We start from the raw sequence: 57,671 nt of genomic DNA, 5'->3' as shown, positions 1-57,671 counted from the left end.
CCTCGGCGACCTGCACAGGCGTGAACCGGGCCGGCCGCCCGGATCGGCGCCGGTCGGCCAGCCCGGGCAGGCCTTCGTCGGCGTAGCGGCCACGCCAGTGGCGCACGGTGTCGACGTGCACGCCGTGACGGCTGGCGATCTTGGCGTTGGAGTAGCCGTGTGCTGCGTCGCGGACGATCCGGGCGCGGATGACCTGCTGGTAGCCGGCGGTGTGGGAGTAGGTCAGGGCTTTGAGTCGATGCCGGTCGGCGGCGGTCAGGACGATTCGGCGTGCACGAGGAGCAGGCAACAGGGGACCTCGCAGGTCGATCTTGCAGCGGGGCCGCGAGCATGCCGTGACTCGTGCCGATCCGCCGGGCGACACGCGAGGCGGCAAGATGTGACTCATGCCCGCCATTCCCGAGTCCACCAAGATCTCCCTGGCACAGCGGCTACGCGAGCACGCCAAGCAGAACTGGTCGCAGCTGGCCGCGGTGCACGTGCGCTACCACGGCCAGTTCGCCTACGTCACCGGTGAACTCGCCGACGGTGATCAGATGCCGCTGATGCGGCTGCGGTACGGCGGATCCGCTCACCGCTGGGGCGCCGCCATCTACGTGGCCAGCACCAACAGCTACGAAAACCAGATCTGGCTCAGCGGCAGCACCGAGGAAGCCTTCGACTTCGTCTGCCACATCCACGTAGGCCCGATCGCACCCTGACCACGACTTCATACATAGGCCTCGCCGTCAACCCCCGAAGGATTTACGGAGTGGACCACTAAGCGGCGGACCGCGTGAACATTCCACTCGGCACCTTCGTACGCCCCATCGTCCACGACCAGGTGCCGCTTGCGGCCGGTGGTCTTCTTCCCCATGTCGGGCCCACGGCATTCGACACCCTCGATGGATGTGATCGACTGGGCGTCCAGCACGGCCGCGGACGGCTCCGGCTCACGACCGGCCGCCACCCGCACCCGCCGGCGAAGCTCATCCTGCCGGTCGGGTTGTCCGTGGCGGATGATGCCGCGTGATCTCCGCGCCTGCGGACGCGGCGCATCGCTGGTTCACGACGTGGCGCAAGGACGGCACGTGGGACCGGATTCACGCACATAGAAGATCGACTCCGGGATCAACCGATCTCCCCACTCGCGAGGCCGGCCGCCTCTACGCAGGTCTCACGCACCGCAGCGGATGCAAGCACCGCCCACATCACGTCGGTCGAAATTGACGGATAGTCTTCGCGGGCATCATCCCCGCCGTATTCGCATTGGCATACACCACGCGATCATGGCGGGGATGATCTACTCGCCGAGCACCTCACATCGACGCGCCTCGCCGTAACCCAACACACCCAATCGGTTACCCGACGGTCTTCTCGCAGGCACGTGTCGAGGGATGTTCCGACCCGCAGGCGGTCCAACCGATGGATCCGGCGATCTGCGTTCAACGACGAGGCACAAAGTCGTGTAACGGTGGATCGACCACCGAAGTGCCTTGGCGGCGATTCCTCAGACGTTCGAGCCAGGGAGCGTCGGAGGTGCCGTTGAGGAGGCCGCCGTCCGGGTCGTCGGCGTAGCTGTTGCGGACCGCGTCGCGCTCGGGGTGCAGGATCTCCTGCACGACCAGCACGCACAGCGCCACCACCGTGGCCAGTCGCAGGGTCGAGGCCAGCACGAACACGCCCTCCGGGAAGACCGGGGTGCCGGTCGACGTGCCGAGCAGTTCGCCGTAGAAGGCGACGAAGTAGCCGACCTCGGCCACCTGCCAGGCGAGGAAGGCCCCCCACTTGGGCCGGGCGAGCACCAGCAGCGGCAGCAGCCAGAGCACGAACTGCTGGGACCAGACCTTGCTGAAGATCAGGAAGGCGGCCACCACCAGGAAGGCGAGTTGGGCGAGCCGGGGCCGGCGCGGCGCGAGCAGCGCGAGCAGGCCGATGCCGAGACAGGCCAGCCCGAACAGGGCGTACGACACCCAGTTGAGGGTGGGGATGTTGGCGTCGAGCCACTGGAACGATCCCTGACTTGCCGGGTCACCGAACTTGCCGTCAACGTAGCGCCCGATGTACCAGAGGGTGCCCCAGTCGATCGGGCGGGTGGTGTTGAGTTCGAAGAACCGCCCCCAGTTCTGGCGGTACGGGATCGCCACCGGCAGGTTCACGGCGACCACCGTCACCGCGGCCGTGATGATGGGCAGGATGCCGGCCCAGACCCGACCGGCGCGAATCGCCAGCACCAGGATCGGGCCGAGGATGAACAGCGGCCACATCTTCGCCGCACCGCCGAGCCCGAGCAGCACCCCGGCCAGGGCGACCATCAGCATGCTCCACCGCCCTGGCGGCGATCCCCCCGCCAGGGGGGCTCCCCTGCCGGTACGCGCCCAGGCCAGCAGGCCGAAGGCGGCCAGCCCGATGGCGAGCAGATCCCAGTTGACGGTGGCGGTGAGCAGCAGCGCGGGAGACAGGGCGAAGAGCGCCGCGTCCCAGGGTCGGCGGCGGCGCAGCGCCAGCAGCGCCGCCACGGTGGCCACCGCCAGCGCACCGAGCACGAGTGCGTTGAGGTTGTAGAACCACTGCCCCTGGTTCATGTCGGGGTTACCCTCGCCGGCCGCGTGCACCGGCAGGCCGAGCGCCCCCATGAAGTACCCGGTCAGCACCGGATACTCGACCGGATGGTCCCGGTACGGCACCGCGCCCTGGTGGAGGTTCTCGGCGTAGTAGAGCGCCAGCACGTCGGTGTAGCAGAACCGGGTGTACTGCTCGTTGTCGACCCAGGCCCCGTCCTGGCAGGGCGACTTCTGCACCCAGTGCAGGACCAGGGTCAGGCAGGTCAGCGCCAGCACGATCCGGGCGGCCGTCCAGAACCGGCGGGCTGCGCGGCTCGGCAGATCGTGGGCGACGGCGTGGTCGCCGAGCGGGCCACCGATCAGCCCGGAGAGTCCCCGGACGAAGCCGTCGGACCGGGACGGATGATCGGGGACATCAGGTCCATCGATGCCGGGCGTCGACTGGATGCTCATGACCGTGCATCTTGCCGTATCAGATGACCGGGCAGAAGTCGAAACCACGAACGCCGTGGATCGTCACGACCACTCGCGGTGGCGTACGCCAAACGCCGCGGGCGGCCGGACACGGTGTCCGGCCGCCCGCGGCGTCGAAGGAGGCTACTCCCGATTGGTCGTTGTCGGTGGTAGCAGTCCGTCCCCGCCACCACCGCCTTCACCACCGTCGCGCGTCGGCGGGTCGAAGGGGGAGTCGGCGCCCGGACCGCCGGGACCGTTGTTGCCCCGCCTACCGCCGCCGTTGTTCCCACCGTTGTTGTTGCCGCCGCCGAGCTGGCAGAGCAGGTCGGTCGGCTCGCACTGCCCGTTCTCCGGCGTCGGCGGGGGCGGAGCTATTCCGTTGCCGGCGTCCTCATCCCCGATACCGGTGACGTTCGGCAGGTCGGATGGTTCGTAGCCCTTCAGCGCCTGTTCCATGTAGCGCTTCCACAGCTGCGCCGGCAGGTTTCCACCGCCGATGTTGTCGTTGTTTTTGTTGACGATGGCCCGCTTCTTCACATCGCGGCTACCGATCCACACCGCCGTGGCCACGTTCTTGTCGTAGCCGACCATCCAGGCGTCCTGGTTCTTGCCGGTGTCGCCGAGCTGCCAGGTGCCGGTCTTGCCGGCCAGCGGACGGCCGGCCAGGCTGGCGTTGTTCTTGCCCGGGATCTCCTTGAGGACCGCGGTCACCTCGTCGGCAACCTCGGTGCGGATCACCTGCTTCGGCTCGAGCTTCTCGCCGGTGCCGCGGACCTTGTCCCACTTGCCGGTTGCCTTGTTCTGCTTCTCCACCTTCAGCACGAAGTGCGCCTTGTTGTACTTGCCGCCATTGGCGAGCGTGGCCAGGCCGTTGGCGTGGTCCAGCACGGTGACCGGGTACTGGCCGTAGGCGGCCACCCGGTCGAACTGGCTCGGCGCGAGATCCTTCGGCTTGTTCTTGATCAGGTCGAACGGCTTCTGATCATCGTTCCACATGGTGCGGATGCCGGCCCGCCGGGCCATGTCGATCACCTTGTCCGTGCCGATCTTGTCCGCGATGTGGAAGAACGGAACGTTGTACGACTGGATCGTCGAATCTTCGAGTGTGCAGTTCTGGTTGCAACTTCCGCGCAGGTCGCGGCCCGCGTTAATGATCTTGTCCTTGAAGCCCTCCGGCTTGAACGGGGTGGCGTCCCAGCGCGACTTGACCGAGATGCCGGCGTCGATGGCCGCGGCGAGGGTGTAGACCTTGAACGACGAGCCCGGCGGGTGACCGCCGACGAGGGCGCCGTTGGAGTCGGTGTTGAGGCCCGCGTAGTCGTAGTCGGCACCGCTGTTGCCGCCGTAGTAGGCGAGCACGCGGCCGGTCTTCGGCTCGACGGAGACCACCGCCGGCATCAGGTTCTTCGGCTGGTCCGCCAGGAAGGCGCTCTTGCGGCCGACCTGGGCCACCTCTTCCAGCGCCTTCTGCATCTTCGGGTCGATGCTGGTGGTGATCCGGTAGCCACCTTCCCGCAGCTCGGTCACGCAGCTGGGCTTGCCCGGCTCACCGGAGTTGGAGCAGAGGCCCCACTCCTCCATCTCCTTGCGGACGTAGTTGATCACGTTTCCGCGCGGGGTGGCGACACCGAAGCCGTTGTCCTTCTTGACTTTCTCGACCTTCGGGTACTCGGTCGGGCGTTCCGGCTTCCCGGGAGCGTTCAGCCAGCCCTCCTGGACCATGCCGTCGATGACATAGTCCCACCGGATCTTGGCGTCGACCTCGTTCTCCGCCGGGTCGTACCCCTTGTGCGTGGAACTGGCGACTGGCTGCTTGATCAGCGCGGCGAGCACCGCCCCCTGTGCCGGAGTGAGCTTCTTGGTGCTGGTCTTGAAGTACGTCTGTGCCGCCGCCTCGATGCCGTACGCGCCCCGACCGAAGTAGATCACGTTGAGGTAGTTCTCCATGATCTGCTTCTTGGTGAACTTGTCGTTCAGCTTGGAGGCGAAAATCGCCTCCTTCACCTTCCGCGTGTAGCTGTCGTCCTGGAGGTTCTCGTAGGCGTTGCGGGCGTACTGCTGGGTAATGGTCGAGGCACCCTGCTTGTCGCCACCGGAGAGGTTGTTCCAGGCGGCCCGGGCGATGCCCTTGTAGTCCACGCCCGAGTGCCGGTAGAAGTTGCGGTCCTCGGCGGCGGCGACCGCGTCCTGCACGTGCTGCGGGATGTTGTCGATGGTGACGAAGATGCGGTTCTCGTTGCCGAGCCTGGCCACCGTGGTCTTGCCGTCCTTCATGTAGACGGTGGTGGAGAGCGGCAGCGGGATCTCCTTGGGCAGCACCACGTTGGTCGAGTAGTAGGTGAACCCGACCACGCCGATGCCGGCCAGCATGATGAAGACCGCGAAGCCGGCGATCAGCATGTTCATCCGCTTGCGCTTACGGGCCCGGGCCACCGCGTCCGGGTCGCGTCCACCGCGACCGGGTCCACCCGGACCGCCCGGACCGCCCGGACCGCCCGGACCGCCCGGACCGCCCGGACCGCCCGGGCCGCCGACGCTCGCGCGGGCCACCGCGGCCCGGCCGCCCACGGACGCCGAGCCGACGCTCGCCCGACCGGCCGAGGCCGCACCGACGGAGGCGGCACCGACCGAGGCCCGACCCGGCGCCGGACTCACCGGCACCGACGCACGACCGGCTCGCCCCGGCGCTGGGGACACCGGCACCGAGGCCCGCCCCGGCCCGGCCGGAGAGACCGGCACCGAGGCTCGGCCCGGCCCGGCCCGGCCCATCGATGCGGCACCGGCCGAGGCCGAGCCGGCGGCTGATCCGCCACGCGGCGGAACGCTCGCCGAGCCACCGACCGAAGCTCGCCCACCGACCGAGGCGCGGGCCGACGAGGCCGTCCCCTCCGGTCCGGTCGACCAGTTGACTGCGCGCGGATCACCACCCGAGCGGCGGTACGCGTCGTCCGCCGACCCGTCGTCCTGGCCCGGAATCCGGGCCCGGCCGCGCGAGGAGCTGGGATCACCGTACGAGTTCATTCCTCACACCCTGCCGTCGCGGTGGGGCCCTGTCGCGCCACCACCGGTTTGCCGTGAGTTGCGACACCCGTCGTCTTGGCACGGGGGCACCGCGTCGACGAGTTCAGATCTGAATCATTCGGACTATTCGCCCCTGCGAGCCATCGGTCACCCCGGCCGCGTACACCACGGCCGGGGCTGGCCGATCGAGCTCGACTCACCGTTGCGCCTCTCGCCTTCGTCGCGCATCTGCTCCACCGGCGGCGGCCACACCGCTCGCCGTCTGCTGCTCCGACCCGCCCTCGACGCCACCGGTCAGCCCGTCCCGCCCGAGCAGGTACTGCTCGACGAGATGGTTCCAGTCACAGCCGAGGCACACCTCCACCACGAAGACCTGGAACTCACGCAGCGTCATTGCCAGCACCGACAACTCGGCCACTGTACGGGCCTGGCCGGCGGACTGCTTGAGTTCGTCCCCGTAAATGTAGTGGACGAGGGTGAGGTTCTCACTCCGGCAGATCGGGCACCGCTGATCGGTGGGCTCACCGTGGAAGCGAGCGGCGTTCTTCAGGTACGGAGACGCGTCGCACAGGTCGTAGGTGCCGACCCGCCCGGCGAGGAGTTCACGCAGCGCCGCTCGCTTCCGGAGCGAGTAGTCCACTACCTGGCGCTGCGTACGCATGCGGCAAAGGGTACGCGCTCTCGCCAGACGAGGCGACCACCGTGACGATCCGTGACCGGTGAACGTCGGAGCGGGTGTTTGCCCCGGCCAGGGCGAGACGCTACGGTGCGATGTATCGGTCCGATACATCGTGGTGGTTAGTGCTCCACGCACAGGGTAAAGGAAGGGTGGCCGTGCTCGAACTCGCCATCCTCGGCCTGTTGCAGGAGGCCTCCATGCACGGCTACGAGCTACGCAAGGAGCTCACCGCCAAGCTCGGGGCGATCCGGGCAGCGTTCAGCTACGGCTCGCTCTATCCGACCCTGCGCCGTCTCCAGGCGGCGGGCTGGATCGCCGAGGCCGCCGAGACACCCGCCACCGCCGAGGAGGTCCCCGCGCTGACCAGCCGGCGAGGTCGGGTGGTCTACACCATCACCGCAGAGGGCAAGGAACGCTTCGCCCAGCTCATCGCACAAACCGGGCCGGAGACGTACGGCGACAGCGGTTTCGGTGTGCACTTCGCGTTCTTTTCCCGAACCGACCAGGCGACCCGACTTCGGATCCTGGAAGGTCGCCGCCGCACCATAGAGGAACGTCGCGAGGGCCTTCGCGACATGCTGGGCCGGGCGGCCGAGCGCCTCGACGCGTACACGCTGGAGCTGCAACGCCACGGCCTGGAGGCCTGTGAGCGTGAGGTTCGCTGGCTGGAGGAGCTCATCGCCAACGAGCGCTCCGGCCGTGCCCCGACGGTCCCGCAGGAAGGGACGGCCGGCGGCCGACGAGAAGACAACAGCCCGCCTCCGCCTGGAGAGTCCAGGAAAGAGCGGCCGTGATGATGAAGAAGGAGGCATACGCGATGGGCTCCGTCCGCGTCGCCATCGTCGGTGTGGGTAACTGCGCCTCGTCCCTGGTACAGGGCGTCGAGTACTACCGGAACGCCGACCCGAACGACCGCGTCCCGGGTCTCATGCACGTCACCTTCGGCGACTATCACGTCTCGGACGTGCAGTTCGTCGCGGCGTTCGATGTCGACGCCAAGAAGGTGGGCATGGACCTCGCGGAGGCGATGGTCGCCAGCGAGAACAACACCATCAAGCTCTGCGACGTACCGCCGACCGGCGTCACCGTGCAGCGCGGCCCGACCTTCGACGGTCTCGGCCAGTACTACCGCGAGATCATCGAGGAGTCGGACGTCGAGCCGGTCGACGTGGCCAAGGCGCTGCGCGACGCGCAGGTCGACGTCGTCGTCTCCTACCTGCCGGTGGGCTCCGACGCGGCCGACAAGTTCTACGCCCAGGCCGCGATCGACGCCGGCTGCGCGTTCGTCAACGCCCTGCCGGTCTTCATCGCCTCCGACCCCGAGTGGGCGCAGAAGTTCACCGACGCCGGCCTGCCGATCGTCGGCGACGACATCAAGAGCCAGGTCGGCGCGACCATCGTGCACCGGGCGCTGGCCAAGCTCTTCGAGGACCGCGGTGTCGAGCTGCTGCGCACGTACCAGCTCAACTTCGGCGGCAACATGGACTTCATGAACATGCTGGAGCGCAACCGCCTGGTCTCGAAGAAGATCTCGAAGACCCAGTCGGTGACCTCCCAGGTGCCGCACGAGATGGCCAAGAGCGACGTGCACATCGGTCCCTCCGACCACGTGCCGTGGCTGGACGACCGCAAGTGGGCCTACATCCGCCTGGAGGGCCGCTCGTTCGGTGACACCCCGCTCAACGCCGAGCTCAAGCTCGAGGTGTGGGACTCGCCGAACTCGGCGGGCGTCATCATCGACGCCGTCCGGGCTGCGAAGATCGCCCTGGACCGGAAGATCGGCGGCCCGATCCTGTCGGCCTCGTCGTACTTCATGAAGTCCCCGCCCGTGCAGTACGCCGACCACGACGCGCACGCCGCCGTCGAGGCGTTCATCGCCGGCGAGATCGAGAGCTGACCCGCTGACGCACGTGGGGCCGGATCCGGTGGGATCCGGCCCCACAGTCGTCTCAGCGTCCGCCCATCACCTGGTCAACCGCCCGCCGCCACGCTGAGTTGTTGGCACGACCCGTCCGGGAGTGCCTGTGACGCGGTTGTCGATGAGGCGGACGCCGTCGCCGGGACAGTCGTGGTCGAAGGAGAGAAGGCGGCTCCGCTGCACCAGCGCTACGATCGGCTACGCCGGGCGGCGCTGCGCAACGGCGCCGTGCAGCGAATCTTCTTCGATCTTGAAGCCCGTCTGGAGTGAGCCCCATGGCGACCGCCGGCCGATCCACCAGCACCGGGTTGCCGGTGGCCTGGCATGTCAGCACCCGCAGCGACAACGGCGACGGCAACTGTGTGGAGGCCGGGCCCGTGCTCGACGGAAGCCGGCGGTACGCCGTACGCGACAGCAAAGATCGCACCGGCCCCATCCTGATCTACCCCGACACCACCTGGAGCCGTTTCCTTGTAGAAGTCCGGGCAGGGCGACTCGACGCGCCCACCGCCTGACGCCGAGCGCCGCTGGGCCGGGTAAGAACGACCGGAAATAGGGCGGGGCGGCGGGGCGGGTCCTGGCACGTCAGGCGGCCGGGCAATAGAACCACGTCCGCGAGCGGCACGTCGCACTGGACACCGCAACTCGCGGCCCTGCGCACAGGACACCGCAACTCGCGGTTTCAACCGGCCCGGAAACCCCAACATGCCGCAACCCACGCCACCCACAGGGCCGGATACGCCGACATGCCGCAACCCGTGCCCGCCCTGAACACCCGAACACCCCGAGATACCGCAACCCGCGCCGTCCACACCCCAAGGCACGGCGCCCCCAGTCACGGGCGTTAGTAGGCTGAGCGGCGTGTTGTCCATTGACGCTGCTCGTGTCGTCAGGTCTTGGTATCGGGTTGCCGGGGCAGTCGTGGGCGCGATGCTGCTCTCCACCCTGGTCGCCTGCGCCCAGCCGGGGAACGCCCCCACCGCCGACCCAGGCGAGAATGCACCACCCGCCATTCCAGCGACACCCGCGGCCGAGGCCCGCTGTGCTGTCGCAGTCGCCGCGCCACCGGTAGTGCCCGAGCCTGGCGGCGGCGTCACCTCTACGACCACCCCGCCGGCCAAGATGGTGGTCGAGCCGAGCGGCGTCGGCACCTCACCGACCGTGCCGGCTGTGCCCGACGCCGGCAACCCGATGATGGACGAGCAGTTGCGCCAAGAGGAGTTTCTGCGCCAGCAGGCAGCCAACAAAGCCTTCCGGCAGCGCGGCAATCTTGACCCCGAAACGGCGGACGGTGCCCGAGCCTGTGCGGCGGAGGTATCGCAAGGCCTCAACCTGCTGATTGTCGGCGGCCGAGGCGAGCCCGAGCAGGAGGCCGTGGAGCGGACGCTGACCGCCACCGGGCTGGTCGACGTCGTCGTCCGGCCACCGGGTCGGCTCGACCTCGGCCCCGGCGACGGGTTGCTCTTCGCCGGGTGGACCGGCCGGGCGTGCGTCTTCGGCAGCGTCCGCCGGGACGACATCAAGGTGGAGATCGGTACCCGCATCGCCGACGGCGGTTGCCTCCCCGCCCCCAACTGACCGCCACCCTGCACACTGCCTTCCGACCGCCAACACCTGGTTGATCATGAGGTTAGCGGCAGCCCAAGAGATCAACTTCGCCGCTAACCTCATGATCGACGAGGGTGGGTGGGTGGGGTGGGTGGGCGTGGGTTAGGACCAGGCGCGTTGGAGGGCTACGGCGGCCTCCAGCTCCAGGAGCTGGATCTTGCGGGGTAGGCCGCCGCCGAAGCCGACCAGTTTTCCGTTGGCACCGATGATGCGGTGGCAGGGCACGATGACCGGGATCGGGTTGCGGTTACAGGCCACCCCGACCGCGCGGGCCGCGCCCGGATCCCCCACCCGCCGGGCCACCTCGCCGTAGGTCAGCGTCTCGCCGTACGGAATGCGGGTCATCTCCCGCCACACCGCCCGCTCGAACTCCGACCCGCGCGGCACTGTCACCGGCACGCCGAAGTCGATCAGCTCCCCGGCAAAGTACGCCCGCAGCTCCGCCACGGCCCGCCGGGACATTTCGTCAATTGGCTCGGTGTCGGCGCCTTCGACCGGACCGAAGCGCGTTCCGCACACGCTGCCCCCGTCGGTGGCCACGGAGAACATCCCGATCGGCGAGTCGAGCATGGTCCAACCCATCCCCCCATTCTCCCCGCACCACTCCTCCCCCACCCCCTACCCTCGCCTCGTCGATCATGCACCTTCTGTCGGGACAAGCCCTTCGACAAGGGATATCTCGGCGACGGAAAGTGCAAGATCGCGCAACAGGAGGCTGCAACGGCGGCGCCCGCCGGAGCGTCCCCGGGAATCGGGGTGCTCCGGCGGGCGCCGGATGTTGCATGCGATGAACCCGTCAGGCGGCGGAGAAGAGGAACTTCTCGCCCTTGCCCGGTTTCGAGTCAGGGTGCTTGTTTGCGATCAGCTGCTTGGTGCCGTTTGAGCCGGCGGAAACCATCTTGTAGTCGCCGCCCAGCACCGTGATCGAGCCGTCGTCGAAGCCCTCCAAGAGGTGGAACTGCTCCCAGAAGCCGACCGACTTCTTGCTGGCGATCAGGGCCTTCTTGCCATTGCTCGGCGTGGTCACGTACTTGCCGTTGGCCAGGGCTTTCAAGCTATACCAGCCGTTACCGCGGTAGACGAACTCGAACTTCGTCGCCTTGGTGACCGACTTGCTGCTGGCGACCAGCGGCTTGCTGCCGGCCACGACGTACTTGCCGCTGGCCAGCGACTTGATGCTGACCACCGGAGGCGGCGCGTCGATGGTGAACTTCTGCGACGTGCCGACGCTCTTCGCGCTCGCCTTGAGCGACGACTTACCAGACTTCGGCGCGGTGATGTACTTGCCGTTGATCTTGGCCTTCAGGCTGACCGTACCGTCGGCGTGGTTGATGATCTGGAACTTCCCGGCGGTGACGAGCTTCTTGTGGCTGGCGATCAGCGGCTTCTTGCCCTTGCTCGGCGCGACCACGTACCGGCCGGTGCTCTTGGAACGCAACGCGACCAGGCCGCTGCCGGCGTTGACGAAGTCGTACCGCTGCGCCTTGCCCAGGCTCTTGCCGTTGTTGATCAGCGCCTTCTTGGTGCTGGCAGCGGTGACGAACTTGCCGTTGGACTTGGCCTTGAAGCCGTACGCCGAGCGGGCCTGGGTGACCGAGCCGACGGTCAGCAGTCGGTCCATCGAGCCCTTCGGGTCGTAGACCGCGCCGGCGATGCCGGTGGTGACAATCCGGTCGCGGACCTGCTTCGGCTTCCACGTCGGGTTGCTGTGCAGCAGCAGCGCAGCGGCACCGGCCACGTGCGGAGCGGCCATCGAGGTGCCGCTCATCGAGGCGGTGGCGGTGTTGCTGTTGTGCCGTGCCGACACGATGCCCACCCCTGGGGCGAACACGTCCAGGCACTTGCCGTAGTTCGAGAAGTAGGCACGGATGTCGGCCCGGTCGGTGGCACCCACCGTGATCGCGTCCGGGACCCGGGCCGGCGACACCTTGCAGGCGTCCCTGGACCCGTTGCCGGCGGCGATCGCGTAGGTGAGGCCGGAGTTGATGGAGCGCTTCACGGCCGCGTCGATCACCGAGTCCGCGGGCCCGCCAAGGCTCACGTTGACCACGGCCGGCTTCTTCGCGTTCGCGGTCACCCAGTCGATGCCGGCGAGGACCGTCTCGGTGTCGCCGCCGCCATTGCAGTCGAGCACTCGTACGTCGACGAGCTTGACGCCCTTGGCCACGCCGTACTTGGTGCCGCCGATGGTGCCGGCCACGTGCGTGCCGTGACCGTTGCAGTCCCCGTTCGCGTTGGTCTGGACGCTTTCGGAAGCACCGGGCTCCGTGGGATCCGGAGTGGCGGTGGGCTGGGGCGTCGGAGTGGGCGGGGGCGTCGTCGGAGGCGGGGGCGGGGGCGGGGGCGGGGGCGGGGGTGCGAACGCGTCGAAGCCGAAGCTCGCTCGGCCGCCGAAGTCCTGGTGCTTGAGGTTGATGCCGGTGTCCACGATGTACGCGGTCACCTTGCTGCCGGTGTTCGGGTACTTGTAGGACTTGTTCAGCTTGGCCGAAGCCTGGTCGATCCGGTCCAGACCCCAGGACGGCGGACTGCTCTGCGTACCGCTGGCCGTGAACTGCCGAACCGGCTCGACGGACGCCACGGCGGGGTTCGCCGCGAGCTTCTTCGCCTGCTGCTGGTTCATGGCGACCGAGAAGCCGCTGAGCGCGTTACCGAACACCTGCCCGACGGTGCCACCGTTGGCGCGGGTGAGTGCCGAGGCGGCGCCCCGGACGCTGCTGAAGCTGGCCCGCTGGTCCTTGAGGACGACGATGTAGCGGCCCGGCACCACCCTGCTGGCGCTCTCGCCGCCACGAACCTTGAGGTGCGATCGCTCCGACGAAGGTTCGGCGGCTGCCGCACCGGAGGCGACGGTGAGGATGGACGAGGCAGTGGCGAGAGCGAGCCCCGCCACCGCCGTGCGGCGCAATACGCCACGGCGTTTCACTAGATAATCTCCCCGCTCGTCATCGACCACGCTTCGCACGCGGTCGGACGGATAGTGGATCGTCCCGCTTCGACAGTTGAACGCGCGAGCGGACGTGCACACATCATGGCGGATTCTCGCAACGAGCCGCGTCAACCTTTTGGTCGATACGTTGGCGTTTCGGCGTAGCGGCCCGCACCGAATGATCATCGATGGCGGGAGCGGACGGCGTCCCTCAGCCGAGGATGCCCTCGTCGCGGGCCCAGCGCAGCAGTTCGGCCTCGGCGGTGTCGCGATCCAGGGGCCCGCGCTCCAAGCGCAGGTCCTTCAGGTGCTTCCAGGCCCGCCCGACGATCGGTCCCGGTGGTACGCCGAGCAGCTCCATGATCGCGTTCCCGTCGAGGTCAGGTCGGACCCGGGCCAGATCCTCCTCGGCGGCGATCCGGGCGATCCGCTCCTCCAGGGCGTCGTAGTCCGCCGCCAACTGCGCCGCCTTGCGACGGTTGCGGGTGGTGCAGTCCGAGCGGGTCAACTTGTGCAGCTGGGACAGCAGGTCGCCGGCGTCGGTGACGTACCGGCGCACCGCCGAGTCGGTCCACTCGCCCCGGCCGTAGCCGTAGAAGCGCAGGTGCAGCGCGACCAACCCGGTGACCTTGCTCGTCACGTCCTTCGGGTAACGCAGCGCCTTCATCCGTGCCTTGGTCAACCGGGCACCAACCACCTCGTGGTGGTGGAAGCTGACCCGCCCGTCGGGGCCCACCGCCTTGGTGGCCGGCTTTCCGACGTCGTGCATCAGGGCGGCCATCCGGAGGATGAAGTCCGGCCCGTCCTCCTCGTACGAGATCGCGTTGCGCACCACCGTGAGGGTGTGCTCGTAGACGTCCTTGTGCTGGGCGTGCTCGTCGATCTCCAGCTTGAGCCCGGTCAACTCGGGCAGGAAACGGTCGGCCAGCCCGGTGTCCACCAGCAGCCGCAGCCCGGCGATCGGATCCGCGCCGCAGAGCAGCTTGGTGAACTCGTCGCGGATCCGCTCGGCGGTGATCCGGTCCAGGTCCGGCGCCATCCGGCTCATCGCCGCGCGTACGTCCGGATGCACCGAGAAGCGCAGCTGCGCGGCGAAGCGGGCCGCCCGCAGCATCCGCAGCGGGTCGTCGCCGAACGATTCGGCGGGCGTGCCCGGGGTACGCACCACCTTCGCGGCCAGGTCGGCCAGACCGCCGTACGGATCGGTGAAGCGGTGCTCGGGCAGGCTCACCGCCATCGCGTTGACGGTGAAGTCCCGCCGCCGCAGATCCTCGACCAGGCTGGTGCCGTACTCGACCAGGGGATTGCGGGTGACCTGGTCGTACGACTCGGCGCGGAAGGTGGTGATCTCCAGCCGCAGCCCGTCTCGCTGGCAGCCGATGGTGCCGAACTCGCGGCCGGTCTCCCAGATCGCCTCGGCCCAGCCGCGCACGACGTCCAGCGTCTGGTCCGGGTGCGCGTCGGTGCAGAAGTCGAGGTCCTCGCCGAGCCGGCCGAGCAGGGCGTCGCGGACCGAACCGCCCACGAGGTGCAGCTCGTGACCAGCGGCGGCGAACCGGCGGCCCAACTCGTCGGCGACCGGGGAGACCCGGAGCAGTTCGGCGACGGCGTTACGCTGCGCCGAGGTGAGTTCGCGGCGGTCGATGGCGTGGGATGCAGCGGCTTCGGACATGGGAGCGCCAGCCTATCGGTCCTGACCGGCATCTCCTCCGCCGGGCGCGGTATACGGAACCCGGGTTGACTAAGGTCTGTGGCGTGCGGGCCGGTGCCGGCTCCGCGTACCCCTTGGAGGCACAGATGAGCGGCGGGCTCTACCGCAGCGCGAACGCCCAACAGGGCGGCGCGCCCGGCGGCCGGCCCGGTGACGGCGCGACGTTCATCTCCGCCGAGCCGCTGAACCAACCGGCGGCCGAGTCCGTCGCGCCGCCCCAGGAGCAGGTGGCGGAGAGCAGCGCCGCGGCCAACAGCGCGGTCATGGCGATCGGCAGCCTGGTCAGCCGGGGTACGGGTTTCCTCCGAAATCTCATGATCGGTGCGGCCCTCGGCAACCTGATCGGCAACGTCTTCACCACTGCCATGTTCCTGCCGCAACAGGTGTACGAGTTCCTGCTCGGGGGCATCCTGACGAGCGTGCTGATCCCGGTGCTGGTCCGCCGTGGCAAGTTGGACTCGGACCGGGGGCAGGCGTACGCCCAGCGTCTGTTGACCCTGGCGGTGGTCGCGCTCGCCGTGACCGTGCTGATCGCCGTGATCGCGGCACCGGTGCTCACGAGCCTCTACGCCAGTGGCAAGGACGCCAACTACACCGGCCTGGTCACCAAGCTGTCGTACCTGATGCTGCCGATGCTCTTCTTCACCGGCATCAGCGCGCTGATCGCGGCCATCCTGAACACGCGGGGCCACTTCGCGGCACCGATGTGGGCACCCATCCTGAACAACCTGGTCGCCATCGCGACCTTCGGCACCTACATCCTCGTTTTCGGTGCCCAGGCGCGCCAGCCCGTCGACGTGGGGCTGAACCAGATTCTCCTGATCGGTGGCGGCACGCTGCTCGGCGTGGCGGTCCAGGCCGCCGGTCTGCTGCCGGCGCTACGCAAGGTCGGGTTCCGGTGGAAGCCACGGTTCGACTTCCGGGCGCTGGGGCTGCGCGAGTTGAGCCAGCTCGGCGGCTGGATGTTCTGCTACGTGGCGGTCAACCAGCTCGGTCTCTTCGTGGTGGTCAACCTGCTGACCCGCGCGGCCGGCGAGGACAACGCCGGTCTCCTGATCTACAACAACGTGTTCCTGTTGCTGATGATGGCGCACGGCATCATCGCCGTCTCGATCATCACCGCGCTGATGCCACGGATGAGCGCCGCCGCGGCCGATGCCCGGTTCCAGGACTTCACCAGCGATCTGAGCCGGGGCACCCGGACCGTCAGCGCGGTGCTCGCACCGATCGCGGTCTGCTACGCGGTGCTGGCCGCCCCGATCTCGGTGGTGGTCTTCCGTTACGGAGCCTTCACCGCGGACAACGCGGTGGCCACGTCGACCGTGCTGCTGGTCGCCGCGATCGGACTGGTCCCGTTCGCGATCAGCCAGCTGTTCACCTTCGCCTTCTACGCGCTGCCGGACACCCGCACCCCGGCACTGATCAACATTCCGGTGGTCGCGCTGCGGGTCGGCGTACAGGTCGTGCTCTTCCTGCTCTTCTCGGCGAGTTTCGCCGGGGCCGGGATGATGATCGGCAACACGGTCTCGTACCTGGCCGCCGCCATCGCCTCCGCCTGGCTGCTGCGGCCCCGGGTGGGCCGGATCGGGCTGGGCGCGATCCTGCGTACGCTCGGCCGGGTGGCCCTCGCCGCGCTCGGGGCCGCCGTGGCCGGCCTGCTGGTCGTGGCCATGCTCCCCGGCGCCGACACGCCGACCCGTCTGGAGGCGGTCGTGCAGTTGGTGGTGGGTGGAGCGGTGATCGGCGGCAGCTACCTCGGCCTGGCCGTGGTGTTGCGGATCTCGGAGATCACCGAGGTGGTCGGCATGGTTCGCCGCCGGCTCGGTCGTTGATCTTTACCGATTCACCCAGCGTGATCGCGGATCACCACCCTGTGGACCGACCTGTGGATAACCGGGCGCGTCGCCGCTCACCTGCCGGATCGGCCTGTGGATAACCAACCGGAAGTCCGAGCATGGTCAGCCGTTCGACGGGAACCCGCGGGCGTGGCGATCGCACCGCACGTCCCCGCACCGCCCGTGCGGAGGCCGATTGTGGGCAGCCTCTAGATTGACTGGTACATGTGCCAGCAACGGGGTTGACAGTGGTCGTAACAGGACGAGCACGCCCGAGGCGTGAGCTTCCCAGCGGTGGCGGCGGGAAGATGACATGTCGGTGAGACGGCGAACCCGGGTAAGGTCGCTCTCGACGGGACGACAGGCACCGGCGCGCGCCGTGCCGGGACCGGGTCGCCCCCGGTGCGACACGAAGGCGGAGCGGGAATCAGATGCCCAGCAACTCGGGTCAATCGATCGACACGATCACCGAGGGAGGACGGGTGACCCAGGTCGGCGAGGGTCAGGACGCGGACGAAAGCACTCCGCCGGTCATGACCTTCGGTGCTCCGCAGACCGGTGAGATCCTCGCCGAACGGTACGAACTCGTCCAGCACATCAACAACGACAGCGCGGGTCGGCTGGTCTGGCGTGGCGTCGATGTCGTGCTGCGTCGGCCCGTCGCGGTGGTCATGCGGTACCCGGGCGGTGACTCCGCCACCGAAATGCTCCAGGCCGCCGTCGCGGCCAGTCGGGTCGTCCATCCAAACCTCGCCGGCGTCTACGACGCGATCGACGAGGCCGAGCGCGCCTACGTGGTGCGCGAGTGGGTCGACGGACGATCGCTGCGGGACCTCGTCGCGGACGGCCCGTTGGACACGTGGCGGGCGACGGCCGTCGGCAACGCGATCGCCAGTGCGCTGGCCGCCGTGCACGCCACCGGCATGGTGCACGGCAACGTGCACCCGGGCACGGTGATGATCAGCGACGACGGCCGGGTCGTGCTGGCGGACGCCCGCACCGACGGTGCCGACAGTCAGGAGACCGACGTCCGGGCGGTCGGCGGGGTCCTCTACTACGCCCTGACCGGGCACTGGCCACACACCGAGGCACCACTACGGGGCGCCACCGCCGGGCACGGCCGGGCGGCCATCGCCGACGCGGTACGCGACGCGAACGGCGTCCTGGCGGCCCCGCGTCAGGTCCGGGCCGGCGTGCCGGCCTACCTCGACGATCTCACGATGGATCTGCTCGACACCAACGTCGCGCCGCCCTCGTCGGACGTCCTGGCGGCGGAACTGGCCCGGCTCGACGTGCCCGCCGAGGACGACTACCTCGACAACAGCGGCCCGCTGCGCTTCGCCGCCGAGCCCGGCGAGGAGCCCTCGCCGCTGGCCGCCGCGGGTGGGCGCAAGGTCGCCCTGGGCATCGCCGGCCTGCTGGCGGTCGCCCTGATCGGCCTGCTCATCGGCATCAGCACGCTGGGCGACAACGACGATGATCCGCAGACCGACCCGGTCGCCGCCCCCAGCACCAGCGCGCCGGTGAGCGAGGAACCGCCGACGCCCAAGATCCGGAACCTGAAGATCAGCAACGCCCGGATCATCGACCCCGACAGCCGCAACCGCAGCGAGGTCCGCGACGCCGAGAAGGTCTTCGACGGCGACCGGGACGAGGGCTGGTCGACGGAGACCTACCCGCGTAGCAACTTCGGCGGCCTCAAGCGGGGCATGGGTGTCTGGATCGACCTCGGCGGTGAGCACACCGTCAAGTCCGTGCAGGTCAACCTCTCCACCCCGGGTGCCTCGGCGGAGCTGCTGACCGGCACCATCGACGGCCCTTCGGACAAGGCCGGCGATGAGCAGGTCCTCACCGCGTATCTGAAGAGCAGGATCGGGCAGCCGTTCGAGGAGCACGACGGGACCACCATGACCTTCAACGGCTTCGACGCCGACCAGAAGTACCGCTACCTGCTGTTCTGGATCACCGAGCTGCCCTCGAACGGCAACGGCTTCAAGGTCGGTGTCCAGGAGATCACGGTCCAGGGGTCGTGACGGAGCGGCACCCGCGCCGGATTCGATGATGGACGTATGCGACGGACGTGCTGCCGCTCGGAACCGGACGGACGGAGCACCGGTGGACGAGACGGTCAGCGACCTGGATCTGCTGCACGCCCATGTCGCTGGCGACCGGGACGCGTTCGCTGAGTTGTTCCGCCGGCACCGCGACCGGCTCTGGGCGGTGGCGCTGCGTACGCTCGCCGACCGGGAGGAGGCGGCCGACGCCCTCCAGGACGCGCTGTTGTCCGCGCACCGTGCCGCCGGGCGCTTCCGGGGCGACGCCGCCGTCACCACCTGGCTCCACCGGATCGTGGTGAACGCCTGCCTCGACCGGATTCGACGACGGCAGGCCCACCCCACGGTGCCGCTGCCCGACGGAGTCCGCGACGGGGACGACGGCACCGGCGGCGTCGAGCCGGCCGCACCGGTACGCGACCACGACACCGCGATGGTCGTCCGCGACGCCCTGGCCGCACTTCCGGTCGAGCAACGAGCCGCTCTCGTCCTGGTGGACGTGCAGGGGTACCCGGTCGCCGAGGTCGCCCGGATCCTCGGCGTGCCCGAGGGAACGGTCAAGAGCCGGTGCGCCCGGGGCCGGGCCCGGCTGGCGGTCATGCTGGGGCACCTGCGGACCGGTGGCGAACAGCCGCCCGGCGACGCGTCCGACGTGCCGACGGTCACCCGCGGGAACCCGAGAGCCCAGCAGGCCGTCCGATCGAGGTCGGGCCGTTCCCGACCGGATGCCGACCAGGAGGAAGCGTGAGTACCGGGGAGTTCAGCGGGGTCGACCACGACCTCCTCGCCGACTACCTCGGCGGCGCGCTGGCGGGCACCCCGGAGGAGACCGAGGTCGCTCGCCTCGTCGCGGCGGACCCGGCCTGGGCGCAGGCCCACGCGTCGCTGGCCCCGGCCGTCGCCGAGGTCCGCGCCGCTCTGTCCACCTGGGGTGAGCCGACGCCGGAGATGCCGGCGGAAATCGGCGACCGGATCCTCGCCGCACTGGATGCTGCCGCTCCGCCGGAGAGCACGCCCGACGACGCCGCAGCGGCGGACCGCGCGACGGACGCCGCCGATGGACCGGTCGACGATCCCGAACCGACTTCGACCGACGCCAGGCCGGCCCTCGTGCCGGCCCAGCCGCTCGGTGGACCCCGACGCCCGGACCGCATGCTGCGGCCCGCTCAGGATCGCGACCAGACACGTCCGGGTCAGCGGCGACGCCGCAGGTACCGCCTCGCCGGCCCGGTCGCGATCGCGGCTGCGGCCGTGTTCGGGATAGGAGCGCTGCAAGTCGCTCGGCAGCAGGCCGATGACCAGGCAGCGATCGGCACCGCGCTGAGCGACCAGGGCACCAGCAGCGTCGCGCCGTACGACCACGAGCCGCAGGATGCCCAGGAGCAGGCCTCCGCCAAGGCGGCGCAGGAACCGCGTCCCGCAGCGGCCGACCCGCAGTACCGGATCGCCGCCCCGCCGGAGCGCACCGGCACCGACTACACCTCTGAACAACTGGCGAAGGCGGAGCCTCTGCCGACGGTCAGGAAGTTCTCCGGTAGCGCCGAACCGCAGGGCAGCGCGGCGAGCGACCGGCTGGCCGGCCCGGGTGACCTGGCGCGGCTCAGCGACCAGATGGCGTTGAGCGCCTGCCTGGCCGAGATCGGCTCCGAGCACGGCGAGCCGGTCACCTTCGATGCCGTCGACTACGCCCGCTTCCTGGGACGCCCGGCACTGGTCGTACGCTTCACCGATGACTCCGGCACCCGGTGGTCCTGGGTCAGCGGGCCCGAGTGCGGCATCCCGGGGTCCGGCTCGGACAACCGTTACCGTACGCGGGTAGGGTGATTTTCGCGGTCACCGGACGTTTGCCCGTCCACGTGACCTGACCCACCGGATGACCGGCTCGGGAATTCCCGCTTCGTACGATGACGTTCTGCACATCAGTTGCCGCCGCGTCGGCACTCGGATCGCCATCGGCGCACGCCGATGGCGACAGTCAACACGATTGGGAGACGGCAGTGGACGAGGTCCGCAACCTGATCATCATCGGCTCCGGGCCGGCCGGTTACACCGCGGCGGTCTACGCGGCCCGCGCCAATCTCAAGCCCCTGATCATCGAGGGCGTGCAGTCCGGCGGCGCGCTGATGACCACCACCGAAGTGGAGAACTTTCCCGGTTTCGCGGACGGCATCCTCGGCCCCGAGCTCATGGACAACATGCGCAAGCAGGCCGAGCGGTTCGGCGCCGAGTTCCTGACCGACGACGCCACCCGGGTCGAGCTGGTGGAGACCGGTCAGCCGGGCACGGCGAGCACCGTCTGGGTCGGCGACACCGCCTACCGGGCCCGGGCGGTCATCCTCGCCACCGGCTCCGCCTGGCGTCCGCTCGGCGTGCCGGGTGAGCAGGAGTTCCTCGGCCACGGCGTCTCCTCCTGCGCCACCTGCGACGGCTTCTTCTTCCGCAACCAGCACATCGTGGTCGTCGGTGGCGGCGACTCGGCGATGGAGGAGGCGAGCTTCCTGACCCGCTTCGCCGACTCGGTCACCATCATCCACCGCCGGGACTCGTTCCGCGCCAGCAAGATCATGGCCGAGCGGGCGCTGGGCAACGACAAGATCAAGGTCGAGTGGAACACCGTGGTCGAAGAGATTCTCGGTGCGGACGGCAAGGTCTCCGGGGTACGGGTGCGCAACGTGCACACCGGCGAGACCAGGGTGCTCGACGTCACCGGCGTCTTCGTGGCGATCGGCCACGACCCGCGCAGCGAGCTGTTCCGCGGGCAGGTGGAACTGGACGACGAGGGCTACGTGACGGTCGATCCGCCCAGCACCCGGACCAGCGTTCCCGGTGTGTTCGCCGCCGGTGACCTGGTCGACCACACCTATCGGCAGGCGATCACCGCGGCCGGTACGGGCTGTGCGGCCGCCCTGGACGCGGAACGCTTCATCGCCACGCTGCCGAAGGACTGAACCAGAAAAATCTGAGGAGGAGGGGTCAATAGTGGGAGCGACCAAGTCGGTCACCGACGCAAGTTTCGCCGCCGACGTGCTCAAGTCGGACAAGCCGGTCCTGGTGGACTTCTGGGCTGAGTGGTGCGCACCGTGCCGCAAGGTGTCGCCGCTGCTGGAGGAGATCGCCGGCGAGATGGGCGACCAGGTCAGCATCGTCAAGCTCAACATCGACGAGAACCCGGAAACGGCCCGCGCCTACCGGATCATGTCCGTACCGACCCTCACCGTGTTCAAGAACGGCGAGCCGGTGCAGTCGATCGCGGGCGCCAAGCCCAAGGGAGAGCTGGTCAAGCTGATCCAGTCGGCGCTCTGACCCTCGGCGACAGCCGCCGTCTCGACCCCGTGCCGGGCTCACCGGTACGGGGTCGACGCGTTTCCCGCCCCTGGGATCGTCCAGCGCATAACCTCGAACCCGGGGGCACCGGACGCCGGTGACCACCTGGTCCCCGTCGCGGTGCGCCCTGCCGCCGAACGGTCCTGGGCAGCCACCGACCGTGCAGAGGAGGTCGTGCGTGCGTCCGATCCGTCCCGGTGACCGAGGACCTGCGGTGACCGAGATCCGTGCCGTGCTGACCGGTCTCGACCTCCTCTCCAAGGCGACCGGCCCGCATCACGACGAGTTCGACGCGGCCACGGAACGGGCCGTCCGGGCCTTCCAGCAGTCGCGGGGACTCAGCGTCGACGGCCGGGTCGGCGCCGAGACCTGGCGGGCCCTCGACGCCGCCCGCTGGCGCCTCGGCGCCCGAACGCTCTACCACGCGGTGCCGGTTCCGCTCACCGGCGAGGACGTCCGGTCGTTGCAGGAACGGCTGCTGGAGATGGGGTACGACGTCGGGCGGGCCGACGCCATCTACGGCGTACGCACCTCCCGGGCGGTGGCCCAGTTCCAGCGTGAGGTGGGACTGGCCCCGGACGGCACCTGCGGTCCGCACACCATGGGGGCGTTGCGCCGGCTCGGACGCAAGGTGGTCGGCGGACGGCCGCAATGGCTGCGCGAGTCCGACGCCATCCGACAGTCCGGCCCGACGCTGGTCGGCCGGACGGTGGTCATCGACCCGGGCCACGGCGGCACCGATCCGGGCGTGGTGGTGCCCGACGGCCCGCTGCGCTGGACCGAGGCGGACCTGGTGCACGATCTGGCCAACCGGCTCGAGGGGCAGCTGGCCGCGTCGGGCGTACGGGTGCAGCTCACCCGAGGGCCGACACCGGAGACCTGCCTGCCCGACATCGACCGGGCGCAGCTGGCCAACTCGCTCAACGCGGACGTCTTCATCTCGCTGCACACCGACGGGCACGCCAACCCGGACGCCGAAGGGGTCGCGACGTACCACTACGGCACCGACAACGGCGTGACCTCCGCGACCGGGGAACGCCTCGCCGGCCTGGTCCAGCGGGAGATCGTGGCCCGGACCGGACTGCGCGACTGCCGGACCCATGCCAAGACGTGGGATCTGCTCCGGATCACCCGGATGCCGGCGGTACGCGTCGAGGTCGGCTACCTCACCTCACCGGCGGACCGGGGCCGGCTGGTCGATCCGCGCTTCCGGGACAAGGTGGTGGAAGCGATCGTGGCGGCGGTGCAGCGGATGTACCTGCCGATCGAGCGCGACGTGCCGACCGGCTCGATCGACGTCAGTGAGCTGCGGGCGGCCGTCGCCGCCGGCACCGTGATCGACTGAGCGCCGCCGGACTCACCCGGCGGTGGAGCGGGTGGCCGGCGCGGGACGGACCGGGCGCAGCAGGGACTCCGGGCTCATCGAGCCGAGCAGCTTCTCCAGCGCGTACTCGACATCCGATTTCCAGCTCAGCGCCGTCCGCAATTCCAGCCGCAGGCGGGGATAACGGGGGTGCGGGCGGACGGTCTTGAAGCCCACCGACAGGAAAAAATCGGCGGGTGCGACGCAGGTCCCTCCCGGGTCGGCGGCGTCGCCGAACTTGGCGTCACCGAACGCCTCGATCGCCTTGATGCCGCGCTTGGTCAGGTCGCGGGCCACCCCCTGCACCAGCATCCGGCCGAGCCCGCCGCCGGCGAAGGCGGGCACCACGTTCGCGGTCATCAGCAGCGCCGCGTCGGCGGAAACCGGCGAGGTGGGAAAGGCCATCGACCGTGGCACGTACGCCGGCGGGGCGTACATGACGAAACCGGCGGGCATCCCGTCGACGTAGATCAGCTTGCCGCAGGAACCCCACTCCAACAGGGTCTGCGAGACCCACGCCTCCTTCTCCAGCCCGGGATCGCCGGCCGCGCACGCCCGATCGGCCGAAACCGGATCAAGCTCCCAGTAGACGCACTGTCGGCACGGCCGGGGAAGATCCTCCAGGGTGTCGAGGGTCAGGCTGACCAGACGTCGCGACATAGGCGCTTCCCCCACACTAGGTTCGGCGGCGGTACCGGCCCGGACGGACCGCCGCATTCCTGCCCCCGACGAGCGATCGTACGCCGCCGATCGCCACCACGGGAGAGTACGCGCGAACGCCCACCACACGGGCAGCCCCCGGGGCCCGGCATGTGGACGCGGGGCCGTCGGAAGACCGCCCGGCCGGCAGATGGCGGCTAGGATCGACATCCGGCGCGCCGTGCCGCCATGGTCGCCGGTGTCCCGGGTATCCGGGAAGGAGCCGTCCCAGCCGCCACCGAGGTGATGTGATGACCGGCACGACACTCGACGACTACACCGACCGGTACGCCCGCCGGGTGCGGGGAATGACCGCCTCGGAGATCCGGGCGCTGTTCGCAGTGGCCAGCCGGCCGGAAGTGGTCTCGCTCGCTGGCGGCGCCCCGTTCATCGCCGCCCTCCCGCTCGACGCCGTCGGCGAGATGCTCGGCCGGCTCGGCGCCGAACACGGGACCACGACCCTGCAGTACGGCATCGGCCAGGGCACCCTGGAGCTGCGCGAACGGATCTGCGAGGTGATGGCCCTCTCCGGCATCGACGCCGCATGCGGGGCCTCCCCGGAGGACGTGGTGGTGACCGTCGGCGGGCAGCAGGCGCTCGACCTGGTGGCCCGGCTCTTCCTCGACCCGGGTGACGTGGTGCTCGCCGAGGGGCCGACCTACGTCGGCGCGCTCGGGGTGTTCCAGGCCGCCCAGGCGCAGGTCGTGCACGTGCCGATGGACGACGACGGCCTGATCCCGGAGGCGCTGGAGACGGCCATCGCGGACCAGGCCCGGGCCGGCCGGCGGGTGAAGTTCCTCTACACCATCCCGACCTACCAGAACCCGGCCGGCGTGACGCTCACCGAAGAGCGGCGCGAGCGGGTCCTGGACATCTGCGAGCGCGCCGGCCTGCTGGTGGTCGAGGACGACCCGTACGGCCAGCTCGGTTTCGAGGGGGAAGCGCCCGCGCCGCTGCGGGCGCGCCGCCGCGAAGGCGTCTTCTACCTCAGCACCTTCTCCAAGACCTTCGCCCCCGGATTGCGGGTCGGCTGGATCCTCGCCCCGCACGCCGTACGGGACAAGCTGGTGATCGCCAGCGAGGCGCAGATCCTCTGCCCCAGCGTGTACGCGCAGTCCGCCGTCACCGCGTACCTCAGCACGATGCCGTGGCGCGAGCAGCTGAAGGTCTACCGGGAGGTCTATCGGGAGCGGCGCGACGCGATGCTCACCGCGCTGGCGGACCTGATGCCGGCCGGGACCAGGTGGACCACCCCGGCCGGCGGCCTGTTCGTCTGGGCCACCCTGCCCGACGGGCTGGACGCGAAGGCGATGATGCCGCGGGCCATCGCCGCCCGGGTGGCCTACGTCCCCGGCACCGGCTTCTACGCGGACGGCAGCGGCACCGGCCACATGCGGCTCAACTTCTCCTTCCCCTCGCCGGAGCGGATCCGGGAGGGGGTCCGCCGGTTGGCCGGCGTGATGGAGCAGGACATCGCCATGCGACGGGTGTTCGGTGCGGTCGGCGGGCCGGGCGCCCGGCGGGGCCAGGCCGGCTCGGACGCCCCGGGGCCCGACTTGGCATGATGCCCGGCATGGGTGTCAACGCTTCCGAGGAAGCCCTCGTGTCCGGTGCCGCTGCCAGCGAATTGCACGTGCTCGTGCTCGCCGGTGGTCTGTCCTACGAACGCGACGTGTCGCTGCGTTCCGGCCGCCGGGTGCTCGACGCGCTGCGAGCGGTCGGGATGGAGGCCGAGCTGCGCGACGCCGACGTTGCCCTGCTGCCCGCGCTGGACGCCGATCCGCCCGACGCCGTGGTGATCGCCCTGCACGGTGCCACCGGCGAGGACGGATCGCTGCGCGGAGTACTCGACCTCTGCGGCGTGCCGTACATCGGCTGCGACGCGCGGGCCTCCCGACTGGCCTGGGACAAGCCTTCGGCGAAGGCGGTGCTCCGGGAGGCCGGCATCGCCACCCCGGACTGGGTCGCACTGCCGCACGACCGGTTCAGCGAGTTGGGTGCGGTGGCCGTGCTGGATCGCATCGTCGACCGGCTGGGACTGCCGCTGATGGTCAAGCCCGCGCAGGGGGGCTCCGGGCTCGGCGCCGCCGTGGTCCGGGACACCGCCTCCCTACCCGCCGCCATGGTCGGTTGTTTCGCGTACGACCCGACCGCGCTCGTGGAGCGCTACGTGCCCGGCATGGACGTGGCGGTCTCCGTCGTCGACCTGGGTGATGGTCCGCAGGCCTTGCCGCCGGTCGAGATCGTGCCGCGGAACGGCGTCTACGACTACGCCGCCCGCTACACCGCCGGCCGGACCACCTGGCACACTCCGGCCCGGCTGGATCCGGCGGTGGCCGTTTCGGTGGCCGAGATCGCGCTGGCCGCCCACACCGCGCTCGGCCTACGTGACCTCAGCCGGGTCGATCTGATCGTCGACCCGGCCGGCCAACCGCACGTCCTGGAGGTCAACGTCTCGCCGGGGATGACCGAGACGTCGCTGCTGCCGCTCGCGGTGCAGGCCGCCGGCATGGACTTCGGCCAGGTCATCGCCACCCTGGTCACCCGCGCCACCACCCGCTGACGGCCGAGATGTAAGGAAGGGCCCCTTATTAACGCCTGGCGTTGTATAGGGGCCCCTTCTTAACACTTCAGCGGCTGGGAACCCGGCTGTCTGCACAGCCGTCCCGCCGTCAGCACGACGGAATCTCAGGCACCACTCGACCTGGTGATCGGGCCGGTCGCGTCACCGGCGATTTCTGTCGCCTTCGGCTCGGAAGCCTGGCCACGCGCCGTCGGGTTCGCCTCGGTGGTCGACGCGACCCGCCCATCTGCCGCGCCTGCTTCCCTCTCCGCGTCCGCCGCTGCCGGGTCCGCCGCTGCCGCCCCGGCGATGCCGTCCTGCCGTCCGGGCACAAGGCCGGGCTCCGCTTCTGGTGACGGTCGCGGCGATGGTACGGCGGCAGCAACAGCCGTCGACGCGGCCCCGGTCGAGGGCCCCTCAACCTCCGGCGCGCCGGTCGACGCGGCCCCGGTCGTCGCCGATTGCCGTCCGAGGTCTGAGGCATCGGTATCCGCCCGCTCGACCGTCTCCGCGATGGCGTCCAGGAGCGAGCCGCCCTGCGGCACCTCGTCCTCGGTCGGGTCGGACTGCATGGCCAGGCTGGACGGGGCCTGCCACTGGATCCGGTGCGGCTCAGCCAGCGGCCGACCACCGAACTCGGCAAGCCAGGCGGCCACGAGAGCAAGGTTCTCCCGCCACTTGTCCTCGGAGATCGGCGGCAGGATCGAATCCCAGAGGGTGAGGAAGGTACCTCGGAGCTGAAGTCGCCCGTACGGCCGGGCAAGGAACCACATGTGCAGGTGGGCCGAGCCGTCACCCCAGCGGTTGACGTGCACGCGGGCCACTCCGTCGAGTGACCGGATGGCCCGTTCGAGCCGTACGGTCATCACGCCCAGTTCGGCGGCGAGAAGATTGGGCAGGTCGCCCAGGTCGAAATGCGACCGCGATTCCAGGATGAGCACCATCGGCAGACCCGTGGGACGGTCCATCGCGCGTACGCGCCACCGCTCACCAACCCAGATGTAGGCATCGTCGGGCGCCTGACACGCGGTGCATTCCCGGTCTGCCTCGCCCTTGCGGAGAGGTTCGACCGGTACCGGATCGTCGAGTGGCTTGATTCGCAGCTCGCCCTCGAAGGGAAAAGACGGCCACTGGGTGAAGTCCGGGACTGAGGGAGGGGTGTCGCGCACGAGGCTGACCCTAACCGAGTCCGGCACTGCTGTCCCTACCCCATCCACCTTCGGTTCCGTCCAGGATCGAGGGAAGCGACAGCGTCACCCACCGACTATCCCCAGAGATATCCACAGGCTCGGGAACCTCTGCGTAGTGGCGATCTTCCCGGCTCAACAAGGGATTCCGGCTCCCGTTTCACGTGAAACGGAGCCAGCCTGTGGACAACGGGTGTGGATAACGTTCGGGCGGCCAGGTGTCCCCGCTGCGCCGTACGGAAGTCGTGTTGTCCCGGCGCGAAGACAGCTCCGCGTAAAACCCGGTGCGCACTCGGCTGAGCACCGAGGTCGAGCCGGCCTCAGCTCGTTTCACGTGAAACATGGCCTGTCCACGGCCCACCCCCTACCGAACCGATCGGCACTCGCCCGCCTTTGATCGTGACCACCTGCGCAGAAACACGCTTGGCAGATCGCGGCGGCCGCTGCTAGTTTTCCTGAGGCCGTGCGAGAGACCGAGGAGGTGGTACCCGTGAACGTTTCGACATGGGTGCTCCCCCCTGGGGTCACGGTCGGGCGATAGGTCGTCCGGGAGCGCCGCTCACGAGCTCCCGAAAGGCACGACCATGCGATTCGCTTCTGAACAGCGCCTCGATGACGGCGTCCTCGAACGCGAATTCACCCTCGGCGAGATCCCCGGCATCCTGTGGACGCCCGCATCCGCATCCGCACCGGTCCCGCTGATCCTGCTCGGCCATCCCCCGCTTGGACTGCACAAGATGTACCCCCGCCTGGTGGCGCGGGCCCGCCACGCTGCGGCGGATGGCTTCGCTGCAGCCACCATCGAGCTCCCCGGGAGCGGTAACCGGCCCCGTTGGACCGCCGCCGAGCAGGCCCGCGCCGACCTGCGCCGGGCCATGGAGACCGGCGAGCCGGTCAGCGCCGAGATCATCGACGCCCTCATCCTTCCGCTCGTCGACAAGGCGGCCCCAGAATCACAGGCCGCCCTGGACGCCCTCCTATCGCTGCCCGAGATTGGCGGCCCGGTCGGGTACTCGGGGGGAGTGATCTCCGTCGGCATCCGGCTTGCGGTGGTCGAGCCGCGCATCGTGGCCGCCGGCTTCTTCGCCGGGAGTTTCGTGCCTCGCACCATGTTCGAGGAGGCCCGACAGGTCACCATTCCGCTGCACGTCCTGCTGCAGTGGGATGACGAAGGGAACGACCGGCAGGCGGCCCTGGACCTGTTCGACGCCTTCGGCTCCAAGGAGAAAACGCTGCACGCCAACATGGGCGGACACACCGGTGTCCCGCAGTTCGCAGGGGAGGACGCTGCCCGGTTCTTCGCCCGGCATCTGCGCTAGTGCGGTGTCCACTGACGTTCACCGGGTTTTCGGTGGATTGTTGTGGATCCTCGCCGTTGGGCGAGCGATCCTCCCCGGGTGGTGGGGCGAGCCTCCGCGGGCCAACTGATCCTCTCGCTGCCTGGGGTGGGCGGCGGGGGTCACGTCGGGACTGGCCGGCACCGGGGAGGTGTCGGCCGGCTCGACGGTGCGTGACCACCCCGGGCAGCACAACTGTGGTGGGGGTGGTGGGTCCGCCGCCCCGCATCGGTGTCCAACACGCCGCGGGGGTCGCCGACCTTTGAGCACACCGACACGCCGCTGCACCGCCCAGGACACCACCATGCGAGCGGCTTCGTGCTGGACCTGCCGGACCCGCCACTTGTGCCGGCCTTCGACCAGCCGTGTTCGGCGGCGGTATCTGCGCCACCGCCGCGAACCCCGCTGGCCCGGTTTCGGGGCCCGCCGTGAGACGGCGCGGCGGCGGCGTTTGGTGTCGGCCAGGTGCATGCGGTGCTCGGCGCGGATCGCCCGCCCCGACACCAACAGGCCCTCCCCGTCCGGGCCGGCCGCCGCGTAGGGGTGGATGATCCCGAGATCCACACCAGCCACCCGGGCCGGATCCGGCCCCTCACCGAGCGGATAGATTGCCACCGGCACTTCGGCGGTCACATCCAAAAACAGCCGGCCGCCCACACAGAACAGGGTGACCGAGGCGGACCTGGTCGACCCGCTACGGCACCTGGCGCGCCAACCGCACCCACAGCGGCCGGGCACCCTGAGCCATAGAGATCCGCACCCGACACAGGCCAAAACACCGCCGCCGCTGCCCAACCGTCACCCGCAACGCCACCCGCGCAGTGCAACACACAACCCGAGCAGCGGCAGGACCCCGACGACGAGACACGAACCACACCCAACACCACCCGTACGACAAACTCCGACCGGCAGCCAACCCAGCGCACGTCAACGGACACCGCACTAGCCGCAGGCCGGGACCAGGCCGCCAGACCAGCAGCAGGCGGTAGGCGGCGCTGGCCAGCACGCCGCCATCGAGGAAAGGCCCCGGCCCTCCTCGATGGCGGTGGCCAGTAGATGCACAACCACCCCGATCGCGGTGGTGCCGGCCATCGGTGGTACCGGCCGGTCGGGGCGGAGTGCTGCTCTTGGTGACCGGCTTGACCTCAGCAAGAGTTGATCGACACAGTTTCGGCGAAGTTGCTGTCTCACGGGCAGGCTGACACCGCAACTTCCCTGAAACTGCGTGGATCATCTGGAGTCGCACGGGTGGCGGCGAGGCGAGTCCCGGTCGAGGCTGGCAAGGAGGCCGACGAAGTTATCACCCTCGAAGCCCTGCTGCGGGGGAGCCAAGGCCAATGCCGGTGCTGCATGACCGACGACAACACCGTCCACCGGGCTCGCCACAGCCCAGCCAGTCCCAATACCGGCTCCGCTGAGCATGACGAGAGAGCACGACGAGAACGAGCACCATCAGCCCGGGCAACGACAGAGAAGCCCCGCAGCAACGGGTGCAGCCCGGCAGCGATGGTGCAGGCGGCGACGAGACCGTCGGCACACGGCACGTGTCCCCAGCGGCGGAGACAACGGAAGGTACTGCGGGCACTGGCTGGTCCAGCTATGGTGCGGACCGCATGGTTCGACAACCGAGGGCTCGTTTCACGTGAAACGAGCCCTCGCTGACGCGCGCCGGCTCCGTCGATCGCCGGTTGCGTTGTTACCACCGGCGGCGCCCGGCCGGTGGTAACAACGCCCCTGTTACATCTCCGACTCTGCCTGTTCGACGCCGATGAGGCCGACAATCCGTTCCAGGTCGTCGACCGTGGCGAACTCGATCGTGATCTTCCCCTTGTTCCGCCCGATGTCGACCTTCACCCGGGTGTCGAAGCGGTCGGAAAGCCGGTCGGCGAGATCGTTCAGAGCGGGCGCGTGCGGTTTCGGCCGGCGTTTGGCCGATTCCTTCTTACCCGGCCCCTCGCTCAGGGTCAGCGCGACGATCTCCTCGGTCGCGCGGACCGACAGGCCCTCGGCGACGATTCGCAGCGCGAGCTGCTCCTGGGTGTCCGGATCCTCCAAGCTGAGCAGCGCCCGAGCGTGTCCTGCGGACAGCACCCCGGCGGCGACCCGCCGCTGCACCTGGGCCGGCAGATTCAGCAGCCTGATGGTGTTCGAGATCTGCGGTCGGCTACGCCCGATCCGGCGGGCCAGTTCCTCGTGGGTGGCGCCGAACTCCTCCAGCAGCTGCTGATAGGCGGCGGCCTCTTCCAACGGGTTCAGGTTCGCCCGGTGGATGTTTTCCAGGAGCGCGTCCCGCAGCATCGCGTCGTCACGGGTGTCGCGGACGATTGCCGGGATGTTCTCCCGGCCGACGGCCTGCGCCGCCCGCCATCTGCGCTCGCCCATGACGAGTTCGAACTTCTCGTCGTCGAGCTGCCGCACCACGATCGGCTGGAGGAAGCCGACCTCCTGGATGGAGGTCTTCAGTTCCTCCAGCGCATCCTCGTCGAAGACCTGCCGCGGCTGTTTGGGGTTGGGCACGATCGAGTCGACCGGGATCTCGGCGAAGCGAGCGCCGGGCACCGGGCTGAGGATCGGATCCAGCTCGATCGGTGGTGCCACCGCCGCCGCCGGCGGCGGCGGAACGACTGGTCGGCCACCGTCGGCCGTGCTGCTCGTTCCAGCCGGTACGACACCAGCACCAGCATCCGGGGCCGGCCCGGTCGGGATGAGCGCCCCAAGGCCCCGTCCCAGACCACCCCGAGGACGGTTCTTCATGCCACGCCTCCCAGCGCCTCGTCCGCACTACGCATTCCGGCTCACCGGTTCCTTGACCCCTCGCTCGGCAATCTCCTGGGCGGCCTCGAAGTAACTCGTCGCCCCCCGCGAACCGGGATCGTAGGTCATCACCGACTGCCCGTAGCTGGGTGCTTCCGAGACCCGGACGTTACGCGGAATCACCGCCTGGAGCACCTTGTCGCCGAAGTGGTTCCGCACGTCCTGCTCGACCGCGTCGGCGAGCCGGGTACGACGGTCGTACATGGTGAGCAGGATCGTGGACACCGCGAGCCGGGGGTTGAGGTGCTGGCGGACCAGATTGATGTTGTTGATCAGCTGGTTCAGTCCTTCTAGCGCGTAGTACTCGCACTGGATGGGGATGAGCACTTCCTGCGCGGCCACCAACGCGTTCACCGTCAACAGGCCGAGCGACGGCGGGCAGTCGATGAAGACGTAGTCGAAGTGCCCGGGGTACGCGTCGATGGCCCGGGCCAGCCGCGATTCGCGCGCCACCACCGACACCAACTCGATCTCAGCGCCGGCCAGGTCGATGGTGGCCGGCACGCACCAGAGGTTGGGGATACCCTCGACCGCCTGGGTCACTTCCTCCAGCGGCACGCTGTTGATCAAGCATTCGTAGACGTCCGGCACACCGGTGTGATGCGGGACGTTCAGTCCGGTGGAGGCGTTGCCCTGCGGGTCCAGGTCGACCACCAGGACCCGGTTGCCGTGCAGGGCGAGCGCCACCGCCAGGTTCACCGTCGTCGTGGTCTTGCCCACGCCGCCCTTCTGGTTCGCGACGCACATGACCCGGGTCCGCTCCGGCCGAGGCATGCTCACCTCGCCACTGGGATTCAGGATCTGCACGGCGCGCATCGCCTCCATAGCCAACGGTGGATCATCCTCTTCGCGCGTTGGAGTTTCATGTGAAACGTACGCGGCGTCAGTGCCGGTCGGGCCGTAGGGCGCCGCCGAGGCCACGGGCGGGTCAGCCGTAGACCGGGGATCGGGCACCACGCCGGGCGCCTGCTGGCTGGCCGTTGCCGGCTCGAATCGGGCCGATGCCGAGGTGTTCCGCCGGATCGGGATCACCCGTGCCTCCGGGGTGGCGTTGACGGGCCGGCCGCCCGGGTCGGACGCGTCTCGCGCCGAAGACCATGGGACACCCGACGTGGGTGCCTCCCGGTCGGACTCCGAAGGGCTCTGCGGCGCCCCGGCGGACCGCCAACCCGGGTATTCGGTTTCACGTGAAACAGGGTCGTCCGCTGCCCCGGTCACCCGTGGATCGTCGTACCTGCCGTCGTCATGCACCTGTCATCCCTACCCGCTCCGGATGGTCGGTCCGCACCCCGTCAACCGGGCCACTCGCGCGCTCTCCGCAGAGGTACCGCCCGGCGGAAGCGGCCGGGCCCCGGAGGACCTCACCGCCCGCTCCACACTATCGACGCGCGGTCAGCCTACGGCGCATGGGCGCGGCCGGTCCACGTCGGGTTCGCAACCCGCCGGCCGGGGCTGGGCGATTACGTCCGGATTGCCGGCCGAGGGACCTGTTGATCCCCTCTACCGGCCTGATCATCGCCGACGCGAACGACCGGCTCGCGGCTTCCGGGCCGCCACCTTGGACGTCGGGCCGACCACTCGCTCCCGCACGATCTCCACGACCGTGGTGGGCGGCTCCAGGACGCCTTCGCCGCATCGGCGCAGCACGGCACCACCACCACCCAGGCGGTGTACCGCCGCGGCGTGCTCGGCGATCTCCTCGGCCGCCGAGGCGCCCTTCAGAGCGAGCAGACGCCCACCCGGCACGGCCAGTGGCAGGCACCAGGTGGCGAGTCGGTCCAGGGGCGCCACGGCTCGGGCCGTCACCACGTCGCCGCGCAGCGGGTCCGCTCCCGCTGCCGCTTCCTCCGCCCTCCCACGGAACACCCGGACCGACCCGTCGAGCGCCAACACGTCCACCGCCTCCTGCAGGAATGCGGTACGACGGGCCAGCGGTTCGATCAGCGTCACCGTGAGGTCGGGTCGGGCGATGGCGAGCACCAGTCCCGGCAGTCCCGCCCCTGAGCCCACGTCGAGCACGGTCGCGCCGGCCGGAATGAGTTCGGCGACCGCCGCGCAGTTCAGCAGATGACGGTCCCAGATCCGAGGTGCCTCGCGCGGGCCGATCAGGCCACGCAGCACGCCGTCGGTGACCAGCAGTTCGGCGTACGCGGCAGCGAGATCGAGCCGGTCGCCGATCAGCCGGCGGGCCGCCCCGGCCAGCTCGGGCGGTAGCACCGCCACGCCGGGGTCGGGTGGCCGGACCGGCCGGGGCAGCTCGGGCTGGGCAGCCGGCGGCCCGGGCGGCGTACCACCCGGGCCGGACGAGAGACCGCCCCTGATGTCGTCCCGGACCACCCGTTCAGTCCGTCGGGCTGACGATGATGCGCCGGTTGGGTTCGACACCCTCGGACTCGCTCTCCACACCGTCGATCGCGTTGACCACGTCGTGCACACACTTGCGCTCGAACGCCGACATCGGCTCCAGCCGCACCGGCTCGCCGTGCTCCTTCACCTTCTCGACGGCGTTGCGTGCGACGGCCGCGAGTTCCTTGCGGCGATTGGCCCGGTAGCCCCCGATGTCGAGCAGCAGCCGGCTCGGCGAACCGGTCTGCCGGAAGACGGCGAGCCGGGAAAGTTCCTGGAGCGCCTCCAGGGTGGCACCCCGCTGACCGACCAGGTTCTGCAGGCGGCCACCGACCACCTCCACCACCGGCCGGCCACCGGACACCAACTCGTCGATATCACCGTCGTAGTCGAGGATGTCGAGCAGTCCTTCGACGTAGTCGGCGGCGATCTCGCTCTGTCGGAACAGATCGCCGTCACCGGCTGCCTTGCTCGGCGCCGGCTCCGCGTCGGTCTCCTCCGGTTCGCCGTCGACCGGAGCCGTCACGGTCGGCTCGTCGTCCAAGGGCTGCTGGTCGGCGCGGGGGATGCTGGTGTCGGTCACGGTGTCATCTCCGTACTCGCTCGGCCGGACCTGAGGTCCGCTGGTTTCCCGCGGCCGGCGGGAGGTCGCCGGTGCCCACGGGCACGTCGTCTGCAGGGGTCAGTCTCGCCCGTACGCCGCGGCACGCGCGGCGGTTCGCGCCTGCGGCACCGGCCTTCCGGCGACGGCACCGTCACGCAACGGGCCGCCACCGTCTCCGGCGGCGGCCCGGACGATTTTCAGCCCTTCCGCTTGGCTGGGCGGCCCTTCTTCGGGTTCGCCGGCTTGGCACCCGGCTTGGGGGCGGCGACCGTCGGCGCGGCCGGCTTCGGCGGTGCTGCGGCGGGCTTGCTCCGGCCGAGCAGGCCGCCCGCCTTCGCCGGCTGCTTCCCGTCGCGCCCGGAGGTGGTGCCCGGCTTGCTGGTCGCCGTCACGGGCGGCGGGAACTTGCGCAGCACCCACTGCTGCTGGCCGAGGGTGAAGAGGTTGTTGGTGACCCAGTAGATGATCACACCGATCGGGAAGATCGCGCCGGAGATCAGCAGCGACAGTGGGATGCCGTAGAGCATCAGACGCTGGATCATCCGCTGCTGCGGGTCCTCCGCCCAGCCGGTCTTGAGGATCATCTGACGGCTGGTGAGGTACGTGGTGCCCATCATCACCAGCACCAGGACACCGGCCATGATCTTGACGGTGGTGCCGTTGGCGCCGAGCCGGGCCAGTTCCTCTGCCGTGGACCCGAACTTGCCGGCGATCGGCGCGGTGAACAGGGTGGCCGCCGAAGCGCTGTCGAACTGGTCCACCGTCCAGTTGTACAGCGTCTTGGCGCCCTCGCCACGGTCCGGGTTGAGGCGCTTGAGCACGTGGAAGAGGCCGAGGAAGACCGGGATCTGGAGGAACATCGGAAGGCAGCCCATGAGCGGGTTGGCCTTTTCCTTCCGGTAGAGCTCCATCATCTCCTTCTGGAGCGTCTCCCGGTCACCCTTGTGCTTCTCCTGCAGCGCCTTCACCTGGGGCTGAAGCGCCTGCATCGCCCGCTGCGACTTGATCTGCTTGACGAAGACCGGGAACAGGATCACCCGGACGGTGACCACCAGGAAGAAGATCGCCAGGATCCAGGACCAGTTGGTGCCGAGGACCGCGGTGGCCGGAACCCCGATGGCGTCCCAGACCGAATGCCAGGTCAGCAGGATCCACGAAATCGCGTAGTAGATCCAGTCGAGACTCAATTCTCAGGCTCCAGTCACGTCGGCAGCTCGGCGGCCGCCCGGCTCCGGCACCGGGTCGTATCCACCAGGATGAAATGGGTGGCAGCGCGACAGCCGCCGGACCGTCAGCACGGCCCCCCGGAGCGCACCGTGCCGCGCCACCGATTCAAGGGCGTACGCGCTGCACGACGGGTGAAACCGACAGCGGGCCGGCAGAGCCGGACTTATCCACCGACGGTACGCGATGATGGGTAGGGCCAGCGCCCGGGCACCAGCGGTAGCCGGTCGGGGCGACACCGGCTCGCCGCTCACCGTCGCCGTCCTCGGGCGGTCCGGGCCGCAGTGAGCGCGGCATCCAGATCGGCGCCGAGCCGCTGATAGGTGGCGTCCGCCGCTGGCGGCAGGGCGCGTACGACGAGGGTGCTTGCGGCCGGCAGGTCGTCGAGCCGCTCCCGGACCAGGTGCCGTAGCCGGCGGCGGACCTTGTTCCGGACCACCGCGGGCCCGACGGCCCTGGAAACCACGAAGCCGGCGCGGGGTAGTGACGCGGAGTCCGCCTCCGCACCATCCCGCACCGGCTTCGACGCTGGGTCGGTGGATCCGGCTGCGCTCGGCAGAGTCAGGTGGACGACCAGGGTGCCCCGGCCGGCCCGGCGGCCACCGCGAACCGCTGCGGCGAAGTCGCTACTGCGCCGCAGTCGCTGCGCGGCTGCCAGCACGACTGCCACATTCCCCGGAGCAGACCCGATCAGCCTCAGGCCGACAGGCGGGTGCGGCCCTTGGTACGACGGGTCGAGATGATGGCACGGCCGGCCCGGGTGCGCATGCGCAGCCGGAAGCCGTGGGTCTTGGCGCGCCGGCGGTTGTTCGGCTGGTAGGTGCGCTTGCTCACGTCAGGCTCTCCGTTGTCGGACGCCCCGGGCGAGTGATCGCCGGGGTCGTGGTGGTCCAGGCTGCCGCTCTGCGGTGGCCCCGATCGGCGCTGCCCAGACGGTGCGACACCTCCCCTGTGCTCGACGACACCTCGACGAGTGGGAGAAACGACCGCGGACAGCAAGCACCCGTCACCCTAGCAGAGGGCGTAAGAGCAGCCGCTCCAGCCTAGGTCGGGGTGCAATCACCGTCAAACCGCCTCGGCTGCGCCAGTCAGCTGCGGTGAAGCGGTGTTTTTCCCGGATGCCGACAAGGGTCGGGTGCGTCGACGGTTGATGATGCGGCGACAACGCTGTTACCGTGCCCGATTGCGGTCAGCGTCTCCAGCTCCGGGATTGTTGCCGGCAGGCAAGACCGGACATGGCAGTCAATCGTTCGGCACGGTGAACCCGCTTCAGCGCCCGGTCATGGCAGGGGGCAGGTCCGACCCGCGCCCGGCGGGCGGCCACAATCGGTCGGTACACAGGCTGTGGATAACTTGTGGAGGACGACCGGTGGGACGACCGGGTGGGTGATGAGGTGGCGCCCGCTCGGTACGAGCCATCCGGACGGCCGGAGACGGCGGTGTCCGGGAGCAGAGGCGAGGGGGTGGCACGACGGTGGCCGGTACGACCGACCTTGCCGCGGTGTGGACGGCGACCACGGAAGAACTCGCCGACGAGATCATCTCCGCGCAGCAGCGAGCGTACCTGCGACTGACTCGGCTACGGGCCATCGTCGAGGACACCGTGCTGCTGTCGGTGCCGGACGCCTTCACTCGGGACGTGATCGAGTCCCGGCTACGGCCGGCCATCACCGAGGCGCTCAGTCGCCGGCTCGGCAGACCGATCCAGGTCGCGGTGACCGTCCGCGTACCGGACGACGGCCGAGCCGTGGGCACGATCTACCGCGGCGCCCCGGAGCTGAGCCCCGGCGCCGCCGGCCAGAACCAGGCCCCGGACGTCTTCGAAACAGCCCCGGCCGACGCCCGGCAGCAGCTCCCGCTCATTCCCGAGCAACCGAACTCGGGCCGGTTCGACCGGCCCACACCCGACGGCCCACCGCCCGAGGCGGCTCCCCACCCGGGTCCGCCCATGGCCGACGGTCAGGAACCGCTCTTCGGTGTCGCGTTCGTCGAGTCGCCCGACCTGTCCGGGGAAGCCGTCCGTCAGCCCGTCGACCGACTCGGCTTCACCGACCGTGGCGGCCGCTTCGACCCGCCGGAAAGCGGTCCGCGTGGCTTCGGTGCCCGGTTCGGCGAGGAGCACGGTGCCTCCGCGCGGGACCAACACGTCATTCGGGCCCTGCCGGTCGACGACGGCACCGACAGCGGGCCCGGCCGAAGTGGCGTGGATCACCGGCCACGGGACGACCGGCGACTGTTGACGGGCGCGGACAGCGGCGGCAACCGGCTCAACCCCAAGTACATGTTCGAGACCTTCGTCATCGGCTCGTCGAACCGGTTCGCCCACGCGGCATCGGTGGCGGTGGCCGAGTCGCCGGCGAAGGCGTACAACCCGCTGTTCATCTACGGCAGTTCCGGGCTGGGCAAGACGCACCTGCTGCACGCCATCGGCCACTACGCCACCACCCTGGGCAACGCCCGCTCGGTCCGGTACGTCTCGACCGAGGAGTTCACCAACGACTTCATCAACTCGCTGCGCGACGACAAGACCAGTGCCTTCCAGCGCCGCTACCGCGACGTCGACATCCTGCTGATCGACGACATCCAGTTCCTGGAGAACCGCGAGCGGACCCAGGAAGAGTTCTTCCACACCTTCAACACCCTGCACAACGCCAACAAGCAGATCGTGATCACCTCCGACCGGTCGCCCAAGCAGTTGGCCACGCTGGAGGACCGGCTGCGGACCCGGTTCGAGTGGGGCCTGCTCGCCGACATCCAACCGCCCGACCTGGAGACCCGGATCGCGATCCTGCAGAAGAAGGCCGCCCAGGAACGGCTGTACGCCCCGCCGGACGTACTGGAGTTCATCGCCTCCCGGGTGTCGAACTCGATCCGGGAGTTGGAGGGCGCGCTGATCCGGGTCACCGCCTTCGCCAGCCTGACCCGATCGAACGTGGAACTGTCGCTGGCCGAGGAGGTGCTGCGGGACTTCATCCCCGACGGCGCCGGCCCGGAGATCACCGCCGACCAGATCATGGCCGCCACCTCCGACTACTTCGGGGTCAGCCTGGAGGACCTGCGCGGGCACTCCCGATCCCGGGTGCTGGTCAACGCCCGTCAGGTGGCCATGTACCTGTGCCGCGAACTGACCGACCTGTCCCTGCCCCGGATCGGCCAGGCGTTCGGTGGTCGCGACCACACCACGGTCATGCACGCCGACCGCAAGATCCGCCAGCAGATGGCCGAGCGACGTTCCCTCTACAACCAGATCGCCGAGCTGACCAACCGGATCAAGCAGAACACCTGAGCGACGGCGTCAGGCGCGGCGCGGCGAGCTGAAGTCGCCCTTCCGTACCCCACCCGAAGGCCCGGCCGGAGCACCGGCCGGGCTTTTCCGTGCTCCGATGCTTGACCCCTCGACGAGGTGTAGACCACAGCATCGAGGGCGTGTCCATGGCGGGCTGCAATCGTTGTCCACAGCTCGTTGTCCACCGGCGGTGGACAACCGCTCAGCGTCGACCTGGGTTTATCCACAGCCTGTGGATGAAGGCTGTGGACAGCCTTGTGGACGCCTGGGGACGGCTGGGGACAACGGGTCGCGTTGTCCACCGATGGCGGCCCGCCTGTGGGCGACCTGTTGAAGGTTCTGTGGATAACGGTCGATCGGGCCCGCCCGACGATCCACAGGCCTGGGGAGAAAGTCGGTGGATAACCGGTGGATAACCGGTGGACGGCGGTGGACAACCGGGGGTGCGACGACGCCCTGTGGATGAGCAGCCCGGTTACACCCCTGGTTATCCACAGGAAAACCACCGGTGGATAACCGGTCTGACCTGCGCCGACACGAGTTTTCCACAGTTTGCACAGGTGCGACGAAGACGATGGGTTATCTCTTCTATAAAGAACAAAAACCAATCATCGGCGTTGGACTTCCTGTGGATCGTGCGGCAGTTGCCGGAAACACCCGTCAGCAGCGACACGATCCACGGGGCCGGGCACACAGCCGATACCCTCGCGCCCTAAGGTGCGAGGGGTACCCGCACACCGGGCGGGTCGGTGGGCAGCGTCCGGCATGAGAGAGTTGACGACGTCGACGTCGACGCGGAGGCATTGATGAAATTCCGAGTGGAGCGCGACGCGCTCGCCGAGGCCGTGGCCTGGACCGCAAAGAGCCTGCCCAACCGGCCGTCCGTGCCGGTGCTGGCCGGGGTGATGCTCCGCGTCACCGACGGCAGCCTGCAGGTCTCCGGCTTCGACTACGAGGTCAGCAGCCAGGTCACCGTGGAGGTGCAGGGCGACGCCGACGGTGCCGCCCTGGTCTCCGGGCGCCTGCTAGCCGAGATCACCAAGGCGCTACCCGCCAAGCCGGTCGACATCGCCGCGGTCGGGGCACACCTCGAACTGGTCTGCGGCAGCGCCCGGTTCACCCTGCCCACCATGCCGGTGGAGGACTATCCCGCCCTGCCCGAGATGCCGGAGAGCGCCGGCACGGTGGACGCCGCCGCCTTCGCCTCGGCCGTCGCGCAGGTGGCGATCGCCGCCAGCCGCGACGAAACGCTGCCGATGATGACCGGCGTCCGGATCGAGCTGTCCGGCGGCACCCTGGCCATGCTCGCCACCGACCGTTACCGGCTGGCGCTGCGCGAGATGCAGTGGAACCCGGATGACCCGGAGATCACCATCAACTCTCTGGTCCCGGCCCGTACGCTCAACGACACCGCCAAGGCCCTCGGGCCGCTCGGCGGCCAGGTCACCCTCGCCCTCTCCCAGGGATCGGCCGGCGAAGGGATGATCGGGTTCTCCGGCGGCACCCGGCGGACCACCAGCCGCCTGCTCGACGGCGCCAACTACCCGCCCGTGCGTTCGCTCTTCCCGGCCAGCCACAACGCCGAGGCCCAGGTGGCGGTCAGCACCCTCATCGAGGTGGTCAAGCGCGTCGCCCTGGTCGCCGAGCGGACCACGCCGGTGCTGCTGAGCTTCAGCGCCGACGGGCTGGTCGTCGAAGCCGGCGGCACCGAGGAGGCCCGGGCCAGCGAGGCGATGGAGGCGACCTTCTCCGGCGAGCCGCTCACCATCGGCTTCAACCCGCAGTACCTCATCGACGGGCTGGCCAACCTCGGCGCCCAGTTCGCCGTCCTGCACTTCGTCGACGCCTTCAAGCCCGCGGTGATTTCCGCGGCCGGGGAGGATGGCGAGGTCATCAGTGGGTACCGGTATCTGATCATGCCGATCCGCGTGTCCCGCTGACCGGCAGGGCGTACCCCACAGCATGGAAGGTAGCCAGAAGATGCAGCTCGGCCTGATAGGCCTCGGCCGGATGGGCGGCAACATGCGCGAGCGACTGCGCGCCGCCGGTCACGAGGTTGTCGGTCTGGACCACACCCTGGAGCGAAGCGACGTCGCGAGCGTGGCCGAGCTGGCCGAGAAGTTGGACCGGCCACGGGCGGTCTGGGTGATGGTCCCCGCCGGCGTCACCGACGCCACCATCGACGAGGTGGCCGAGGTCCTGGCCGAGGGCGACCTCATCATCGACGGCGGCAACTCGCGGTTCAGCGACGACGCCCCCCGGGCGCAACGGCTCGACGAACGCGGCATCGGCTACCTCGACGTGGGAGTGTCCGGCGGGGTGTGGGGCCGGCAGAACGGCTACGGCCTGATGGTCGGTGGTGCCCAGGAGCACGTCGAGCGACTCATGCCGATCTTCGACGCGCTCAAGCCCGAGAGCGAGTACGGCTTCGTGCACGCCGGCCCGGTCGGCGCCGGCCACTACGCCAAGATGGTGCACAACGGCATCGAGTACGGCCTGATGCACGCCTACGCCGAGGGCTACGAACTGATGACCGCCTCCGAACTGGTGACCAACGTGCCAGGCGTGATCAAGTCCTGGCGGGAAGGCACCGTGGTCCGCTCCTGGCTGCTGGACCTGCTGGACCGGGCGCTCGACGAGGACCCGGAGCTCACCCAGCTCAGCGACTACACCGAGGACACCGGCGAGGGCCGCTGGACGGTGGACGAGGCGATCCGCCTCGCCGTACCGCTCAACGTCATCACCGCCTCGCTGTTCGCCCGGTTCGCTTCCCGCCAGGACGAGTCGCCGGCGTTGAAGGCCGTCTCCGCGCTGCGCCAGCAGTTCGGCGGGCACGCCGTCCGCAAGCGCTGACCGGCATCCGCTCCCGTGTACGTCCGCCGGCTCGAACTGGTCGACTTCCGCTCCTACCAGCGGGTCGGCGTCGACCTCGAACCGGGGCCGAACGTCCTGATCGGTGCCAACGGCGTCGGTAAGACCAACCTCGTCGAAGCGCTGGGCTACGTGGCGACGCTGGACTCACACCGGGTCGCCACCGACGCGCCCCTGGTCCGGATGGACGCCGCCGCCGCGATCATCCGGTGCGCGGTGGTGCACGAGGGCCGGGAACTGCTGATCGAGCTGGAGATCGTCCCGGGCAAGGCCAAGCGCGCCCGACTGGGCCGAGCCCCCGCCCGCCGGGCCCGCGACGTGCTCGGCGCGCTACGGCTGGTGATGTTCGCCCCGGAAGACCTCGAACTCGTCCGGGGCGATCCGGCCGAACGCCGCCGCTACCTCGACGACCTGCTGGTGCTGCGTCAACCCCGGTACGCGGGGGTCCGCGCCGACTACGACCGGGTGGTCCGGCAACGCAACGCACTGCTGCGCACCGCGTACCTGGCCCGCAAGACCGGCGGGTCGCGGGGCGGTGACCTGTCGACCCTGGCCGTCTGGGACGCCCACCTGGCCCGGCACGGCGCCGAACTACTCGCCGGCCGCCTGGAACTGGTCGCCGCACTGACCCCGCACGTGGCCAAGGCGTACGACGCGGTGGCCGCCGGGCGCGGCGCGGCGAGCATCGCGTACCGGCCGTCGGTGGAACTGGCCGAGCCCACCACCGACCGACAAACCCTGGCGACGGTGTTCGCCGCGGCGCTGGAGGAATCCCGCACCGCGGAGATCGAGCGCGGCACCACCCTGGTCGGCCCGCACCGCGACGATCTCACCCTCACCCTCGGTCCGCTGCCCGCCAAGGGGTACGCCAGCCACGGCGAGTCGTGGTCGTACGCGCTCGCCCTCCGGCTGGCCGGCTACGAACTGCTGCGCAGCGACGGAATCGAACCGGTACTGGTGCTCGACGACGTCTTCGCCGAGTTGGACGTGGGACGGCGGGACCGGCTGGCCGAACTGGTCAGCGGGGCGAGCCAACTGCTGGTGACCTGCGCGGTCGCCGACGATGTGCCGGCCGCCCTACGCGGTGCCCGCTACGAGGTGACCGAGGGGACGGTGCGTCGTGTCAGATGAGTCGCAGCGCCCGGAGCGCGGTGCCGCACCGGCCGGCGGCGCCGGGGAATCGGCCGTGAGCGAACCGGCGGGGATGTCCGGGCCGCAGCTCGCCCGCGCCGTACTCGACGCGGCCAAGGCGAAGCGGGACACCGCCTCCCGGACCCGGCGACGCGGCACGACCGGGACGGGCGACGGGGAGCGCCGGCTGCGGGGCTACTCGGGCCCAGGGCCCGACCCACGCGATCCACAGCTTCTCGGCGCCGTGCTGGACCGGCTGGTGAAGGCCCGTGGCTGGCAGCAACCGGCCGCCGAGGCGACCGTCTTCGGCGCCTGGGAACGGGTGGTCGGCCCCGAGGTGGCCCAACACAGCCGGCCGGTGAAGCTGGAGAACGGCGAACTGACCGTGGAAGCCCGCTCCACCGCCTGGGCGACTCAACTGCGCCTGCTCGCCGGCTCGCTGCTGCAGCAGATCGCCCGGCAGGTCGGCCACAACGTGGTCCGCAAGCTGCACATCCACGGCCCGGCCGCGCCCTCCTGGTCGCGTGGGCCGCGCCGGGTACGCGGTCGCGGCCCACGCGACACCTACGGCTGACCCATCCGCCGTGGCGCGGCGGACTCGGCGTAGACGGCGAAACCACGCTCGGCGCAGCGCCGGTAGAACGCGGCCACCACACTCAGCTCCGCGCAGGTGAAGGTCCACTGCGGTGCCGCGCCGGTGTCGTCGCGGAGGGCGTCGAGCCGGCTGTCCAGCCAGCGCAGCTGCTGCTCGGCGAGACGGCCGTCGGAAAGCAACGAGCGCAGCACCGTGCCGACCGACTCGAAAGTGACCGCCTCCCCGTGTGGCCGATGCGCCGCGACGAACCGCTCGACGCCACTGGCGATCCAGGAGCACCCGTCGGGGTCGATCACCGGATCCTCGTCCTCGGCGGCAGCCTCGGTGGCGTACAGCACACCGTCCAGGCCGAGGATGAGATCCACCACCTCGGTGTACGCGGTGGCGCGGACCGTACCTGTCTTCGCGATGAGTTCGGCGAGCGCGGCGGTCGGCGCCGAGATGCCCGGCACGTCGACGATGTCGCCGAAGTCGACGAACTCGGCCGGTGCGACCGGGTCGTAGAAGCGGCCGGTCCGCGGCCACTGGACCGCGACGTTGTCCAGCCCCATCTGGTGTCACCTCTCAACGAGCGCGGGTCGGGTCAGTCAGATCAAACGGATCGATCGTCCGGTTCCGGCCGTCAAAGATCAAGACCGTCCGTGAAACCCGACTACAGGGGAACGTCCGCCGTGCACGGTACCGGCCCCACCGACCGATTTGCGGACCGGCCGGTCCGGCATCGCGTCGCGCGACGGATCCGACGAACATGCCCTGGCGTGTAGGGGGAGTCGCGGATAGCGCGGTTCGGCCCGCTACGTAGATCTGAGCCGCTGCGAAGGGGTGCCGACTGGTGGTTCTATCGCCCGCGCACAGTAAGATTAGGGCGAGACGAAGACCCGGTGCGGAGCGCAGGGTCACGGGACCGCCAGCGGGCCCGCGATCCCTGTCCGACTCGGGTCGAGCCGATCGCGATCCGCGGGCATCTGCGGCGACCGGCGCGTTCGACCCGTACCCCGGAACTTGTCCCCGGTGCCGGTCCGCGTGCCGACGTCGCGTACCTGTCCCGCCGAACCCGCGCCCGACGTGCCTGACGGCGCGGACGGCGCGAGAAAGTGGCCGATGGTGGCAGCGCAGGACAATCAGCAGTACGGCGCCGAGTCGATCACCGTCCTCGAAGGGCTGGAGGCGGTCCGCAAGCGGCCCGGTATGTACATCGGGTCGACCGGCGAGCGTGGCCTGCACCACCTGGTGTGGGAGGTCGTCGACAACGCCGTGGACGAGGCGATGGCCGGTCACTGCGACACCATCGACGTGGTGCTGCTCGCCGACGGGGGGGTCCGGGTCACCGACAACGGCCGGGGCTTCCCGGTCGACCTGCACCCCAAGCTCAAGAAGCCGGGCGTCGAGGTGGCACTTACCGTGCTGCACGCGGGCGGCAAGTTCGACGGCAAGGCGTACGCCGTCTCCGGCGGCCTGCACGGCGTCGGCGTCTCGGTCGTCAACGCCCTCTCCAGCCGGATGGCGGTGGAGATCCACAAGGACGGCTTCGTCTGGCGGCAGCAGTACCACCAGTCCAAGCCGAGCCCGCTGGACAAGGGCGAGCCGACCGACCGGAGCGGTTCGGCGGTCTCCTTCTGGCCCGACCCGAACGTCTTCGAGACCGTCGACTTCGACTTCCAGACCATCTACCGGCGCCTCCAGGAGATGGCCTTCCTCACCCGCGGCCTCACCATCAACCTGCTCGACGAGCGGGTCGAGGAGGGCGAGGAGGGCAAGATCCGCGAGGTCACCTTCAAGTACGACGGTGGTATCGCTGACTTCGTCCGGCACCTCAACGCCTCGAAGACCCCGATCCACAAGACGGTGGTCGAGTACGGCGCCGAGGAAGAGGGCATGTCGCTCGAGATCGCCATGCAGTGGAACGAGTCCTACGGCGAGTCGGTCTACACCTTCGCCAACAACATCAACACCCATGAGGGCGGCACCCACGAGGAGGGCTTCCGGGCTGCGCTGACCAGCGTGGTCAACCGCTACGGCGCGGAGAAGAAGCTGCTCAAGGGCGACGAGAAGCTCTCCGGCGAGGACATCCGCGAGGGCCTGGCCGCGATCATCTCGGTCAAGCTGACCAACCCGCAGTTCGAGGGGCAGACCAAGACCAAGCTCGGCAACACCCCGGTGAAGAGCTTCGTGCAGCGGTTCTGCAACGACCGGCTGGTCGACTGGATGGACCGCAACCCCGCCGAGGCGAAGATCATCATCACCAAGGCGTCCCAGGCCGCCCGCGCCCGGATCGCCGCCCAGCAGGCTCGCAAGCTGGCCCGCCGTAAGTCGCTGCTGGAGTCCGGCTCGATGCCCGGCAAGCTGGCCGACTGCCAGTCCACCGATCCGCGCGAGTCCGAGGTGTTCATCGTCGAGGGCGACTCGGCGGGCGGCTCGGCCAAGCAGGGGCGTGATCCGCGTACCCAGGCGATCCTGCCGATCCGCGGCAAGATCCTCAACGTGGAGAAGGCCCGGATCGACCGGGTGCTGAAGAACAACGAGGTGCAGGCGCTGATCACCGCGCTGGGCACCGGCATCCACGACGATTTCGACATCGAGAAGCTGCGCTACCACAAGGTCGTGCTGATGGCCGATGCCGACGTCGACGGCCAGCACATCCAGACGTTGCTGCTCACCCTGCTGTTCCGCTTCATGCGCCCGCTGGTCGAGTTGGGGCACGTCTACCTGGCCGCCCCGCCGCTCTACAAGATCAAGTGGAACAAGAAGGGCGACGACGCGCAGTACGCGTACTCCGACCGGGAGCGCGACGGGCTGATCGCGCTGCGCCAGCAGAAGAAGCCGAACGCCAAGCCGGACGACATCCAGCGGTTCAAGGGTCTCGGCGAGATGAACTACCCGGAGCTGTGGGAGACCACGATGAACCCGGCCACGCGTACCCTGCGCCAGGTCACCCTGGACGACGCGGCCACCGCCGACGAGCTGTTCAGCGTGCTGATGGGCGAGGACGTCGAGGCCCGGCGCTCGTTCATCCAGCGCAACGCCAAGGACGTTCGCTTCCTCGACATCTGACGGCCCGGTGGCCGATCCGGGCCGGAATTGTCCGGTTCGGCCAGCCGGTCCACAGAGTTATCCACAGCTTGGCCGGTATCCACAGCCGTTATCCACAGCACGAAAACGACTCACACTCTGATAAGGGTTAACAGTGACCGAATCCCCCGAGTCCACACCTAACGAGCCCGAGGTCCCCGAGGCGCAGGCCGCCGTCGTCTCGCACGACCGGATCGAGCCCGTCGGGCTCGAGGTGGAGATGCAGCGCTCCTACCTCGACTACGCGATGAGCGTCATCGTCGGGCGGGCGCTGCCGGACGTCCGGGACGGGCTCAAGCCGGTCCACCGCAAGATCCTGTACGCCATGTTCGACTCCGGCTACCGGCCGGACCGCGGCTACGTGAAGTGCTCGCGGGTCGTCGGTGACGTGATGGGCCAGTTCCACCCGCACGGCGACTCGGCCATCTACGACGCCCTGGTCCGGATGGCCCAGCACTGGTCGCTGCGGTACCCCCTGGTCGACGGCAACGGCAACTTCGGTTCGCCCGGAAATGATCCGGCTGCGGCCATGCGTTACTGTTTGTCCGGAAATGCCCGTATTCGCACCGCCCTTGGTAGCGTGCGGATCGACCAGGTGGTGCCTGGCGCGGCGCCGAGCAGCGAGAGCGACATCGACCTCAAGGTCCGCGACCGCAACGGCGACCTGGTCGGGGCCTCGAAGTTCTTCCACTCCGGCGAGCACCCGACGCTGCGGCTGCGCACCCGCGAGGGGTACGAGCTGACCGGCACCCACAACCACCCGGTGCTCTGTCTGGTGGACGTGGCCGGCGTGCCGACCCTGCTCTGGAAGCTGCTCGCCGAGATCTCCCCGGGTGACCGGGTGGTCCTCCAGCGCAGCGTGCCGGACGAGATCGGCTACCCGATGCTGGAGCACGTCGAGGCGGCAGTCCTCGCGGGCGCCTTCGTCAGCGAGGGTTGGGTCTCCGAGGATCGCGCCGGTTTCAACAACGTCGACCGCGACTTCTTCCTCCGCGTCCTGGCGGCCTACGACCTTGCCGTCGGCGGTCCCCGGTACGTCGCTGAGCGCGTGATCGCCTCGGGAAGCGTCCTGCACGAGATCGACATCCAGGATCTCTCCGCGCTGCGGGCCAGCGTCCTCGGCGAGTTGATCGGGGCTCGGAGCGCCGACAAGTTCGTGCCGGAGTTCGTCTGGCAGGGGCCGGCGGCGATCAAGCGGGCCTTCCTCCAGGCGCTCTTCGAGGGCGACGGCTCCTCCTCGCTGCTGCCGCGCAACACCATCCAGATCACGTACTCCACCCGCAGCGAGCGCCTCGCCCGCGAGGTGCAGCAGTTGCTGTTGGAGTTCGGCGTGATCAGCCGGCAGTGCCGGTACGACCACGGCGAGATCAAGGTCGTCATCACCAACCGCCGCGACGCGCGGATCTTCGCCGCCCACGTCGGTTTCCTCGGCCGCAAGCAGGCCAAGCTGGAGTCGGAGCTGGCGTCGGTGCCGGCGAGCAGCACGGCGCTCTCCAGCGATCACGTGCCGCTGGTCGGTGACTTCATCCGGGAGCACGGCGCGAGCCGTTGGACGGAGCGGGACTGGCTGCGCCGGCACAACGTGGACCGGGTCGAGCGCTGGGAGCGGGACCGGGACGAGATCGCGGCCCGGATCACCAACGCCGAGGTGCTCGACGTGGTCGAGCCGCTGGTGGACGGGCGGTTCTACTACGCCGAGGTGGCCGAGGTCGCGGGCGCGGGCGTGCAGCCGGTCTACAGCATCCGGGTGGACACGGACGACCACTCCTTCGTCTCCGACGGCTTCGTCAGCCACAACACAGAGTGCAAGCTCGATCCGCTGGCGATGGAGATGCTGCGGGACATCGACGAGGACACCGTCGACCTGCAGGACAACTACGACGGCCGGGCCAAGGAGCCCACCATCCTGCCGTCGCGGATCCCGAACCTGTTGGTCAACGGTTCCGAGGGCATCGCGGTCGGCATGGCCACCAAGATCCCGCCGCACAACCTGCGGGAGATCGGTGCGGCGGTGCAGTGGTGCCTGGAGAATCCGGACGCCGACGAGGCCACCACGCTCGAAACGCTGCTGGAGATCGTCAAGGGCCCGGACTTCCCCACCCACGGGCTGATCGTCGGCCAGTCCGGTATCCAGGACGCGTACCGCACCGGTCGGGGTTCGATCCGGATGCGTGCGGTGGTCGAGGTCGAGGAGGACAAGCGGGGGCGCCCGGCGCTGGTGGTCAGCGAGCTGCCCTACCAGGTGAACCCGGACAACTTGGCCGAGCGGATCGCTGAGCTGATCAAGGAGGGCAAGCTCGGCGGGATCGCCGACATCCGTGACGAGTCGTCCGGGCGTACCGGCATGCGGATCGTGCTGGTGCTCAAGCGTGACGCGGTCGCGAAGGTGGTGCTGAACAACCTCTACAAGCACACCCAGCTTCAGGAGACCTTCGGCGCGAACATGCTGGCGCTGGTCGACGGGGTGCCGCGCACGCTGAACCTGGCGCAGTTCATCCGCTACTACGTCGAGCACCAGATCGAGGTGATCCGCCGGCGGACGGCGTTCCGGCTGCGCAAGGCGGAGGAGCGGGCGCACATCCTGCGCGGTCTGTCCAAGGCGTTGGACCACCTTGACGAGGTGATTGCGCTGATCCGGCGCTCGCCCACGGTCGAGGATGCCCGGCAGGGCCTGATCCAGCTGTTGGAGATCGACGAGATCCAGGCCACCGCGATCCTGGACATGCAGCTGCGCCGGCTCGCCGCGCTGGAGCGGCAGCGGATCCTGGACGATCTGGCCAAGCTGGAGCTGGAGATCGCCGACCTCAAGGACATCCTCGCCAAGCCGGAGCGGCAGCGGAAGATCGTCTCGGAGGAGCTGGGTGAGATCGTCGCGAAGTGGGGCGACGATCGACGTACTAAGATCGTCCCGTTCGACGGCGAGGTCTCGATGGAGGATCTCATCGCGCGGGAGGACGTGGTGGTCACGATCACCCGCACGGGGTATGCGAAGCGCACGAAGGTGGACCTCTATCGTTCGCAGCGGCGTGGTGGCAAGGGTGTCAGTGGTGCCTCGTTGCGCCAGGACGACATCGTCAGCCACTTCTTCGTGTGCTCCACGCACGACTGGATCCTGTTCTTCACCAATAAGGGGCGGGTGTACCGGGCGAAGGCGTACGAGCTTCCGGAGGCCAGTAGGGTGGCCAAGGGCCAACATGTGGCCAACCTGCTCGCGTTCCAAGCCGACGAGCAGATCGCGCAGATCATCGAGATTCCGAACTACCAGGTGGCGCCTTACCTGGTCCTGGCGACGAAGAACGGCCTGGTGAAGAAGACGCGGCTTGAGGAGTTCGACTCCAACCGTTCCGGCGGCATCATCGCGATCAACCTGCGCGATGATGACGAGCTGGTCGGTGCTGCGCTCGTTGGTCCTGAGGACGACCTGCTGCTGGTTTCCAAGAACGCCCAGGCGATCCGGTTCAACGCCACCGACGATGCGCTGCGGCCGATGGGCCGGGCGACCTCGGGCGTGATCGGGATGCGGTTCAGCGAGGAAGACGAACTGCTGGCCATGGAGGTCGTCCGGGAGGGTCTGGACGTGCTGGTGGCCACGAACGGGGGATATGCGAAACGCACCCCGATCGAGGAATACCCGGTCCAGGGCCGGGGAGGTAAAGGTGTGCTGACTGCGAAGATCACCGAGCGACGCGGTGGTCTGGTCGGCGCGGTGGTGATCGACCCGGACGACGAGCTGTTTGCTATCACCAGCAACGGTGGTGTCATCCGGACTCCGGTGAAGCCTGTACGCCGTACGCGTGACCGGAACACAATGGGGGTCAAGCTGATGGACCTTCCGGACGGCGTGACTATCGTGGCGATTGCTCGCAATGCCGACGAGCCTGACGAACAGGACTAGTTGAATGACGGAGACACAGGCGAAGTCGGGGAACGCGGGGACCTCGGCCAACCCGGTCGACGAGGAGGCTGCGAAGAGCGGCGCGCCTGCGGCCGGCCGCACGGCCGTGGGCCGGGCCACGGTCCCCGCCGACGCGCCTGCACCGAAATTCACCCGGGCCCCGGGGATGGCCCCGCCGCCCGAGAAGCCCACCGACGACGACGGAGAGGCCGTTTCCGGGGAGCAGAGCGGCATCGAGTCCGCCGACTCGGGGAGTGCCACCGCGACACCGGCGAGCGCCAGCGCCGATACCCCGTCGACCACCCAGCCGATCGGTACCCGTCCGAGCCAGTCTTCGACGGGCACCACGGGCTTTCTGCCGAAGTTCGGCAGTGGCACGACCGGCACGCAGCCGAGGGTCACCGGGGCGGCGGCGAAGCCGGACGCCACCCGCTCGTTCGGGACCGGACGCCCGGCGAGCGGCGGAGGACTTCCTCCGGGCGTCGGTGCCGCGGCCGTCGGTGCCGCGCGGGTGGGTGATGCGGTACGCGCAGCGCGTACCTCGGTCAGCTCGGCCGCCTCGCGCGGGCCGCGTCGGGCCCGGCTGAACCTCAAGCGGATCGACCCGTGGTCGGTGATGAAGTTCGCGTTCGCCGTCTCGGTGGTGCTGTTCATCGTCATCGTCGTCGCGACCTCGGTGCTGTACCTGGCGCTGGACGCGATGGGAGTCTTCGCCAGCGTGAACGACAGCCTGGGTGACCTGGTCAACGCCAGCAGCGGTGGGCAGGGCACCAGCGGTTTCCAGATCACCGCGAAGGGCGTGATCTTCAGCTCGGCGTTGATCGGCCTGGTGAACGTCGTACTGTTCACGGCGCTGGCCACGCTCGGGGCATTCGTGTACAACGTCTGCGCCGACCTGGTGGGCGGCATCGAGCTGACCCTCGCCGAGCGCGACTGACCTTCACAACCCGATCACCGGGCCGGCCGCCACCGCGGCCGGCCCGGTGTGTATTTCGGTGTGGCTGTCGCTGGTATTCGGGTAGGTTCGGCAGCGACGATGCGGGTGCTCGACCTGCCTGACCCCGATTTGGGGAGGGGTGGGCGGATGGGTTAACCTTGCTCGACGCTAGCGGGGCTATAGCTCAGTCGGTTAGAGCGCAGAGCTGATAACTCTGAGGTCGCTGGTTCGATTCCAGCTAGCCCCACCGCACATGATCCGACGGCACGCCGAGCGTGAGGGGTAGCCCCGATGTTCAAGAAGCTGTTGATTCTGGCCGGCGTCGTCGGCGTGGCCGCCGTGGTAGCCAAGAAGATCAAGGAAGCGAACGACGAGCGAGCCCTCTGGCACGAGGCCACCACCTCGCCGGATCTTCGCTGAACCACCGGCGGTGCCGTCCGCCGTCGGGGCCCTAGCTCAACTGGCAGAGCACTGCCTTTGCAAGGCAGGGGTTAGGGGTTCGAGTCCCCTGGGCTCCACCACACATCTAGCCTGGTCACGGGCTTTCTTCACGCTGGCGAAGACCTTGCGCACCGGCCCGTAGAAGTCTGCCGGGGTGTGCGTGTAGCGGTTGAGCGTCGTTGACGCCTGCTCGTGGCCCATCACGGCCTAGACGACGTTGATCGGCACCCCGCCGGATACCAGCCACGTGGCGTAGCAGTGCCGCAGATCGTGGAACCTCAGCCCGCCAGCCGCCTTCGCCGCAACCTCTGCAACTGCCTCCCGATGGGTGGCGAACTCAGCCGGTCTGCGACTGCCCGGCGAGGAGATTCCTGGACAGCGTTACAACTGCCTGTTCCTCCTCCCCCCGGCATCTCCCGTCGGGCATCAGGCCGAGGCGGCTCACCTCCCCAAAATCTCGTCGGCTTCGGGATAGCCGCACGTTCTTTAGGCGTCTGTAACGGTGAGAACGAGGAAACGAGGGTGGTGGGGTGGACGACGACGAACGGGCACTGCTGGCCGAGTTCGTGGCTAGCCGTGCGCCGGTGCTGATACGGGTCGCCTACCTGCTCACCGGTGACCGGAGCAGCGCCGAGGACCTGTTCCAGTCGGCGCTGGCAAAGACGATCCCGAGGTGGCGGAGTATTCGCCATTCCGATCCGGAGGGGTACCTGCGGGCGGTCATGTACCGAGAGCAGGTCAGCTGGTGGCGGCGGTTGCGTCGCCGCCGGGACGTATCAATCGGTACGGACGCTTCCGTGGTGGCCGATCCGAGTGCGGGAACGGATCTCCGGTTGGCACTACAGGCCGCACTGTGGCAGTTGCCGCCAGCACAGCGAGCAGTGGTGGTCCTCCGTTATTACGAGGATCTGCCGGAGGCCGAGGTCGCCGAGCTGCTGGGCTGCTCGGTTGGGACGGTTCGCAGCCGAACCCACCGAGCGGTCACCCGGCTGCGCCAACTTCTACCGAACACGGAACTGCTGGAGCTGCAGCGATGACTGAGTCGTTCGAACACCTACTCCGCTCCACCCTCTCCGAGATGGCCAAGGAGGCACCAACTATGCAGGACCCCTTGAGCAGGGCGGAACGGCGGGCGCGTAACCGCCGCCGGAACACCGTGGCGGCGAGTGCGGCCGGAGTTCTAGCCGCCCTCGTGATCGCCACACCGTTTGCATTTGCCGCCAACGGCAGCAACGATGGCCGGCCGTCACAGCCGGCGAACTCCGTCCCCAGCCCGAGCCCGAGTAAGCCGGGCCTCAGTCCCAGCCCGAGCCCGAGTAAGCCGGGCCTCAGCCCCAGCCCCAGCCCGAGTAAGCCGGGCCTCAGCCCCAGCCCCAGCCCGAGTAAGCCGGGCCTCAGCCCCAGCCCCAGCCCGAGTAAGCCGGGCCTCAGCCCCAGCCCCAGCCCGAGTAAGCCCGGTCTCAGCCCCAGCCCGCGCTGATCCCGGCGCTCGCCCAAACCCTTGGAGCAGCGCCTCTGCGCACGCTGGGCCTGCCACTTGAGGTGGCGGGCCCAGCCCGGGTCTGACCTTGAGTGACTGCCCAGTGTCGCTGCGCCAGCACCAGGTGTCGAGGTCGAAACAACGCCGCGTGTCTACGTACGGATCGATTTTCGAGTTAGGGGTTCCTCCGATCACACCTTGAGGACGTCCACGTCGTACAGCGCTATCGACGCGTCGCGGGTGGCCAGGGTCAAACTCTCGGTGATCGCCTGTGCCACGAGGATGCGGTCGAAGGGATCGCGGTGGTGAGGTGGCAGGCGGCCGGCGGCGATGGCGTGGGCATGGGTCACCGGGAGTTCACGGAAGCCCATGTCCCTTACCCGCTCGGCGAGGTCAGCGGGTCCTGCAAGCTTCCCCGCGCTCTGCTTGATGGTGATCTCCCACAGGCTGACCGGGGAGAGAAAAATGTCTGGCTCGTGGCGTAGCTGATCGAGGAACTCGGCGCCCAGGGTCGCATCGCCGGTGATGGCCCAGAGCGCGACGTGGGTGTCCAGCAGCAGAGTCATGCGCCGATGCCGAAGTCGGCGGCGATCTCGGCGTTGGTCTGGGGAGAGTCCCAGTCGCCTGAGAGGTCCAGTTGCCCGGCGAGGGAGCCGACTGCTGTGCGGTTAGCCCGTCGTACAAGCGGCACCACCTTCGCTACCGGAGTGCCCGCCCGGTCGATGATGATCTCTTCGCCGCGTTCCACCCGTTCGATGATGCGTGACAGGTGGGTCTTGGCGTCATGCATGTTGTAGTGCACGGCTTCAGCCGACATCATCCGACCTCCTCGTTTAGCTAACAGCTTAGCCAACCCGACTCGATGTCGTCACCGGTGCGCCGGAATGAGCTGGACAAACTTATCGGTAGCGGATCACCGGCGATAGTCGTCCCACTCTTCGTCGGACTCGAATCGCCCAACACACCCGCGCAGATGACGGCAGCCGAGAATCCCGTGGACCGATCGTGGGGAACTGGTCAGGATCATGAAGCCGGCGAAGCAGCGGGCCAGGCTGATGTCGCGTTCTTAGAAGCATGACACCCGGGAAATTCTATGGATCTTGAGACGCGGCAGGACTTCACTGCCTTCGTCGGGGCGCGGTCGCATGCGTTGTTCCGGACCGCCCTGGCGTTGACCGGCCATCGGCAGCAGGCCGAGGATCTGTTGCAGACGGTGTTGGCCAAGGCGTACCGGCACTGGGGGAAGGTCCGCCACGGCCAGCCCGAGGCGTATCTGCGTCGGGCGCTCTACCGGGAGCAGGTGAGTTGGTGGCGCCGGCCGATGCGGAGCCGGGAGGTGGTTACCGACCGGCTTCCAGATGTGGCCAGCACAGACCTCACCGGCCGGGTCGACCTGAGTATGGCGTTGCGGGCATCCCTGGACCGCCTGGCGCCGAAGCAGCGTGCGGTGCTCGTGCTGCGTTATCTGGAGGACCTGTCCGACGAGGAGATCGCGGACATCCTGCGCTGCAAACCGACGACGGTACGCAGCCAGGCCGCCCGCGCCCTCGACCGGATCCGCACGCTCTGCCCTGAGCTGACTCACCTTGCTGCGCAGGAGGTTCACCAGTGACCACCCAACTCGAGAACGCCGTTCGTGAGGCGCTCGACCAACTCACCGACGTTCCTCCCCCAGCCGACCTGGCTCAGGCGGCGATTCGTACGGCCGGACGGCGGCGAACCGCACGCCTGGCGGTGACCGGCGTCGCTGGGGTTGCCGCGGCGCTGGTCGCTGTACCGGTGGCCATCGGTGTCCTGGCCAGCCCCGGTGGCAACCTGTCCCCCGCTGTGACCGGCCAGGCGCCGGTGGTCAAACCGTTCGTCGTGACGGCGTACAGCGGGGTCGACAACCCGGGAGACATGGGGCCGGCGGACGACTATTCGCTGTTGCTCGACCCGAGCACCGGCGAATACGACAAGGTCCCGTACAACGAGGTGGTGCCGTCCCCGGACGGCAGCCAGGTGGTGGTGCACGTGGGGGACAACAGCCCGGCGTACCCGTCGAGGAGAGGGGTGCTGGACCGGGAGAGCGGGCAGGTCCGGTGGCTGCCGGGCAACGCCGGCTACACCTCGGGTGCCAGCTGGTCGCCCGACGGCCGGCAGGTTCTGATCACCAACCGGCCGAAGCACGGCGGCGGCGATGGTTTCTTGCTGGTCGACGCGGCGACGCTGGACGTCCGCCAGGTCGAGGTGCCCGACGTCAGCACGCAGAACACCAACGGTCTGGCCTTCGTGTGGACACCCGACGGAACGGGGGTTGCTCTGACTCATTCGGTTTCTGACAGCGAGAGTGAGCCGGGCCGAGTGACAGGGATCGGCTTCTACGACCTGTCCGGCAAGCCCACCCGCACCCTCCGCGTCACCGGTGGCTCGCTGCACGACGGCGGCGGGTTCTCACCCGACGGCAGCAGGATCGCGTTGGACAACCCGCTTGTGGACGATCGGATCCAGATCGTGGACGTCGTCACTGGCACCATCGAACAGGACTTCTCCGTACCGACTGCCGGGACCGTGGTGGGCTGGTACGACAACGAGCACCTGATCGTGAAGGACTACGGTGATCGGGACCTCACCGAACGGCCCAGCCTCAAGGTTGTCGACCTGACCGGTGAGGTGATCCAGACGGTACAGCTCGCGGACGGGTCGGACACCGCCCAGCGGGTGTACGTCGGATCATCGGCGGATCTGAGTTCAGCTGCCGAGAAACTCGCGTTCTGAAAGCTGCTTGACGCGGCGGATCGCCGATCGCGGGAACGTGACTACCCCGGTGGGCAGGTTGACCTGCCCGCCGGGGCGCCGTTGCCAGCCGTTTTCATGTCTGCCGAAGCAATGCTGAGGCTGGTAGGGAGCCGTCGAGGCCCTGTTCGCCCTCAAGAAGTCGTACCGCGCGAGAGGGGCGGGTGAAGATCGGCGGTAATCATCGGACCGGTGGTGACACAAGCCAGGGTGAGAGTTCGTCAACCAGGCGGGGAGTCTTGGATGGGCCCACCGGAAAAGCGCGATGAGGATTGGTTCACCGGGGTGTACGCGGCCTCCTACGAACACGTTGTGAGGTACGGCCAGCGCCGGCTCGCCGATGACGGAGCGGCGGCTGAACTCGCCCAGGAAGTGTTTGTCATCGCCTGGCGGCGTCGCCGCGAGGTTCCGGACCGTAGCCTGCCCTGGCTGTACGGGGTGGCTCGGCGCCTGCTCGCGAACAGATGGCGAGCTCGGAAAGCTGCACCGGACGTACTACCGATGACCGACGCTGGCCTTTTGCAAGAGCCGGGCGTGTGCGGTGCCGACGCGACGGTGGGCGTCGCTGATCTTCAGGCCGCCCTGGCCACCCTTACCGACCTCGATCAGGAAATCCTCCGGTTGGTCGGTTGGGAGGAGTTGACCGTTGCTGAGGCCGCTCAGGTCCTTGGTTGCACCCGCACCACCGCCGCAGTCCGCTTGCACCGCGCTCGAAGGCGCCTCAACGACGCGATGTCGCACCGATCTGAATCGCCGGTGCAGCAGCCGGTGCTGGCTCGACCCCGAAAGGTCATGTGATGTTCGGAGAACAGCGAACGCGTGCCCTCCTCAAGCCGATCGACCCGGCCCGGGGCAGCATCGTCGCACCACCCCGGCTGTCGGCACACGAGCTGATCAGCCGCGTTGAGGCTGTCGCCGAGCCGGTAGCTCGTCGCCGTCAGGCACGCTCGACCCGCAGGCTCGTCTTGGCGGCCGG

Annotated in this window: 48 protein-coding genes, 2 tRNA genes and 2 pseudogenes (2 of these 52 only partly in view); 32 read left to right on the top strand and 20 right to left on the bottom strand. The window is 69.1% G+C overall.

What is annotated here, in order from left to right; all coding sequences use genetic code 11:
- Positions 1–289: the beginning of an IS630 family transposase gene (locus tag IEY61_RS20325; RefSeq protein WP_229706150.1), read on the bottom strand. Its footprint begins 908 nt before the window's first position; the window shows 289 of its 1,197 coding nt (coding positions 1–289); the start codon lies at positions 287–289; its stop codon lies off the left edge, out of view.
- A 97-nt stretch (positions 290–386) separates the two neighbouring features.
- Here IEY61_RS20325 and IEY61_RS20320 point away from each other — a divergent pair, with 97 nt between their 5' ends.
- Positions 387–701, top strand: a complete 315-nt coding sequence (locus IEY61_RS20320; RefSeq protein ID WP_189046663.1) for a hypothetical protein — start codon at positions 387–389, stop codon at positions 699–701.
- A 723-nt stretch (positions 702–1,424) separates the two neighbouring features.
- Here IEY61_RS20320 and IEY61_RS20310 read toward each other — a convergent pair.
- From IEY61_RS20310 to IEY61_RS20300, 3 genes are all read right to left on the bottom strand, one after another.
- Entirely contained in the window at positions 1,425–2,996 is a 1,572-nt protein-coding gene (locus IEY61_RS20310) for a glycosyltransferase family 87 protein (protein ID WP_189046661.1), read from the bottom strand.
- Between the two features lie 144 nt (positions 2,997–3,140).
- Positions 3,141–6,020, bottom strand: coding sequence for a transglycosylase domain-containing protein (locus IEY61_RS20305; RefSeq protein ID WP_189046658.1), 2,880 nt, complete (start codon positions 6,018–6,020; stop codon positions 3,141–3,143).
- A gap of 196 nt (positions 6,021–6,216) precedes the next feature.
- Complete coding sequence (locus tag IEY61_RS20300) at positions 6,217–6,681, bottom strand: DUF5318 domain-containing protein (protein ID WP_189046656.1); 465 nt, start codon at positions 6,679–6,681, stop codon at positions 6,217–6,219.
- Between the two features lie 173 nt (positions 6,682–6,854).
- Here IEY61_RS20300 and IEY61_RS20295 point away from each other — a divergent pair, with 173 nt between their 5' ends.
- From IEY61_RS20295 to IEY61_RS20275, 4 genes are all read left to right on the top strand, one after another.
- Positions 6,855–7,493 (top strand): PadR family transcriptional regulator, encoded by a 639-nt coding sequence (locus tag IEY61_RS20295; protein ID WP_189046654.1) that lies wholly within the window; start codon positions 6,855–6,857, stop codon positions 7,491–7,493.
- 23 nt (positions 7,494–7,516) lie between these two features.
- Positions 7,517–8,596 carry an inositol-3-phosphate synthase gene (locus IEY61_RS20290; protein ID WP_189046687.1) on the top strand — a complete coding sequence of 360 codons (1,080 nt, stop codon included), beginning with the start codon at positions 7,517–7,519 and terminating at the stop codon, positions 8,594–8,596.
- Positions 8,597–8,892: 296 nt separating this feature from the next.
- On the top strand, positions 8,893–9,132 hold the full coding sequence (locus tag IEY61_RS20280; protein WP_189046652.1) for a DUF397 domain-containing protein: 240 nt from the start codon (positions 8,893–8,895) through the stop codon (positions 9,130–9,132).
- 406 nt (positions 9,133–9,538) lie between these two features.
- Entirely contained in the window at positions 9,539–10,195 is a 657-nt protein-coding gene (locus tag IEY61_RS20275; protein ID WP_189046650.1) for a hypothetical protein, read from the top strand.
- Positions 10,196–10,327: 132 nt separating this feature from the next.
- Here the strand turns inward: IEY61_RS20275 and IEY61_RS20270 are convergent, their stop codons facing one another.
- The 3 genes from IEY61_RS20270 to IEY61_RS20260 all read right to left on the bottom strand — a co-directional run bounded on the left by IEY61_RS20270 (position 10,328) and on the right by IEY61_RS20260 (position 14,826).
- The gene (locus tag IEY61_RS20270) at positions 10,328–10,807 is read right to left on the bottom strand and encodes a methylated-DNA--[protein]-cysteine S-methyltransferase (protein WP_189046648.1); all 480 of its coding nucleotides are present in this window, start codon (positions 10,805–10,807) and stop codon (positions 10,328–10,330) included.
- Between the two features lie 214 nt (positions 10,808–11,021).
- Positions 11,022–13,151 (bottom strand): S8 family serine peptidase, encoded by a 2,130-nt coding sequence (locus tag IEY61_RS20265; protein ID WP_229706147.1) that lies wholly within the window; start codon positions 13,149–13,151, stop codon positions 11,022–11,024.
- 214 nt (positions 13,152–13,365) lie between these two features.
- The gene (locus tag IEY61_RS20260) at positions 13,366–14,826 is read right to left on the bottom strand and encodes a CCA tRNA nucleotidyltransferase (RefSeq protein WP_189046644.1); all 1,461 of its coding nucleotides are present in this window, start codon (positions 14,824–14,826) and stop codon (positions 13,366–13,368) included.
- 125 nt (positions 14,827–14,951) lie between these two features.
- On the opposite strand from IEY61_RS20260, the gene murJ reads away from it, so the two are divergent.
- The 7 genes from murJ to IEY61_RS20225 all read left to right on the top strand — a co-directional run bounded on the left by murJ (position 14,952) and on the right by IEY61_RS20225 (position 23,423).
- Complete coding sequence (gene murJ / locus IEY61_RS20255; RefSeq protein ID WP_189046685.1) at positions 14,952–16,697, top strand: murein biosynthesis integral membrane protein MurJ; 1,746 nt, start codon at positions 14,952–14,954, stop codon at positions 16,695–16,697.
- A gap of 434 nt (positions 16,698–17,131) precedes the next feature.
- A complete protein-coding gene (locus IEY61_RS20250) occupies positions 17,132–18,733 on the top strand; it encodes a protein kinase family protein (protein WP_189046642.1) in 1,602 nt (533 codons plus the stop codon).
- A 28-nt stretch (positions 18,734–18,761) separates the two neighbouring features.
- The gene (sigM, locus tag IEY61_RS20245) at positions 18,762–19,502 is read left to right on the top strand and encodes an RNA polymerase sigma factor SigM (protein WP_189046640.1); all 741 of its coding nucleotides are present in this window, start codon (positions 18,762–18,764) and stop codon (positions 19,500–19,502) included.
- A complete protein-coding gene (locus tag IEY61_RS20240) occupies positions 19,499–20,578 on the top strand; it encodes an RsmA family anti-sigma factor (RefSeq protein WP_189046638.1) in 1,080 nt (359 codons plus the stop codon). The genes sigM and IEY61_RS20240 overlap by 4 nt, the downstream gene beginning before the upstream one ends.
- 173 nt (positions 20,579–20,751) lie before the next feature.
- Entirely contained in the window at positions 20,752–21,702 is a 951-nt protein-coding gene (trxB, locus tag IEY61_RS20235; protein ID WP_189046636.1) for a thioredoxin-disulfide reductase, read from the top strand.
- A gap of 31 nt (positions 21,703–21,733) precedes the next feature.
- Entirely contained in the window at positions 21,734–22,057 is a 324-nt protein-coding gene (gene trxA, locus IEY61_RS20230) for a thioredoxin (RefSeq protein ID WP_189046634.1), read from the top strand.
- A gap of 199 nt (positions 22,058–22,256) precedes the next feature.
- On the top strand, positions 22,257–23,423 hold the full coding sequence (locus IEY61_RS20225) for an N-acetylmuramoyl-L-alanine amidase (RefSeq protein ID WP_189046632.1): 1,167 nt from the start codon (positions 22,257–22,259) through the stop codon (positions 23,421–23,423).
- Positions 23,424–23,435: 12 nt separating this feature from the next.
- Here IEY61_RS20225 and IEY61_RS20220 read toward each other — a convergent pair whose 3' ends face one another.
- Entirely contained in the window at positions 23,436–24,101 is a 666-nt protein-coding gene (locus IEY61_RS20220) for a GNAT family N-acetyltransferase (RefSeq protein ID WP_189046630.1), read from the bottom strand.
- Positions 24,102–24,391: 290 nt separating this feature from the next.
- Here IEY61_RS20220 and IEY61_RS20215 point away from each other — a divergent pair, with 290 nt between their 5' ends.
- Complete coding sequence (locus IEY61_RS20215) at positions 24,392–25,705, top strand: aminotransferase-like domain-containing protein (RefSeq protein ID WP_189046628.1); 1,314 nt, start codon at positions 24,392–24,394, stop codon at positions 25,703–25,705.
- Between the two features lie 8 nt (positions 25,706–25,713).
- The gene (locus tag IEY61_RS20210; protein ID WP_189046626.1) at positions 25,714–26,703 is read left to right on the top strand and encodes a D-alanine--D-alanine ligase family protein; all 990 of its coding nucleotides are present in this window, start codon (positions 25,714–25,716) and stop codon (positions 26,701–26,703) included.
- 125 nt (positions 26,704–26,828) lie between these two features.
- Here IEY61_RS20210 and IEY61_RS31325 read toward each other — a convergent pair whose 3' ends face one another.
- Complete coding sequence (locus IEY61_RS31325) at positions 26,829–27,872, bottom strand: hypothetical protein (RefSeq protein ID WP_229706141.1); 1,044 nt, start codon at positions 27,870–27,872, stop codon at positions 26,829–26,831.
- 602 nt (positions 27,873–28,474) lie between these two features.
- On the opposite strand from IEY61_RS31325, the gene IEY61_RS20200 reads away from it, so the two are divergent.
- Positions 28,475–29,209 (top strand): alpha/beta hydrolase, encoded by a 735-nt coding sequence (locus tag IEY61_RS20200; protein WP_189046624.1) that lies wholly within the window; start codon positions 28,475–28,477, stop codon positions 29,207–29,209.
- Between the two features lie 1,755 nt (positions 29,210–30,964).
- Here IEY61_RS20200 and IEY61_RS20195 read toward each other — a convergent pair.
- The 8 genes from IEY61_RS20195 to rpmH all read right to left on the bottom strand — a co-directional run bounded on the left by IEY61_RS20195 (position 30,965) and on the right by rpmH (position 37,049).
- Complete coding sequence (locus tag IEY61_RS20195) at positions 30,965–31,981, bottom strand: ParB/RepB/Spo0J family partition protein (RefSeq protein ID WP_189046622.1); 1,017 nt, start codon at positions 31,979–31,981, stop codon at positions 30,965–30,967.
- Positions 31,982–32,008: 27 nt separating this feature from the next.
- Positions 32,009–33,292: a ParA family protein gene (locus tag IEY61_RS32000; RefSeq protein WP_308424582.1), complete on the bottom strand. Its 1,284-nt coding sequence runs from the start codon at positions 33,290–33,292 to the stop codon at positions 32,009–32,011.
- A 261-nt stretch (positions 33,293–33,553) separates the two neighbouring features.
- Entirely contained in the window at positions 33,554–34,378 is an 825-nt protein-coding gene (gene rsmG / locus IEY61_RS20185) for a 16S rRNA (guanine(527)-N(7))-methyltransferase RsmG (RefSeq protein WP_373293187.1), read from the bottom strand.
- Positions 34,379–34,382: 4 nt separating this feature from the next.
- Positions 34,383–34,970 carry a Jag family protein gene (locus tag IEY61_RS20180; RefSeq protein WP_189046620.1) on the bottom strand — a complete coding sequence of 196 codons (588 nt, stop codon included), beginning with the start codon at positions 34,968–34,970 and terminating at the stop codon, positions 34,383–34,385.
- A gap of 218 nt (positions 34,971–35,188) precedes the next feature.
- Entirely contained in the window at positions 35,189–36,178 is a 990-nt protein-coding gene (yidC, locus tag IEY61_RS20175; RefSeq protein ID WP_189046618.1) for a membrane protein insertase YidC, read from the bottom strand.
- 3 nt (positions 36,179–36,181) lie between these two features.
- Complete coding sequence (yidD, locus tag IEY61_RS20170; RefSeq protein ID WP_189046616.1) at positions 36,182–36,469, bottom strand: membrane protein insertion efficiency factor YidD; 288 nt, start codon at positions 36,467–36,469, stop codon at positions 36,182–36,184.
- Positions 36,466–36,876 (bottom strand): ribonuclease P protein component, encoded by a 411-nt coding sequence (rnpA, locus tag IEY61_RS20165; RefSeq protein WP_189046614.1) that lies wholly within the window; start codon positions 36,874–36,876, stop codon positions 36,466–36,468. Before rnpA ends, yidD begins: the two co-directional genes overlap by 4 nt.
- 35 nt (positions 36,877–36,911) lie before the next feature.
- A complete protein-coding gene (rpmH, locus tag IEY61_RS20160) occupies positions 36,912–37,049 on the bottom strand; it encodes a 50S ribosomal protein L34 (protein WP_091567639.1) in 138 nt (45 codons plus the stop codon).
- Positions 37,050–37,689: 640 nt separating this feature from the next.
- Here rpmH and dnaA point away from each other — a divergent pair.
- The 5 genes from dnaA to IEY61_RS20135 all read left to right on the top strand — a co-directional run bounded on the left by dnaA (position 37,690) and on the right by IEY61_RS20135 (position 44,077).
- The gene (gene dnaA, locus IEY61_RS20155) at positions 37,690–39,501 is read left to right on the top strand and encodes a chromosomal replication initiator protein DnaA (RefSeq protein ID WP_189046612.1); all 1,812 of its coding nucleotides are present in this window, start codon (positions 37,690–37,692) and stop codon (positions 39,499–39,501) included.
- Between the two features lie 806 nt (positions 39,502–40,307).
- Positions 40,308–41,441 (top strand): DNA polymerase III subunit beta, encoded by a 1,134-nt coding sequence (gene dnaN, locus IEY61_RS20150; RefSeq protein ID WP_189046610.1) that lies wholly within the window; start codon positions 40,308–40,310, stop codon positions 41,439–41,441.
- A gap of 40 nt (positions 41,442–41,481) precedes the next feature.
- Complete coding sequence (gene gnd / locus IEY61_RS20145; protein WP_189046608.1) at positions 41,482–42,354, top strand: phosphogluconate dehydrogenase (NAD(+)-dependent, decarboxylating); 873 nt, start codon at positions 41,482–41,484, stop codon at positions 42,352–42,354.
- 15 nt (positions 42,355–42,369) lie between these two features.
- Positions 42,370–43,503, top strand: a complete 1,134-nt coding sequence (recF, locus tag IEY61_RS20140; protein ID WP_189046606.1) for a DNA replication/repair protein RecF — start codon at positions 42,370–42,372, stop codon at positions 43,501–43,503.
- The gene (locus tag IEY61_RS20135; RefSeq protein ID WP_373293186.1) at positions 43,493–44,077 is read left to right on the top strand and encodes a DciA family protein; all 585 of its coding nucleotides are present in this window, start codon (positions 43,493–43,495) and stop codon (positions 44,075–44,077) included. Before recF ends, IEY61_RS20135 begins: the two co-directional genes overlap by 11 nt.
- On the opposite strand, the gene IEY61_RS20130 is transcribed toward IEY61_RS20135, so the two are convergent.
- Complete coding sequence (locus tag IEY61_RS20130; protein WP_189046604.1) at positions 44,068–44,649, bottom strand: hypothetical protein; 582 nt, start codon at positions 44,647–44,649, stop codon at positions 44,068–44,070. The genes IEY61_RS20135 and IEY61_RS20130 overlap by 10 nt on opposite strands.
- A 553-nt stretch (positions 44,650–45,202) precedes the next feature.
- On the opposite strand from IEY61_RS20130, the gene gyrB reads away from it, so the two are divergent.
- From gyrB to IEY61_RS20100, 8 genes and pseudogenes are all read left to right on the top strand, one after another.
- A complete protein-coding gene (gyrB, locus tag IEY61_RS20125; protein ID WP_189046677.1) occupies positions 45,203–47,149 on the top strand; it encodes a DNA topoisomerase (ATP-hydrolyzing) subunit B in 1,947 nt (648 codons plus the stop codon).
- A 133-nt stretch (positions 47,150–47,282) separates the two neighbouring features.
- The gene (gene gyrA, locus IEY61_RS20120) at positions 47,283–51,062 is read left to right on the top strand and encodes an intein-containing DNA gyrase subunit A (RefSeq protein WP_189046602.1); all 3,780 of its coding nucleotides are present in this window, start codon (positions 47,283–47,285) and stop codon (positions 51,060–51,062) included.
- Between the two features lie 4 nt (positions 51,063–51,066).
- A pseudogene (locus IEY61_RS32185) lies at positions 51,067–51,255 on the top strand (DUF3566 domain-containing protein); the annotation flags it as partial.
- A 96-nt stretch (positions 51,256–51,351) separates the two neighbouring features.
- A pseudogene (locus tag IEY61_RS20115) lies at positions 51,352–51,999 on the top strand (DUF3566 domain-containing protein); the annotation flags it as partial.
- 173 nt (positions 52,000–52,172) lie between these two features.
- Positions 52,173–52,246, top strand: a tRNA-Ile gene (locus tag IEY61_RS20110).
- Positions 52,247–52,290: 44 nt separating this feature from the next.
- On the top strand, positions 52,291–52,419 hold the full coding sequence (locus tag IEY61_RS31320) for a DLW-39 family protein (protein WP_217705935.1): 129 nt from the start codon (positions 52,291–52,293) through the stop codon (positions 52,417–52,419).
- A 25-nt stretch (positions 52,420–52,444) separates the two neighbouring features.
- Positions 52,445–52,520, top strand: a tRNA-Ala gene (locus IEY61_RS20105).
- 450 nt (positions 52,521–52,970) lie between these two features.
- Positions 52,971–53,477: a SigE family RNA polymerase sigma factor gene (locus tag IEY61_RS20100; protein ID WP_189046598.1), complete on the top strand. Its 507-nt coding sequence runs from the start codon at positions 52,971–52,973 to the stop codon at positions 53,475–53,477.
- 634 nt (positions 53,478–54,111) lie between these two features.
- Here IEY61_RS20100 and IEY61_RS20095 read toward each other — a convergent pair.
- Positions 54,112–54,486, bottom strand: a complete 375-nt coding sequence (locus tag IEY61_RS20095) for a type II toxin-antitoxin system VapC family toxin (protein ID WP_189046596.1) — start codon at positions 54,484–54,486, stop codon at positions 54,112–54,114.
- Positions 54,483–54,737 carry a type II toxin-antitoxin system Phd/YefM family antitoxin gene (locus IEY61_RS20090; protein ID WP_132405220.1) on the bottom strand — a complete coding sequence of 85 codons (255 nt, stop codon included), beginning with the start codon at positions 54,735–54,737 and terminating at the stop codon, positions 54,483–54,485. The genes IEY61_RS20095 and IEY61_RS20090 overlap by 4 nt, the downstream gene beginning before the upstream one ends.
- A 276-nt stretch (positions 54,738–55,013) precedes the next feature.
- Here IEY61_RS20090 and IEY61_RS20085 point away from each other — a divergent pair, with 276 nt between their 5' ends.
- The 4 genes from IEY61_RS20085 to IEY61_RS20070 all read left to right on the top strand — a co-directional run.
- Positions 55,014–55,532: a SigE family RNA polymerase sigma factor gene (locus IEY61_RS20085; RefSeq protein ID WP_189046595.1), complete on the top strand. Its 519-nt coding sequence runs from the start codon at positions 55,014–55,016 to the stop codon at positions 55,530–55,532.
- Positions 55,529–56,677, top strand: coding sequence for a beta-propeller domain-containing protein (locus IEY61_RS20080; RefSeq protein WP_189046594.1), 1,149 nt, complete (start codon positions 55,529–55,531; stop codon positions 56,675–56,677). Before IEY61_RS20085 ends, IEY61_RS20080 begins: the two co-directional genes overlap by 4 nt.
- A 261-nt stretch (positions 56,678–56,938) precedes the next feature.
- Positions 56,939–57,493: an RNA polymerase sigma factor gene (locus IEY61_RS20075; protein WP_189046593.1), complete on the top strand. Its 555-nt coding sequence runs from the start codon at positions 56,939–56,941 to the stop codon at positions 57,491–57,493.
- A protein-coding gene (locus IEY61_RS20070) for a CU044_5270 family protein (RefSeq protein WP_189046592.1) crosses the window boundary here: on the top strand, positions 57,493–57,671 show its 5' end (the start). 832 nt of this gene lie beyond the right edge of the window; only the first 179 of its 1,011 coding nucleotides appear in the window; the start codon lies at positions 57,493–57,495; its stop codon lies beyond the right edge, outside the window. The genes IEY61_RS20075 and IEY61_RS20070 overlap by 1 nt, the downstream gene beginning before the upstream one ends.

Origin of the sequence: Micromonospora sonchi (assembly GCF_014646235.1) — a bacterium.
GTDB lineage: Bacteria > Actinomycetota > Actinomycetes > Mycobacteriales > Micromonosporaceae > Micromonospora > Micromonospora sonchi.
Note: the sequence above shows the minus strand (reverse complement) of the source record. Positions and strands in the feature narration are given on the sequence as shown.

What these genes read in the sequence shown, in the direction of transcription:
- IEY61_RS20320 (WP_189046663.1), top strand. Translation starts at nt 387, where the DNA reads ATGCCCGCCATTCCCGAGTCCACCAAGATCTCCCTGGCACAGCGGCTA.
- IEY61_RS20310 (WP_189046661.1), bottom strand. Translation starts at nt 2,996, where the DNA reads ATGAGCATCCAGTCGACGCCCGGCATCGATGGACCTGATGTCCCCGAT.
- IEY61_RS20305 (WP_189046658.1), bottom strand. Translation starts at nt 6,020, where the DNA reads ATGAACTCGTACGGTGATCCCAGCTCCTCGCGCGGCCGGGCCCGGATT.
- IEY61_RS20300 (WP_189046656.1), bottom strand. Translation starts at nt 6,681, where the DNA reads ATGCGTACGCAGCGCCAGGTAGTGGACTACTCGCTCCGGAAGCGAGCG.
- IEY61_RS20290 (WP_189046687.1), top strand. Translation starts at nt 7,517, where the DNA reads ATGGGCTCCGTCCGCGTCGCCATCGTCGGTGTGGGTAACTGCGCCTCG.
- IEY61_RS20280 (WP_189046652.1), top strand. Translation starts at nt 8,893, where the DNA reads ATGGCGACCGCCGGCCGATCCACCAGCACCGGGTTGCCGGTGGCCTGG.
- IEY61_RS20270 (WP_189046648.1), bottom strand. Translation starts at nt 10,807, where the DNA reads ATGGGTTGGACCATGCTCGACTCGCCGATCGGGATGTTCTCCGTGGCC.
- IEY61_RS20260 (WP_189046644.1), bottom strand. Translation starts at nt 14,826, where the DNA reads ATGTCCGAAGCCGCTGCATCCCACGCCATCGACCGCCGCGAACTCACC.
- murJ (WP_189046685.1), top strand. Translation starts at nt 14,952, where the DNA reads ATGAGCGGCGGGCTCTACCGCAGCGCGAACGCCCAACAGGGCGGCGCG.
- IEY61_RS20250 (WP_189046642.1), top strand. Translation starts at nt 17,132, where the DNA reads ATGCCCAGCAACTCGGGTCAATCGATCGACACGATCACCGAGGGAGGA.
- sigM (WP_189046640.1), top strand. Translation starts at nt 18,762, where the DNA reads ATGGACGTATGCGACGGACGTGCTGCCGCTCGGAACCGGACGGACGGA.
- IEY61_RS20220 (WP_189046630.1), bottom strand. Translation starts at nt 24,101, where the DNA reads ATGTCGCGACGTCTGGTCAGCCTGACCCTCGACACCCTGGAGGATCTT.
- IEY61_RS20215 (WP_189046628.1), top strand. Translation starts at nt 24,392, where the DNA reads ATGACCGGCACGACACTCGACGACTACACCGACCGGTACGCCCGCCGG.
- IEY61_RS20210 (WP_189046626.1), top strand. Translation starts at nt 25,714, where the DNA reads ATGGGTGTCAACGCTTCCGAGGAAGCCCTCGTGTCCGGTGCCGCTGCC.
- IEY61_RS20200 (WP_189046624.1), top strand. Translation starts at nt 28,475, where the DNA reads ATGCGATTCGCTTCTGAACAGCGCCTCGATGACGGCGTCCTCGAACGC.
- IEY61_RS20195 (WP_189046622.1), bottom strand. Translation starts at nt 31,981, where the DNA reads ATGAAGAACCGTCCTCGGGGTGGTCTGGGACGGGGCCTTGGGGCGCTC.
- dnaN (WP_189046610.1), top strand. Translation starts at nt 40,308, where the DNA reads ATGAAATTCCGAGTGGAGCGCGACGCGCTCGCCGAGGCCGTGGCCTGG.
- gnd (WP_189046608.1), top strand. Translation starts at nt 41,482, where the DNA reads ATGCAGCTCGGCCTGATAGGCCTCGGCCGGATGGGCGGCAACATGCGC.
- IEY61_RS20130 (WP_189046604.1), bottom strand. Translation starts at nt 44,649, where the DNA reads ATGGGGCTGGACAACGTCGCGGTCCAGTGGCCGCGGACCGGCCGCTTC.
- IEY61_RS31320 (WP_217705935.1), top strand. Translation starts at nt 52,291, where the DNA reads ATGTTCAAGAAGCTGTTGATTCTGGCCGGCGTCGTCGGCGTGGCCGCC.
- IEY61_RS20095 (WP_189046596.1), bottom strand. Translation starts at nt 54,486, where the DNA reads ATGACTCTGCTGCTGGACACCCACGTCGCGCTCTGGGCCATCACCGGC.
- IEY61_RS20090 (WP_132405220.1), bottom strand. Translation starts at nt 54,737, where the DNA reads ATGTCGGCTGAAGCCGTGCACTACAACATGCATGACGCCAAGACCCAC.
- IEY61_RS20085 (WP_189046595.1), top strand. Translation starts at nt 55,014, where the DNA reads ATGGATCTTGAGACGCGGCAGGACTTCACTGCCTTCGTCGGGGCGCGG.
- IEY61_RS20075 (WP_189046593.1), top strand. Translation starts at nt 56,939, where the DNA reads ATGGGCCCACCGGAAAAGCGCGATGAGGATTGGTTCACCGGGGTGTAC.